Here is a 57,671-nt window from a genome sequence, read left to right as displayed (position 1 = left end):
CCTTCTCCGACAGCACGAGCGCGTGGACGAGTGCGGTCCGCAGCTCGAGGTGCATCCGGTGTTCGGTGGTGTACCAGACGAATCCGAGGACGTCACCGTTTCCGTCGCGCGCGTCGGTGACGGTCCCGCCACCACGGCGGAGGTCCGCGGTCACCCGGTCGTGATGTCGTTCGGGGAGGTCCGCGGACGCCAGAACCTGTGCGATGACGGAATCGTCGGCGACGAGGTCGCGCGGGTCACCGAGAGTGACCCCGTCCGGGACCTCGGACTCGTCGAGCGGCAGTGCGAACGGACCGGCCAGGTGCCGGGCCAGGGTCCACTGCCTGCTCACCGCGGGTATGCCGAATCGTCGGGTCAGTCTGCCCGACGCCGGATGGGTGGCGTACGCCCAGCAGCGAAGTGCGTTGGCTCCGGTGCGTTCCCAGCCGCCCTCTCCGGTCACGTCGAGGCCGACCTCTTCCACCAGCAGGGTCGTGATCCCGCGCGAACGGTAGTCGGGATGGACGACGTACGACACCGTGCCCACCCCGTCGGCGTCGACCGACAGATGGAGGTAGGCGACGATCACCATCGGGACGTCGTCGAGCGGACTGAGGTCGCGGCGGGCCTTGATCGGCAGGTGTGCGACGGTCCCGGTGGCGCCACCGACCTCTCGGACGGTGTCGGCGTCGATGGACGAGAATCCGGCCTCTTCGTCGTATTCCGCTGCGTCCTGGACGAGTTGGAGGACTTCGTCGAGTTCGGCACCGGTCAGCTCCGGGCGCCATTCGTAGGTGATCACTGTGCACTCCTGTCAAGCGGGCTGGAGGACCCCGTCGTCGACGAGTCGGCTGTACTCGTCATCGGTGAGTCCCAGGACCCCGACCGCGATCTCGTGGGTGTCGGCACCGGGCAGCGGGGCCGGACGCAACGGCGCGTCGGGTATCGATCCGAAACGGGCGACCCGCACCGCGGTCGGCAGCGACGCCGGCAACATCGGGTGCTCCAACTGGGTGTACGCATCGCGATCGAGAAGGTGTGGGTCGGTGAGCAGTTCGGGGAGGCGGAGCATCGCGCCGGCGGGTACGCCCGCTTCCTGAAGGAGTGTCATCGCCTCGGTCGGCGTACGTTCGGCGAGCCATGCGGCGAGCACCTTGTCTGCTTCCGCCCGGTTCTCGACCCGGTCGGCGGACCGGGCGAACCGGGGATCGTCGGCGAGGTCGTCCCGCCCGATCAACGCCGTCAGGCTTCGCCACTCGTGGTCGTCGCGGACCGACACCACGACCCACTCGTCCTCCCCTGCACAGGGATAGACGCCCGACGGTGCCTCGAACGGGTCGGCGTTGCCCTCCGCCCGCACCGATCCGGGCGCGAGCGACTCGCGTGCCAGCTGCCCTCCGAGAGCGACGAGCGCGGCATCGGCCTGGGCGATCTCGATACCGGCGCCGCGTCCGTGCGATCCCCGGGCGATCAGCGCCGCGAGGACTGTCACAGCACTGACCTGGGCGCCGATGTGGTCGGGATAGACGGTGGACCCATCGCACAGGCCGGGATCGTCGTCGGAGTAACGCCAGAGCGACGACACCCCACATGCCGCGCGGACCAGCGGGCCGTAGCCGAGCCTGGTGTTCCACGGGCCGATGCTGCCGAAGGCGCTGCCCTCGGCGACGATGATCCCCGGATTGACCTGGCGGAGTTCGTCATACCCGATACCCATCGCATCGAGCGTGCCGGGCTTGAAATTGGCCAGGACCACGTCGGCCTCTGACGCGAGCCGGAGGAAGAGGTCCTTGCCCCCATCGGTCCGCAGGTTCAGTCCCAGCGATCGGCGGTTCCGGTGGCCCCAGGCGACCGACGGCGACAGGGTGTTCGGGCGCTTCGACTGTCGCAGACCGTCGGGGAATTCGCGATTCTCGACCTTGATGACGTCCGCGCCGTGGTCGGCGAACTGCCTGCCGAGCTCGGCCCCGAAGACGACGACGCCGAGATCGAGAACGCGGAGGCCGGCGAACGGGTGGCTACCGGGCGGCTCGCAATCCGTCGACGTCTGCCGAGGCTCCGTACGCGGTGACCAGGCCGGCACCTGCGTGGCGTCGACGCCGGGAACACGATGACGGAATCCGGCTCGCTGCCCGCCGATCCGCGCGTATCCGGAGGGAATCCGCGCACGGACACCCGGGCCGATCTCGGCGTCGACGAGGGTCCCCGCCGCGTCGTAATGGTCGTTGTCGAGGACCTCACCGATGCGAAGGACGCCGCCGATCGGGATGCCCCGGGCCGCCCCTTCGGCGACCAGTTCGTCGCGGGTCCGATCGGCGAACAGCTGCTCGATCAACGGATGCAGCCGGTCTGCCGCGGCGAACCGGGCCGGGATGGTGTCGAAGGCCGGATCGGCGAACTCGTCGGGTTCGCCGAGCCACGCGAACATCGCACGCCACTGACGCTTGGCCAGCAGGCAGATCCGCACCTGCCCGTCCGCGCATCGAAGGACGGGGTAGAAGTTCGCGGCATCGGGGCGCCCACGCGGGAAGTCGTCGCGCCGGCCCGCCGCGGCGGACCCTTGGACGCCGAAGCCGGGGTCGAAGCCGTGGACCACCGACTCGAACGCCGAGATCTCGATCAGTTGCCCGGCGCCGGTGCGGATCCGGTCGAAGTAGGCGAGGAGCGCCGACCACGCAGCATGCACCCCGACCGACTGTTCGACGAGGCCGGGCGGCGGGAGCAGCGGCTCGCGGCCGGGCTCGCCGGAGCGAGACAGCACACCACTCATCGCATAGATCACCGACTCGGTGGCAGTCCAGTTCCGGTAGGGGCCGGTTCGACCGAATCCGCTCACGCTGAGGACGACGAGTGCCGGGTGCGCGGCGGCGAGATCGGCCGGGTCGAGACCCGTGCTGCCGGTGGACGACTCGACGACGATGTCGGCCCCAGCGACCAACTCGTCGAATCGTGCGCGCCCGGAGTCGGTCTCGAGATCGAGGACGACCAGCTCCTTGTTGGCGTTGTTGAGCGCGAACGGGATGCTCACCCCGGCCTCGATCGGCTCGGCGCGTCGCGACCGCGATCCGCCCGGACGCTCGACGCGCACGACCTGCGCACCCAGGTCCGCGAGGAACCGGCCGCACGACTCGCCGAGCCCGTCGGTTGCGTCGACGACACGGACGCCGGACAGTGGCAGATCGCTCATGTCACTCCTGTCGGGATTCTTTGCTGGTGATCATCTGTGGTCGCATCGGAGACGACGGTCACCGAGTGGCGAAATAGACCGACTTGGCGGAGACGTACGGCGCCATGCCCTCGGGGCCGAGTTCTCGTCCGAGACCCGACGCCTTGACCCCTCCGAACGGTGCTGCGAGATCGAGTGCGTAGTGGTTGACACCCACTGTGCCGGTGTGGATTCGGTCGGCGATGGCGAGGCCCCGGGCCTCGTCGGTCGTCCACACCGTGCCGCCGAGCCCGTACTCGGAGTCGTTGGCGATGCGGATCGCGTCGTCCTCATCGAGGTACTCGGTGATGGTGAGGACGGGGCCGAAGATCTCCTCCTGGGCGATCGACGCAGAGTTCTCGACGCCGGCGAACACGGTCGGTTCGACGAACCAACCCTGCGCCTGATCGGCCGGGACGCCGCCGCCGGTCGTGATCCGATGTCCCGCGGCCCGGCCGGCTTCGACATACCCGAGCACCCGGTCGCGTTGCGCGGCGCTGACGAGCGGCCCGATCGCGGTCGCCTTGTCCAGCGGATCGCCGACCCGTAGTGCCCGGACGGTCTCGGTGACCGCTTCCACGACGTCGTCGAATCGAGCTCGCGAGGCGAGGATTCGGGTGCTGGCGTGGCAGGTCTGGCCGTTGTTCACCAGCGAGACGTCGAGCAGGTGCCGCGCGAACTCGTCCAGATCGGCGTCATGCGCCACGATCGCCGCGGATTTGCCGCCGAGTTCGAGGGTCACCGGCCGGAGGAGAGCACCGCAGACCTCGCCGATGGCCCGCCCCGCCGCGGTCGAACCCGTGAACGCCACCTTGTCGATCCCGGGATGGCGGACCAGGTAGGCGCCTGCCTCACGTTCGGCAGGAACGATGTTCAGGACTCCGTCGGGAAGTCCGGCCTCCTGCGCGGCGTCGGCGAACACGAACGCATCCAGCGCCGTCTCCGGCGCGGGCTTGAGCACGATCGTGCACCCAGCGGCGAGCGCCGGCGCGATCTTCATCGCCGCGAGAGGTTGAGGGTAGTTCCACGGCGTGATCGCCGCGACGACACCGACCGGCTCACGACGGACGACGGTGCGTCCACCGAACGCGCTCGGACGCACGTCCTCGGTGTCGGAGGCGCGGATCAGGTTCGCGTAGTACGACAGCATCGCCGCCGGGCCGTATCCGTTGACCGACTTGGACAATGCGATCGGCATCCCGTTCTCGCGACTGACCAGCTGGGCCGTGTCACGAGCACGTGCGGTCAGTGCGGCGGCCAACCGGTCGAGGACATCGGCCCGCTCTCGGGGCCCCATCGACCGCCATGGTCCCGCCAGCGCCGACCGCGCGGCGGCGACCGCACGATCGATGTCGGCCGGGCCGCCCAGCGCGCTTCTGCCCAGCGGCTTCTCGGTGGCCGCCTCGATGACGTCGTACCCGGTGCCCGACTCCGCCGGTGTCCACTGTCCACCGATGAACAGATCGTTTCGCTCGAACATGTCTTCTCCCTGCCCTTGTGGTGTCGGGGTCCTGGTGGTCGTGGCTAGACGGTCTCGGCGTGGCCGAACAGCACCGAACTGACGAGCGGCGCCATCGGGCCGCCGATGAACAGCGACGTCCGCACGTCGGCAACCTGATTGGTCGACGTGCCGCGAACCTGACGGACCGCTTCCACGGCCAGATTCAGTCCGTTGATGAACGAATCCGCCAGATTGCCGCCGCTGGTGTTCACCGGCAGCTTCCCGTGGGGTGCGGTCAGATTGTCGACGGTCATCACGGTGCCCGCCGCCTCGCCGGGCGGGCACAACCGGTGATCGATCAGCGCGGCAACCGCCGGACCGCTGAAGTTCTCGTATACCTGGACCACATCGACGTCGTCCGGTCCCAAGCCGGCCGACGCCCAGAGACGCTCGGCTACACCGGGTTTTCCGTTGTTCGCCGGACCGAACCCGGCCGTCGAATACTGTGCGTCGTTGTCGACCCGCTCGCAGAACCCACCCGGCGCTCCCTGTGCGCCGGCGAGCACGAACGCCGGGTCCCGACGGAGATCGCGCGCGCGGTCGGAACCGACGAGCACCAGCGCGACCGCGCCGTCGCTCTCCCGTGAGCAGTCGTAGAGATGGAAGGGCTCGGCGATCATCCGCGAGGACTCGTAGGTCTCCTCGTCCAGCGGCTTGCCGTGGCCCTGCGCCGTCGGATTCTGCTGCGCGTGCTGGTAAGCCGCCAGCACCAGTGAACGCATCGCCGAGCGGGGCACGCCGTCGTGTTCGAGCATGCGCTGAGTTCGCATGGCACAGATCTGGGCGGGCGAACCCACGCCATGCGCGAGGAAGTGAGATCCGTAGTGGTACTTGGCGTACCCCAGGCGACCGGTGTCGGCCTGGGACATCGCGCGGTACACGACAACGCACTGCGCCTGACCCGACGTGATGGCTACCGCCGCATTGGTGATAGCGGCCGCCACGCTCCCGCCACCGCCGCCCCACATCATGTTCGACCAGCGCAGTTCGTCGATCATCAGTGCGGCCCCGAGGATCGGCCCGTCGTTGGAACCGCCTGCGTAGGAGACGAATCCGTCGACCTCACGTGGCGACACCCCGGCGTCGGAGCACGCGTCGAGGATTGCCCGGATCGTCATCTGCTGCTCGGTGAGCGGTGACTGCCCGCGCTTGTAATGCATCTCGGAGACGCCGACCACGGCAGCGCCACCACGAATCCCGTTGCTCATCTGCGTTCTCCGTCGTTCGTTTCGGCCCGCTGCCAACGGAGAAGCGGCCACGGTTCACCGTCGCGCTCCTCGAAGACGCCGACGACGCGATCGCCGATCTTCGGGGTGCTTTCGGGATCGTCGGTCAGGATGCCCAGCACCCGCCGACCACCTGCATTCTCCAGTTCCACGAGCACGCTGACATACGGGAGCCGGTCGGCCAGTTCTTCGATGTACGGATACCAGCTGCGGCTCCAGCTGTAGATCGTGCCGACGGGTTCGACTGTCTCCCAGCCGAGATCGAGCGAGTGGCAGTTCCCGCACACCGACTGGGGGCTCCAGATCCAGGTCGAGCAACTGCGGCAGCGCTGGAGGCGCAACTCCCGCTCGGTCAGCCCATCCCAGTACGGCTGGTCCAGCCCGTCGGCGGCGGGCCACCAGGGGATGTCGGCAGTCGTCATCGCACCGACTCGGGCGCGAAGTTCTCCAGGGACCCGGCTAGCCACTCGCCGTCCCGGCGCTCCCAGATGGAACGTAGCCCGATCTCGCGACCCTCGGTGATGTAGACGGTCTCCCCGATCATCCGATCGCCGTCAGCCCGGACGCCGACGATCCGGTGCGCATCCACCGCGCCGCGCGGGACGTCGACACCGTCGAAGACGGCCGGGATGTTCTCCTGGATCATCTCGGCCACCGCGGCTTTCATGTCTCCCGCGACCACGTGCCCGACATGCTGCTCGTAGCGCACCCGGAAGTCATCCAGTTCGCTCATCGTTGCTCCTCCTCACCACCGGGCCGTGCCCGACGTCATGCCATAAACCTTACGGCTTTAGTTATAAGGCGTCAATCGAGATGTGCGGAGCCGTCGGTAGCCACACGCACCCGTCGTCCCTGAGCCTCGGTGGTCGCGAGTTCGTCCAGGTCGCCGCTGTCGGTGATCACCGCCAGGGTGCGGCCGCCGCCGTGAACGCGACCGGCGACGAATGCCCGCTCAGGGACTCCCGTGCGGTCGTAGGCCACCGTCCAGGTCTCGAGTTCGGCGACACTCTCGTGGGATTCGACCACCTCGACCGTCGGCTCGGCACCCGCCCATGCCCGGTGCACCGTTTCGGTGACATCCTGGCGGCGGAAGCCCTCCGCGGGTGGCTTGGTCGAGTACACGCCGAAGGCGTGCTTCGTGAGGTACCCGCTGTTCGCGGTCACCATGCCGAACGTGCCGGGCGATTCGCGCAGCCGGGTGGCCACCGTGGCGATCGCGTGCGTGCTGTAGTTGTTCCACGGGCCGCCCGCGAAGGTGAGGCCGCCGGTGCATGTCAGCGGACGACTCGGATCATCCACGGGCACCCCGATTTCACGCGCGGCGACCTGGACGGCGGAGGGGAAGCACGAGTAGATGTCGAGGTGAGCGATGTCCTCGAGCCCGACGCCGGCGAGCTCGAGCGCACGGGCGGCGCCGATCCGGATCGGCGCCGAACCGTTCAGGGCGGGACGCGCCGCGACGGCGTCGGTGTCCTTGGATTCGGTTCCGCTGTGTGGGAACACCCACGACGAGGTGGGGATTCCCAGGCGTCGTGCGGTACCGACCGAGCACATCACCAGTGCCGCACCCTGATCCACCATGTTGTTCGAGTTCAGCAGCTTCGGGTAAGGAGACGAGATGAGGCGATTGCCATCGGTCGGAGTCGTGATCTCCCCCGGGGCATACGTACGCCTGGTCCAGGCGTGCGGATTGTCCGCGGCAACCTCGCTGAACGACGACCACAGTTCGCCGAGCAACTTCTCGTGGTCGGCGATACTCCGACCCGCTCCGACGCGGAGAGCCTGCTCGAACAACGGATAGACGAAGGACGGTCTGTCGAGTCCGATCCGCCGCTCGCTCTCCGCCTCCATCGGAACGTCCGGGACGATGATCGGCGCGGACGGCACAGTTTCGTCCTGTCGGGTCCAGTCGGGCCGTTCCCCCTGCGCGCGGAGTTTCATCCGCGTGCGCCAGGCTTCTGCACCCCCGATGAGAACGACGTCGGCGCGGCCCGTGGCAATGTCTTCGGCCGCACCGTTGACCAGCACCTGCGGCGTGCTGCCGCCGTTCCCGGTGTAGCCGGTGTGTCGCGGATCTGCCCCGATCCGTTCGGCCACCAACGCACCGGGGTCGCGGTAGCGCCATGACAACAGGCCGACCACGCGGATGGAGTCGATCAGTTCGAGGAGGCGCGACGTCCCGGCTTCGGCAGCCGCCTCGTGCGCCGCCCGGGCGATGAGATCGACCGGCTCGACGCCACCGTCGTGAGCGGTGATCTGTCCGCCGCCGACGAGGACGGGCGTGCGGGGATCGATGGTCATGGTGGCCTGCCTTCAGTTCGACGAGACGGCGGTGACCGTCCCCTCAAATCTAAACTCGATAGGTAAAAGGCCGCAATCCGCCCCTCGTGGATTGCGGCCTGGCCCCGCGTCAGACGCGCGGGAGTACCTGCGTGGGAGCGTCCTGCCAGATCCGGTCGTCGCGTCGGCGATCCGCGATGTCGGCGGCATGCGCGCGGTTCTCGCCGCGGATCTGGTCTTCTTGTTCCTGGCTGCGGCGGATCGCCTCTTGGGCGTTCTGCGGCAGGTCGGGCAGCATCTGATGGACGCGCTCGCGGTGACGGGCGATCGCCTTGCGTTCGGGCATACCGGGATTGGGCTGCACCTGCGGGATGATCTCGGTGAAGTCCTCCTTGGTACCACCACCGGAGATACCCGCAGCCGCCATCGCCGCCTCCTGGGCGACGAGGGCCTCGTCCTTCTCCTCCGACATACCGATCGGACCGAACCGGTCACCGGAGAGGAACTGCTTGACCACCGGCTGCTCCGAGGTCAGCAACTGCTCACGCGGACCGAACATCACCAACTCCTTGCGGAACAACATGCCGATGTTGTCCGGGATCGTCCGCGCGATGTTGATGTTGTGCGTCACGATCAGGATCGTCGCATCGATCTGGGCGTTGATGTCGATCAGCAACTGGCTGATGTAGGCGGTACGCACCGGATCCAGACCCGAGTCCGGCTCGTCACACAGAATGATCTGCGGATCCAGCACCAGCGCCCGCGCCAGACCGGCACGCTTGCGCATACCACCGGAGATCTCCCCCGGGAGTTTGTCCTCGGCACCGGTCAGACCGACGAGGTCGATCTTCTCCATCACGATGTCGCGGACCTCGTTCTCCTTCTTCTTCGTGTGCTCACGAAGCGGGAACGCGATGTTGTCGAACAGGCTCATCGACCCGAACAACGCACCGTCCTGGAACAGCACGCCGAACAGCTTGCGGATCTCATACAGTTCCTTGGCCGAACACTGCGTGATGTCGGTGCCATCGATGATCACCGACCCCTGCTCGGGATGCAGCAGACCGATCAAGGTCTTCAGGAACACCGACTTACCGGTACCCGACGGACCCAGCAGCGCAGAGACCTCGCCCTCCGGCAGGGTCAGCGAGACATCACGCCAAATGTTCTGCGAACCAAACGACTTCGTCAGGTTCTCCACACTGACTTCAACACCCATCTCGTCCTCCAGCTCTCGTGGTCGTCGTCAGTTGCCCGGAACGGGCGGGTCGGCGGGTGCGGGTTGCTCGGCAGGCGGATTGCCGGGGACCGGTTGTTCACCGGCCGGTGCACCGGGGTTGTCGGCATCGAGGTTCGATCCCGTGCTGCTGATCGCGGTGATCAGCCAGTTCTGGCTCTTGTCCATCGTCACCCGGTAGGTGGCCGTCGACTCGATTCCCGACGGCGCCTGGACATTCTTCGTCTGCACGTTGACGAAAGCGACGACCTGGTAGGTGTTGCCGTCGACCGATTCGACCTTGGCCGCGATCGGCTGCGCCGTCGAGGACCACTGCAGCGGCCGCAGCAACTGCTCCATCTGGGTCGACGCCCGTCGGAGCCGTTCGGAGAGCTCCGGTGATGTGCCCTTGGTGAGCAGGGTCCGCCACTCATCGGGGTTCTCGAAGCTCATGTCGGCGGCACCGGTGGCGTAGTCGAGCGCCACCTTCTCGGCCGCAGCATCGTCGGCGGCGGCCGCGTTCAACCGGTCGACCTCGCTGGAGGCGCTGGACCACTGCCACCCCAGCAGTGCCATCGCTCCGACGACGAGCACAGCGACGGCGCCGATCAGGATTGATCGCAACGACACCGAGGCGGTGCTCAGTCGCCCGCGCTTCGTGGGTTCAGCGCGGTCCGCCGCCGAGTCGCCAGATGCTGCCGTTGCCGTTTCGGTATCCGCCGAGGCCGAGTTCTCGTCGGCGTCGGTCTCGGTGTCCGTGGTGATGGTCTTCGTCATCGCCGGTCTCCTGTCTGTGTCTGCTGGTCGATCTGTGCCGGAGCGCTCGGTGCGCTCGCTGCGGAATCCCGCGTCGTCGTGCGGGTGTCGGTCACCGTCACCCCCCGGCCGGGATGCGGATCTCCACAGCCCCGGAATCGGTTGCGTTGATCAGGTTGTCCAAAACCCGGCCGACATCGACGGTCCGCAGCGACGCCGCACCCGAGCGGGTGGCCGGCAGCAGGTTCTCACCGATGATCTTGAGGTCCGCGCCGCTGTCGTCGAGGAATTTCTGTAGAGCCGCGACCAGCGGCGTCGCCCCCTGAGTGATACCGGTGTACATCGGCCCACTCCAGTCGATGGCGTCCTTGACGCCCGACTCGAGTTCGGCGAATCCCACTCCGAAACCGGCTATGTGCGGAGTCGTCGCCCGCAGCAGCCCGGGTATCGGCTGCGACCGCATGAGCAGCGGTTGCATGGTCGCCAGCAGAGTGGTGAGTTCGTCTGCGCGCGCGGTGAACTCCGCAGCCAGCAGCCGTCCGGCTTTGTTGAGGTCCTCGATGACCTCGATGCCGTCGGGCAGCCCCATGTCGAGTTCGGCGAACACACGCTGGACCTTGTCGGGGTCGGTCTGTCCGAGCACCTCGGTCACCTGTTCGGACAGATCCTTGAACGTGGCGGCGTCGGAGACGTTCTCGCCGTCGATGTAGGCGTTGTCGGACAGGTACGGGCCCCCTGCGGTGGTGGGCATCACCGCGACATAGGCCTCGCCGAGCGCCGACAGGTTGTCGACGCGGAAGTTGCTCTCGACCGGAATGTTCTCCGTGTCGTCGTAGTTCCAGGTGATCTCGGCGCCGCGTGAGGATTGCGAGATCTCGGTCACGTGACCGATCTCGATGCCGCGGAGCAGAACTCGGGAACCGACGAGGATGCCGTTCGTGTCCGCCACCGTGATGGTCGCGTGCCTGGCCGACGGCGAGTTCACGTGTAGTCCGACGCTCAGGATGTAGGCGATGGACAACCCGGCGATGGCGAGCATCGCCACCACCGAAACTCGTGTCTTGGTGATCACTTGATCGCTCCCAACATCCGCAGCAGCATCTTCGTGTCGCCGAGCAACTCCGTCTTGCCTGCCGCCTGAACCGACGGGGCCGCAACCGAGGCGATGTTCACCGATGGCCTTTTCGCGAACGGAATCAGCGTGTCCTCCAAGAACTCGGCCATGGCGGCGCCGGTCGCAGGAGCCTGGTCCCACATCCCACGCCCGGCCTCGGCGGCGTCAGCCGCCGAGTTCAGCAGGGGCACGAGGAACAGACCGCCGGTGAACACCGACCCGACGGAGGGCAGCAGCGTGCTGATGTGGGCCACCAACGATTTCGACACGGTCTTCCAGTAGTGCTCGCCCTGCTCGGAGAACACGTGCTCGATCTGTTGCCGGCTGTCGGAGAACGACCCCGACACCGCGTTCAGGCTGTTGAGCATGCGGTCGAGTTGCGCGGTGTTGCGGGACAGGTCGTCGAGATCCTTCGAGACCGTGGTCGCGATCGACCGCACATTCTTGATCGGCGGCATGGTGCGATTCAGTGTCGCCATCGTGTCCTGGACCTTCTGAATGCTGCCGCCGTTGATGAAATAGGCGAGAACGGCGATGGTGTCCTCGAGGGGCGGCGGAGACGTCGTACGGTCAAGCGGGATCACGCTGCCGTCCCGCAGCAACTCACCACCGCCTTCGGTCGGCGGCTCGAGCGCCAGGTAGGTGTCGCCGAGTGGCGTGTTCTGCCGGATGATCGCCGAGGAGTCGGCGGGGACCGGGCGATCGTCGGTCAGTCCGACCACCACGTCGACACCTTCGTCGGTGGTCTCGGTGTGGTTCACGCGGCCGACCTGGAGCCCGTTCATCATCACATCGGCGCCGTCCGGCAGGTTGAGCACGCTCGCGAACTGCAGTGTGACCTCATAGTCGAGCGGGACACTGCTCTTCACCGACGGCAGCCGGTTCGGACTCAACGCCGAGCACCCGGTGAGTCCGATCACCGCTACGAGCACCGCGGCCAGGCCCAGTGCGGTTCGTCTTCCGATCATTTCTGGAGATCCGCCTTCTGCAACAGGATGGACAGTGCATTGACCGGCGCCGACTGTCCGCCGCCCACATCGATCTTCGGCGCGACATACGGAATCGAGAGCGCACCGGAGGACGATTCCTGCTGGCGCATGGCAGCGGCGACGGACGGCGTCATGGACACGAGTTGGCCGAGTTCGGGTGCACGTTGGGCGCCGTAGGCGATGATGTCTTCGACCGGACCGTGTAGCAGCGGCCACAGGATGTCCTCGCCGTAGTTCCGCTGGATGTCGTACATCAGCGCGATCGTCCAGCCGATTCCCCGGCAGAACCGGGCCACGTCGTAGAACAGGGTCGTGCCCAGCTGGGTGACCGAGGGCATCTGGTTCATGATCGACATGATCTGATCCCAGTTCTTCACGGCGTCATCGGTCAGTGGCGCCATGTCCCGGATTGACGAACCGATGTCGGCGACGAACGCATCCGGGTTCTGGGCGGCACGGGCGGCGTTCTCGAACATCTTCGACGCCTGCGGCCCGGTCCCGGCAAAGGCTCGGTCGGCTCCGTCGAGGGCCGTTTGCAGGTCATCGCCACCGTTGTCGGACAACGACTTCAAGAAATCCGACGCCGACGCGGCCACCTCGGAGATGCTCTTCGGGGTGAACGAGTTCTCCACCCCGATGCACGTTCCCTCCGCCAGGGCTGGTCCGCCTGCATAGTTGCCCACCAGCTCCAGACTCCGGTCGGCCAGTAGCGACTTGGATCTCGTCACGGCCTTGACGTCGGCGGGATAGCTGCGGCCGGGATCAAGCGAGAACGTGATCCGGACATGATCGCCCCTGCTCTCGATCCGGTCGATCGCGCCGACGCGAATTCCCATCTGGGTGACCGGATTTCCTTCATACAGGCCGATCGTGTCGGTGACATCGACGCAGAATCCGTCGCCGCCGGGCGCGCCGTCGTCGACGCCGGTGGCGCCTGCCGACGTCAATCCGATCGTGGTGATCACGCCGAGCAACACCACCACCGTCCCCAGCGAGATGGCGAGTCGCCGTTTTGTGGAGCCAACGATCTCTCGCATCAGCAGTTCCTTCCGGGAATGGGGATGCACACGTCCTCGGTCCACAGGGTGCCGCCACCGACCTGGCGCATCCCCTCGGGCGTTATCCACTGCGCCAGCTTCTTCCGGGTGGCGACCAGCCCGTCGATGGCCGGGCCGAGCTGCTGCTGCAGCCGAATGATGGTGTCTTTCATCTGGTTCACGTGACTGGAGACCAGTTCGCTGTGGTTGAGGTAGAACCGCATGAACGGAGCCAACTTCATGAGGACGTTCGCGAACAGCTTGTAGGCGTAGTTGAAGCCCGCGGAGTTGACGTGGTAGGTGCTCACCACGATGTCGATCTTGCGGATCAGCTCGAAGACGAACTCACGGTTCCCGTTGAACGTCTGCAGGTACTCCGCGGCGAGCGAGGCGATGTCGTGAACCTGGCCGCGTTGCCTGTCGAACACAGCGGTGACCGACTCGAGACCGTTCACGATGGAGCGCAACGAGGTGTCGTTCCCATCGAGTGCGCCGGCGACCTGGTCGAGGTTGGCATTGACCTCTCGGGTGTCGACCGTGTCGGTTGTACTCGGCACGGCCTGGATCACATCGCCGATCGAGTAGGGAACGGTCACCCGGCCGGCCGGGATCGGGCCGGTGAGCTCCTCACGCCCGAGCGGGATCATCGTGATCGCGTATCCGCCCACCGGCGTGAGCATCCGGACTTCCATCTTCGTCTGGTCGCCGACGAACGTGTCCTCATCGATCCGGGCGGTCACCTTCACCCGGTCCGGCTCGAGCGCGACCTCCGACACCTTGCCGATGCTGATCCCGGCGACGCGCACGTCCTGTCCCGACTCGATCGCCGACGCATCGGTGACCTCGAAGCTGATCGTCTTCTGACCCGGCGGACGCAGATAGATGATGGCGAGAGTGCCGAGGAGGGCCGCCACCACGACCAGGACGATCACGCCGAGAACGCCGTCGTGGGAGGTGAATCTGCGTATCCCCTTCTGGTTCATCGATTGCACAGGACCACCTCGCTACCGGTCATCAGGATTCGCACGTCGGAGGGAATGTGCGCGCGACCTTTCGCGCACTGCTTGCTGAACGAGGCATGCGTGTCGATGCCTCGCAGACCTGCAAGCGCATTGGGCATCAGCTGGAAGGACTTCAGCGCTTCCTGCATGGACGAGAACGTGGTCTTGAGGAACACGTCGACATCGAATTCCTCGTTGACACCGAGCGCGACCAGGAGCCGCTCGATCGGTTCGAACAGTGCGGGTCCCGCGCTGGCGGTGACCGCGAACTCATCCAGAACCGTCATGGCGTTGCTGATCGGCAGATCGACCGCTTCCAAGAAGCCCATGACTTGTGGCGACCGGCCGCCCATCGTGTCGGCGATACGAGCCAGGTTCGACGTCAGGGTGGAGATGAGCTGCTGTCGATTCTCGGCAAATTTCGCCAGCTTCTGGGTGCTGTCCAGCATCGGGCCGAGACCGCTGCCGTCACCCTGGAGCAGGGCGATGGCATTCTCGCTGAACTGGTTGACCTCGTCGGCGTTCATCGTCGTCAGAACCGGTTGGAGTCCGTTGAACAGTGACGTGATGTCGAACGACGGAACCGTCTGTGCGGTCGTCGCGTGACTCACCATGGTCCCGGGCGTCTTGCCGGGCTGCAGGTCGAGATACCGCACTCCGGTCAGGTTCTGGTACTTGATCGCCAGGGTCGACGTCGACGTCAGCTTCTGGCTGTCGTCCATGGTGAACTCGACCCGCGCATAGGGGGATCCGTCGTCGTTGCGTTCGAGGTCGACCGACACGATCTTGCCGATCCGCTTCCCGCGGAATCGGACGTCGCCGTTGTCGTGGAGACCCGACGCATCGGTGAAGTCGGCGCGATAGGTCACCACGCTGGCGTCGACCGGGTTCCGCATGGCGTTGACCACGAGCACGAACAACATGACGGTCACCGCCGCGACCACCGCGACCTTCGCCCCGGCGACAACTGTGCTGCGAGATGCCATCTCAGTTACCTCCCGTGCGTTGACCGTCGATGGACCGCATACGTTCCAGCGGACCCGAGACGGCCGGCACGCTGTCGAGGAGGAGGCGCAGCTGCAGCGTCTTGCTTGCATCGTCGCCCGTGAAACTGTTGCGCAACTGCTCGATTGCCTTTCGTGTCTTCGCCATCGACGCACCCCCGCCGATCATCTGCGGTACCGGGTCGATCAGGTACTTGAACGAGGTCACCAGGGGCGTCAGATCGGTCGCATGCGACGCGAGCAGCGTTCCCGCCGCACCGAACAGGCCGCCGGAGGCCACGGTCAGGGAGCGGTTCATGAGATCGTGGTACTCCTCGTCCACTCCTCGCGAACCGTCGGGCATCTTGTTGAAGACGCTGCCGGTGATCGCGTCGAGAGCCTTCATCGCCTCACGGTTGAATCCGGGGAACGCCTCGGCGAGGTCGTTCATCTCGCGCAGCAGCGTGCTGGGTAGGTGGCGCTGGGTGCGCGCCACCTTGTCGGTGAAGATGATCGCGGTCTCGATCAACGGTGAGAGTCCGTCGGCGTAGCGCATCACCTCGTCGAGGCTGTCGATCATGTCCCGCGTCAAGGTGCCGTCCACGACGATCGAACTCCGCTCGATCATCGTCGACATGGTGAAGTCGGGGGCTGCCGAACGGCGAAGAGTCTGTCCGTCGGAGAGTTGCGCCCCGCCGGGCATCGCGACCAGGTTGACCGCGGTGACCCCGAAGTAGTTCTGCGGCCGGTAGTCGACCTCGAACGAATCGGTGAGACTCTCGGCGGCTTGCGGGTCGAGCACCACGTCGACGTGCACCACATCGGGGCCGGTGGAGTCGATCGCCGTCACCTCACCGACCTCCGCCCCGCGCAACAGGATTCGACTCCCGGTGTCGACGCCCGGGCCGAGGGCCGGCAGGACGAGGTGTAGGTCGGTGCCCTTGGGCGCGGTCGCCCGCGGGTAGACCACGGCGAACACCGTCACGATGACGGCGAGGACGGCGACCGCGACGACGCCGGCACGCACGAGCGTCCGCGTCTGACCGCGGGCATCCCCGCGGAGGAAGTCCTGACTGCTGTATGACGACACGTCAACCCCTGAACGGAAGGACCGGATTGAGGCCCCAGATGGCCACGGTCATGAGGAAATTGAGGACAACGATGGCCACCAGGCTGGCTCGGATCGCCCGCCCGGACGCGGCACCGACACCAGCCGGTCCGCCGGACGCGAAATACCCGTAGTAGCAATGGATGATGGTGATCACCGCACAGAAGATGAGGGCCTTCGCCACCGACGCCATCAAGTCGGGTATCGAGACGAACTGGGCGAAGTAGTGGTCATAGGTTCCCTCGGGCTGGTCGTGGAAGAGCTTCACGATCAGTCCACCCGTCAGGAAGCTGACGACCAGGGCCATGAGGTAGCTGGGCAGGACCACCAGCATTCCGCCGATCAATCGGGTCCCGACCACGAACGGGATGGCGCGCAGGCCCATGGTCTCGGTGGCGTCGATCTCCTCCGAGATGCGCATCGCACCGATCTCCGCGGTCATCCGGCATCCGGCCTGGGCCGCGAATCCGATGCCGGTGATGATCGGCGCGACGACACGGATGTTGCCGAACGAGTTGATGATCCCGGTCAGCGCGCCGAAACCGAGGAGGTCGAACGCCATGAAGGCCATGATCGCCACCACCGATCCCACGGCGATCCCGAGGAAGAACATCAGGCTCACCACGCCACCGTCGACGATGATCGAGCCGCTGCCCCAGGCCATGTCGTTCATGGTCTTCATCGTCTGCTTGCGGTAGTGCCGGATCGTCGTGGGCAGCAGGGCGAACGTCTTGCCCACGAACATCACGATCTGGCCGAAGGTGGCGAATGCGTCGGTGAAGCGCTGGCCCAGCGACCGGCCCAGTCGACTCAGGCCGCCGGGTCGAGGAACTGTGTGTGTTGTCATTCTCATCACGCCAATCGGGCCGGGAAGAACATGGCCTGCAGCTGGCTGACCGCCATGTTCGTCATGAAGATGCAGAGGACGCTCAGGACCACCGACGCGTTGACCGCGTTGGCGACACCCTTGGGCCCGCCCTTGGCCTCCAGCCCTCGCAGGCTCGCGATCACCACGACGATGAACGCGAACAGGACCGCCTTGAGGACTGAGAACATCAAGTCCGTCGGTGTCGCGAAGGTGCCGAAGGACTGCCAGAAGCTGGCCGGTACGACGTCGTTGACGTTCGCCGAGATCGCGAGTCCGGCTGCGACTCCCGACGCGATGATCATGACGCAGAGCGCCGGTGCGATCGCCAGCATGGCCAGGAACCGGGGCACGATGAGCCGCTGGACCGGGTTCACGCCGATGACCCGCATCGCCTCGATCTCCTCGCGAATCGATCGTGCGCCGAGATCCGAGGCGATGGCCGACGCCGCGGCGCCGCTCATCAGCAGGCCCGCCGCCATCGGGGCTCCCTGGTTGACCACGCCCAGGCCACTCGCGGCACCGGCGAGTGAGTTCGCGCCGACCTGATCCATGACACCGCCGACCTGAACCGACACCTCGGCGCCGATGGGCACCGCCATGAGAAGCGCCGGGAGCGCGGTGACCTTGAACAGCTTCCACATCTGATCGATCACCTCGGCACCGGCCAGGCGCAACGAGAGCGCGTCGGTGATCGCGAAGCGGATCATCTCCATCGCCAGACGCGCCGAGCGGCCTATGGTCGCCAGACTGCGTGTGATCCGGTCGATCACGCCGCCACCCACCCTGCGGAGCGCGTCAACCGACCTCACTCCTGGACTGCGCTCTCCCAGAGCACTGACGGTCATTGGTGATCCTCTCGAATTGTCGCGGCTTCGACGACGCCCGCCTTCAAGACGCGGTCGCGGAGCGACCGATGGGGGACGCAGAGCTCTGTGGCCTACAACCAATAGGTCAGATAGTGTGACACCGGCCACTTGAGATCGTTAAAAGGCTAGCACTCATGAGACGTATATTGTCAAGTGTCAGCAGCTCGTCATTGTCAGTAGATCGGTTTACGGACAAGAAATACCGTGAATTCCCCTGCGCGAAGGCTTTTTCGACACGGTTCAACTCAACCGAGACGCGGATCGAGTCCGGTCAACTCTTCCGGTACGCCTACTCCCCCGCGCAGCTCAAGAGACGCTTCGGCCTCTACAAAAAGCTCCTAACCTAGGGACACTAGTTATGCAGCCGGGACAACGCTGAAGGCGCCGACCACCACGTGCGGTAGTCGACGCCTTCGGCACCAGGGTTGCGATCACCGGCTCGGGAAGAGCCGGCGGACGAGTATCTACGATCGTTCGATTGGTCCCGACACCCGATCCGGGAACTCCGGCGCACGCTTGTCGAGGAAGGCCTGCACGCCCTCCTGCACGTCCGCCGAGAGGCCGCGCCGATAGAGGACCTCCGATTCGGCGCGGTGGGCCTCTTCCGGGCCCGACGCACCGAGCGCACCCCAGAGCAGCGATCGGGTGAGGGCCACCGAGACCGGCGCCGTCCCCCCGACCATCTCGTTCGCGACGGTCAGCGCACGTTCCAGGACCTGTTCCGCCGGAACCACTTCGCGCACCAGGCCGCGATCAAGCGCCTCGGTCACCGGAACCATGCGCCCGCCCAGCGTCCACTCCGCCGCTGTCGAGATCCCCACCACCCGTGGGAGAAACCAGGTCGAACACGCTTCGGGGACCAATCCGCGCCGGGTGAAGACGAACCCGAACTTCGCGGTGTCCGAGGCGATCCGAACGTCTGCGGGAAGTGTCATGGTCACACCCACGCCCGCGGCGGGTCCGTTGACCGCGGCGATGACCGGCTTCTTGGACCGGTAGATACGGAGAGCCACCTGACCGCCCGCGTCCGGCGGTGCCGAGCCATCGGCTCCCGGTTCGTCCGGGAGGAAAGTGTCTCCCCCGCTCTCGAGGTCGGCCCCGGCGCAGAAGGCCCGACCGGTACCGGTCAACACGACTGCTCGGATGTCGTCGTCGGCGTCGCAGGCATCGAACGCCTCGATGATGCCCACGCGGATGTCCTCGGTGAACGCGTTGAGCCGGTTCGGGCGGTTCAACCGCACGATCGCGACGGCACCGACCCGCTCGAGTACGACCTCCTGTGACACAACAGCTCCCGCGCTCATCGACCCGTCCATTCCGGTGCACGCTTCTCGGCGAAAGCCTGCGGCCCTTCCTTCGCATCGTCACTGGTGAACACGGTGCGGATCGCCGAGGAGTTGATCTTCCACGACTCGTCGTCCCATCCGCGCTGCGCTTTCGCCGTCTCGTGCATGACCCGCTTGCTCTCGGACACCGCGAGCGGTGCGTTGGCGGCGATCTCGGCAGCGAGCTCCAGCGCGACGGCAAGGGCGGTGCCCGACGGCGCCACCCCGTTCACCAGACCCAGCTCGTATGCGCGGGCGGCCGACACGGGTCGACCGGTCAGCGCGATCTCGGCAGCCACCTTCTGCGGGACCTGCCGATGAATCCGCAAGAGTCCGCCTGCGCCGGCGATGAGTCCCCGCCTGACCTCGGGTAGACCCACCGACGCCCCCTCGTCGATCACAGCGAGGTCGGCCGCCAGCATGATCTCGGTCCCGCCGCCCAGCGCGAAGCCGTTCACAGCCGCGACGACCGGCTTGGGAACGTAGTGCCGCACGATCCCGGCGAAGTCCCATTCCCGATGATCCGGGTCGTCGATCCGGCGTCCCGCCGCGATCTCCTTGAGATCGGCACCGGCACAGAAGGCGCGACCGGCCCCGGTGATCACGATGACACGGACCGACGGGTCCTGCGCCGCCTCCTCGAGCGCCGCGCCCGCGGCCGTCGACAGGGCGGAGTTCACGGCGTTCAGAGCGCCGGGACGGTTGAGCGTGATGATCGCGATGTGATCGCGCACCTCGTAGCGGACGACGGACTCTGTCGCCGAGTCGCTGTCGGAAGTCATGGGTTCTCCTGTGGTCGTGATCCGGACGGGTCGAGATGGATACATCCCGGGCCTACCGCCGGCTTCCGCACTAAATCTTATGTGATTAGATAAAATCTGACAATCGCGGTGTCCCCGTAATCGGGTTCCGCAGCGGACGAGAGGAGAAGACGTGGGCGCACGCGCAGCCGACGGGGCCACCACCGGCCTTCTGGACCTGTTCCGAGTGGACGGTCGGGTCGCGATCGTGACGGGGGCGGGATCGGGACTCGGAGCGGGGTTCGCACGTGCGCTGGCCGAGTCGGGTGCGGACATCGTACTGTCCGGCCGACGCCCGGATCCGCTGCGACGAACCGCGGACGACGTACGCGCGCTCGGTCGACGCGCACTCGAGATCCCGTCGGACGTCACCGATCCCGAACAGTGTGACGCGGTCGTCGGCGCTGCGATCGACGAGTTCGGTCGTGTCGACATCCTGATCAACAACGCCGGGCTCACCCACACCGCCCCGGCCACAAGGGAACTCCCGGAGGACTTTCGCGCGGTTCTCGACGTCAACCTCCTCGGGAGCTACTGGATGGCACGGTCCTGTGCACGGGTGATGCGGCCCGGTTCCAGCATCGTCAACGTGGGGAGCATGCTCGGACTCGTCAAATCCGCGCTGCCGCAGGCCGCCTATGCCTCGAGCAAGGCCGGCGTCCTCGGCCTCACCCGGGACCTGTCCAACCAGTGGTCGGGACGCAAGGGCATCCGGGTGAATGCGATCGCACCGGGTTTCGTCGAGACCGACATGATCGCGGAGATGTCCGACGATGCCCGCGCCGATTTCCTACAGGGCTGTTCGCTCGGACGCATGGGCACGCAGCGCGAGATCGACGCCGCCGTGCTGTTTCTCGCCAGCCCGGCGGCGTCCTACATCACCGGGTCGACCCTCGCCGTCGACGGCGGGACGTCCGGACACTGACGCCCCCCTCATCACCACCCCGGCAACGCCGGGCACTCCCCCGATCAGCCCCATCACCACAGGAGAACCAATGCAGACAGATCTCTTCGACGCCGACCACGAGCTGTTCCGGGATTCGGTGCGCGCGTTCGTCAACAAACACGTCGTCCCCAAGATGGAGAAGTGGGATGCCGACCGCCTGATCGACCGCGAGACCTGGCGTGCGGCAGGCTCGCAGGGAATCCTCGGCCTGTCGGTGCCGCTGGAATACGGCGGACCCGGTGAGACGGACTACTGCTTCCGCGTCGCCATCCAGACCGAGATCGCGAGGGTCGGCGCCTCCGCGCTGCAGTCCGGCTTCTCCACCAACGACGACATCGTGCTGAACTACCTGCTCCGTCACGCCGACGACGAGCAGAAGAAGCGCTGGGTGCCGGGTTTCGTCACCGGCGACACCATCGGCGCGATCGCGATGACCGAGCCGGCGGCCGGCAGCGACCTCCGTGCGATCACCACCACCGCGCGGCGCGACGGCACCGACTGGGTGATCAACGGTTCGAAGACCTTCATCACCAGCGGCATCCTCGCCGATCTCGTGATCGTCTTCGCCAAGACCGACGCAGATGCCGGCTCTCGTGGCTTCAGTCTTTTCGTGGTCGAAGACGGGACCCCGGGATTCACGCGCGGCCGCAAGCTGGACAAGGTCGGGCTACACGCGCAGGACACCGCCGAGCTGTCGTTCGACGAGGTACGCGTACCCGCCACGAGCCTGCTCGGCGACGAGGGCGCCGGGTTCGCCTACCTGATGCAGAGCCTGCCCCTGGAGCGGCTCGGGATCGGTATCGCCGCACAGGTGTCGGCGGAGGCGGTCTTCGACTGGACCCTCACCTATGTCAAGGAGCGCAAGGCCTTCGGCAAGCCCGTCGGCGAGTTCCAGGGACTCGGGTTCACCCTCGCCGAACTGCGTACGGCGATCGAGGTGTCCCGGGCGTACATCGACCGATGCGTACGTGAGTACAACAAGGGCACGCTGACCGCGGTCGATGCCGCGAAGGCCAAACTGTGGGCCACCGACCTGCAGGACAAGGTCATCGATGCGGGAGTGCAGCTGCACGGCGGGTACGGCTACATGATGGAGTATCCGGTCGCCAAAGCCTACATCGACGCGCGTATCCAGCGGATCTACGGCGGCACCAACGAGATCATGAAAGAGATCATCCACCGCGATCTGATCCGCGGCTAGACGCGCTTGTCGCCGGACACGCCACCATCCGTGTCCGGCGACAAGCCCACGCGTTCAGCGTTGTTGCTGAACCTCTGCGGGCACGACGGTCGGCAGGAACGCCGGAAGCACGAAGTTGTGCAACATCTCCCGATGCTGCGGATCGTCGGGTCGATCGAAATCCAACCGGCCGACGAGGATGAACTGGACCAGTGCGATCCATTCGGCGATCTTCTCCTTGTCGAGATCCCGCCGGATCTCGCCCCGGTCCATCGCGCGCTCGATGATCGGGTCCCACATCTCCGCGGTCAGCCGCGCCGCGAGACCCGAACTGCCGACCAGCGATTCGGCCAACTGCATGTGTTCCGGACTCACCAGGATCCGGATCAGCGGATCGCGGCGACCTCGCTCGACCAGAAAGATCAACCCCTCGACAAGCTGATCGGCGAATGTCTCGTGCTCGAGAAGGTACTTCCGGGCCTTGTCGAACAGCAGGCGGGATCGCCGCTCGATCAAGGCCGACATGAGGGCGTCACGGTCTTTGAAATACCGGTAGACCGTCGGGCGCGAGACCCCGGCCTCCTTGCCGATGTCGTCCATCGTCGTCTTCGCGACGCCGTACCGTTGGAACACGCGCTCCGCGGCGACCATGATCTGCTTGCGGGCCTCGTCCACATCCTCACTGAGAACGTTGCCCGTCTTCCTGCGCGCCATGTCCACCTCCTGAGGCAATGATACAAGATACAGATCTCGTTCTGTGTCCACCCATCTGCAAAAGCAGGACGGACGCAAATCCTACGGACCGCGATGAACAGACAACAGACGAGGCCACGCCCGGGAGGGCGATGGCCTCGTCTGCTGGTGCGTGGGTCAGCGGATGCGATCGAACCTGGTGTCGACGTCCTTGTACTCGTCGCGGATGACGGTCTTGGCGATCTTGCCACTGGGCAGCCGAGGCAGCGGGTCCTGGCGGATGACGACGTAGCGCGGAACCTTGAAATCGGCCAGCACCTGCTTGCAGTGCTCGACGATGGTCGTCGCGTCCATGTCCTGCGACACGGTCACGATCGCGGCCGGCGTCTCGCCGAACCTGTCGTCGTGCGCGGCGATCACCGCGACCTCCTCGACCCCGTCGATGGCACCGATCGCGATCTCCAGCTCCACCGGCGAGATGTTGATTCCGCCGGAGATGATCAGATCCTTGAGCCGGTCCACGAACTTGACCCGGCCCTCCTCGTCGGCGACGCCCAGATCGCCGCTGTGCAACCATCCGCCGCGGATGGCCTGCGCGGTGGTCTCTACGTCGTTCCAATAACCCGGGGTCACGCCCGGCCCGCGGACCACGAGCTCGCCCTCCTCCCCGGGCGCGGCAGGCTCGTCGTCGGAGTTGAAGACCTTGACCTCGGTGAAGATGGATCCGGTGCCACAGCGGTCCGGGAACTCCAAGGCCTCCTCGCGGACCGTCGCAGTGGCCACGCCGCCGGCTTCGGTCATGCCGTAGATCTGGCGCAGCAGGACACCCTTGTCCGCCCACCGCTTGAGGAGCTGCGCCGGCACGGCCGCCCCTCCGACGATGGCGGTCTTCAGGGAAGACAGGTCGGCGTCGGCGAACTCCGGTGCCCGGGAGATGGCCTCGAAGATGAGTGGGACACCGAAAATTGCCTGGACCGTGTGCTTTTCGAGAAGCGTGACGGCATTCGAGGGGTTGAGCTCGGGTTCCACCACCAAGGTCCCACCCAGAACCGTGGTGATGAGGAGGCCGTACACCAGACCGGGGGTGAAGGCGAGCGGCAGCACGAGCAGTGTGGTCGTACCCGGACGGAAACCCTCTTCGGTGAGGGTGTTCTCCAAGACGATCGACATCAGCGTCCGGTTGGTCAGGACGACCCCCTTGGACAGACCCGTCGACCCACTCGTGAACAGGATCGTCGTCGGCTCATCGGGTTCGAGATCCACCCGGTAGTCGTCGATTCCACCGTCCCGCAGGTCTTCGAGCTCCGCATACGAGACGATCGCGAACGGCCGCCCCACCGCTGCGGTGTCCTCGGCGAGTTGCTCGAAACCGGGAGCGACGACGACGACGTCGATTCCGGCTTCGTCGGCGATCTTGCGCAGTTCTGCGGGACGATAGCGACTGTTCAGCGGCACCAGCACACCACCGGCCTTGAGCACCCCGAGAGCGGCCGCAGGCCACTCGAGTGAATTCGGGCCGAGCAGTCCGACCCGGTTCCCGGGCGCGACTCCCCTGGTCTCGACGAGAAGACGGGCGATACGGCTGCTCCAGTCACGCAACGCGCGGTAGGAGATCTGCGAACCGGAGAACACCACGGCAGTGGTGTTGCCCTTGGTCCGGGCCCACCAGTCGAGTGCCTTGCCGATGGTTGCGGTCATGTTCGTACTTTCTTCTCTGTGGCAACTGAATTCGATGCGGCACGGCGGATCCCGAACCCGCCCAACACATATAGGATAAATCGGACGGTGACGGCCGGGGCCGGCTTTCGCCGATCCCGGCCCCCTCGTCAGGCGTTCAGTTCGGCGCGTCCCTGCGCGACGAGCTTCTTGGTCTCCCGGCGGAAGACCTGATTCGCGATCTCGTTGCGCCCGAGCAGCATGTCGCCGGCATCGGCGCTGCCCATACCGCGCTGCGAGTCGCGCAGCAGGGGGAAATCCTCCTGATGCAGCACGGCAAGCAGGATGTCCCAGTTCTTGTTCCAGATCCGGTCCCATTTCTCCGGCGTCATGCCGCTGTCCTCGACCTTGGGCACCAGGAGACGCTGCTCCATCCGCGACTTCGTGGGGTCGGTGGGATGCGGCCGGAAGGTCAGCAGCTGGAAATGGTCCGGCTGACGCAGCAACGTGCTGTTGGGCAGCAGGAAGTGCGTCTCGGTCACGAACTTGTCGAGTGGGATGTCGCCGGGATCTTCTTCGAGGAAAMGGTCGATCGACTTGCGCGGGGCGATGAACCGGCAGTGTCGGCCGAAGTCCTCGAAGGCCATCACGTTGGTGTGGATGATCTTCCCGGCGGTGTTCGGGTGTGCGTACTGGATGTGGTAGCCGTCCAGGAACGCGTCCTGCATGATCTTCCAGTTGGTGGGTTCGTCGAATCCGCCGGCCCGAAAGCACACGAGCTTGTCCATCTCGTACTCGGCGAGCATCGGATCGATGTCGGGACCCAGCCACGACGCCACGTCGATCTCCGCATGCGCGTTGTCCACGACCCAGATGAATCCGTGGCGCTCTTCGGTGGGGATCTCGATGAGGCCGTGCTCTTTACGGTCCACCTCGCCGAAGGTCGAGTCGCGGGTGATCGTCCGGAGCGAACCGTCCGGATCGTATGACCACCGGTGGTAGCCACACGAGAAGATGCGGCAGCGCCCCTTCTCGCTCTGCTCCAACATCGCCCCGCGGTGACGGCACAGGTTCACGAAAGACCGGACACTGCCGTCCTTCTGCCGCACGACGATGATGTTGTTGCGCGGCATCTGCACCGTGACGAAGTCGTTCGGCCGCGAGATCTCGCTTCCGTGCGCGACGATCGACGGCACGCGGCCGAAGATGTGGTCGCGCTCGTCCTTGGCGAGCACCGGGTCGGTGAACTCGTCGGGTTCGAACTGCACGATGTCGTCGAACTCGTCGGTCGTCTCGTTGCGCAGATGCTCGAGCGCGCGACGGATTCGATCCTGACGGGGAAGCGAAGTGGTCATGATTCCCTCCGTGATGGAGCGGTTGTTGCGAGTGGGACAGTGCTCGCCCGGGCCGGGGCGACACTCCTTAAACCTACAGGAATAAGTTTTAACCGGCAATCAGCGGACGCGATCCGATGGTGAGCCGGTGCGGCGGGGAGGTGAGAGGCAACCCGCCGCACCGGCCGATTCGGTGGCCGGCACACCACCGGCCGGTCAGGACTCGGGCGTGAACCGGATCGGCATCCGCACGCACCCGCGGACCTGGCTGGCATGGAACACCGGCGGATCGGACTCGACGAGTTCATAGTCCGGGATGCGCCGATGCAGTTCTTCGAGAGCGATCGTCAGCTCGATCCGCGCCAGGTGCGAACCCAGACAGCGGTGCGCGCCTCCGCCGAAGGCCAGGTGACGGTTCGGCTTGCGGGTCAGGTCCAGCGCCTCCGGATCGTCGAACTCGTCCCCGTCACGATTGGCCGAGCACAGCATCAGGATGAGCTGTTCACCCTCGGCAATCGTCACCCCGCCCAGTTCGACGTCGCGGGTCGCGCGGCGTCCGGGAACGACGGCGGCCTCGATGCGCAGGATCTCCTCGACAGCGGTCGGGATCATGTCCGGGTCGTCGATGATGCCCTGACGCTGATCCGGATTGTTCACCAGGTGGACGATCGCCCAGGCGAGCGAGCCCTGCACCGTGTGCAGTCCCGCGATGAGCAGGAGGAAGAACATGCGATTGAGCTCTTCGTCGGTGAGCAGACGCAGCCCGTCCTGCATCTCCACCTCGGTGTGGATGAGCTGCGAGGTGACGTCGTCACCCGGGTTGGCGCGCCGCTCGTCGACCATCTTCTGGAAGTAGCCGAGCATCTGCATGCCGGCGATGCCGCGCGCCTCGAGGGATTCCTCCTCGGTGCCGCCGGGCTTGCCGAACAGGACGACGTCGGTCGCCTCGGTGAACAGCGGCGCGTCCTCGATGGGCCAATCCATGAGCGCCAGGAAGATCCGGGCCGGTAGCTCATGGGCGAACGCGGAGATGTACTCGGCCTCGCCTCTCGCGGCGAAACCGTCGAGCAGGTCGTTGACCACGCCCCGGATCTCATCCGTCAGCTTCTTCATCCGCGCCGGACCGAACAGGGGCTGCAACGCTTTGCGATAACCCGTGTGCTCCGGGGGATCGAGCTCGATCGGGATGAACTTCCCGAAGGCCTCGTTGGTCACGAGGTTGTTGGGGTAGCTGGAGAAGGTCTCCGCGTCACGCAAGACCTCATGGATCTCGTTGTAGCGCGTGACGATCCAGTGCCCGCCGTACAGAGGCGAGTACACGACAGGACCCTTCGCGGCGAGTTCTGCCGCACGTTCTTGGAATCGATCGATCGGGGCTGCGATGGACTGGTCGTACACGTCGAAGTCGACGGTGACATCCTCGCGGGACCGTTCCGTAGTTGTCATCACTAGTCCTTGGGTGTGGTGGGTTCGATGGTCTGCAGCGCCAGTGCGCGTTCTGGACACATGGCGACGGCATCTCTGGCCAGGGCTGCTTCGTCCTGCTCGAGAGGGCGGTCGGGCACCACGGGGTCGCCCTGATCGTCGGCATCAATCAGATCGGGGGCGACCCCGTAGCAGAGGCCATGCCCGGCGCACGCCACGCGATCCACGGTGAGGGTGCTGGGCTGGGGGGACATGACTAGGCGTTCGGGTTCTTCTGGTCGAGGTCCTCCGGGAACCACATGCCCACGCGTGAGAGCGTTCCGCCGTCGGCCGAGCCGATCACCTGACCGGACATGTAGGCCGAGTCATCCGACGCGAGGAACAGGGCGATCTTCGCGTTGTCGACCAGTGACGGGGGGCGATTGCGCTTCAGCGGGATCGGCGACACGTACGGATCCCACGGGCCGGCGACCTCTTCGTACGATTGCCCGACGACCGGCGAGCCGGCAGGCATCAGGAAGTTCGGCGACATGCCATGGACCGGCGCGATGCCGTTGACGCGAATGCCGTAGGGACCCAGATCGAGACTGAGGCCCCGGACCAGACCGTTGACCCCGGCCTTGGTCGCCGAGTACAGCGCGATCTGGTGGTAGGCGACGAACGAAGCCGCCGACGAGGTGGCGATGATCGTGCCGCCACCGTTGCGCTTGAGCGCGGGAACCGCAGCCTGCGCGGTGAAGATCACGCCACTCAGGTTCACGCCGAGGACGTTGTTCCAGTCCTCCTCGGTCAGGTCCTCGAAGTCGACCTGCTCGCCGCCGGCGACGCTGGGCACACCGCCGCGGGAGACGACTCCGGCGTTCGCCCAAGCGATGTCGAGCTTGCCGTAGTGCTCGACGGTCTGATCGACCGCGGCGGTGATCGCGGACTTGTCCGCGACGTCGGCGGTGATGGCGATGGCATCGCCACCCTGCTGCTCGACCAGTTTCGCGGTCTGCTCGGCACGATCGGCGTCGATGTCGACCACCGCGATCTTCGCGCCTTCGCCCGCGAAGAGCTGCGAGGACTGCCTGCCGAGTCCGGAACCCGCGCCGGTGATCAGCGCTACCTTGCCTTCAAGCTTCATGACTTTCGATTCCTTGCTCTCGTTGAACGGACCGGCATCTGTCTAAAGGCATTCGCGGACAACGCGATACCGCCGGATCCGGGGATGAGGTGCCCGAGAAGAACATCTCGCTGATGTGACGCCCGCCACCTTCGGTCCCCACCGTAAGCCGAAAGACATGAGACGTCAAGCGATATTTGTCAGCAGCTCGGAGTTTCGAGAACGGTTTTGTGACAATGCTTTACGGAGACCGATCGCCTCTCGCGAAGACCCGGCGGATAGCAGGCATGCCGAAACGGCGTGGCAGGCGCCACGCCGTTTCGGCATGCGGGAGGGTTTGCTACTAGGCCTCCGGCTGGGGCGCCGGGAGATGGACCGTCTTGAGTTCGAAGAACTCGTCGAGCCCTTCGGGGCCCCCTTCACGTCCGACACCGGACTGTTTGTAGCCACCGAACGGCAGCGTGAAGTCGATGACGGACGCGTTCACGTTCACCGTTCCGGTCCTAATACGTTGCGCCACTTCGAATCCGTGTTCGATGTCGGACGTGAACACCGCACCCGAGAGGCCGTACTCGGAGTCGTTGGCGATGGCCACGGCATCGTCCTCGTCTTCATAGGTGATGATCGAGATCACCGGACCGAAGACTTCTTCCTGCGCGATGGTCATGTCGTTGCGTACGTTGTCGACAAGGGTCGGTTGCACGAAGAAGCCCTGGTCGCCGACGCGGCCACCCCCATGGACGATCTCGGCGCCCTCCTTGCGCGCCGCCTCGATGTAACCCTCCACGCGGTCGCGCTGACGCGCCGAGGTCAACGGTCCGAGGAAATTCGTTTCCTCCCAGGGGTTTCCGATGGGGATCATGCCGAGCGCCGCTTTGTAGGCCTCGACGACCTCGTCGTGTCGCGCAGCCGAGACCAGGACGCGGGTCAGGGCGATACAGGCCTGGCCGGACTGTAGGCACCCGGCCATCGGCAGGTTCTGCATGACCGTGTTCAGGTCGGCGTCGTCGAGGATGATGGCCGCCGACTTGCCGCCGAGTTCCAGGGAGACCTTCGCGACCCGATCGCCGGCGAGGTTCATGATCCGGCGACCGGTCGCGGTGCTCCCGGTGAAGGTGATGTGATCGACCCGCGGGTCGGTGACGAGCAATTCGGAGACCTCGCGGTCGGCGACGAGGACGCTGAGGACGCCCTCGGGGACTACGCCCTCGTCGACGAGTTCACCGACCACGTCGGCGAACACGGACGGGGACAGCGGGGCTTCCGGCGAGGTCTTGAGCACTACCGAACAACCCGCCGCCAGTGCCGGGATCACCTTGAACGCAATCGTGCCGATGGGTCCGTTCCACGGGATGATCGCGGCGACCACTCCGCTCGGCTCCTTGAGGATGCGCGAGATCCCGCCGTCGGCGCGCGTCCGATCCTCGCGCAGGTTCACCTTCCGGGCCTCCTCGGCGACCGCGCGGAACAGCCCCACCGTCATCTGCTGCGTCATCGCGCTCACCGGAACCGGCACGCCGACCTCGACGATCCCCAGCGTGGTCAGCTCGGCAACCCGTGCCTCCAACCGGTCGGCGATGGTGTCGATGACCGCGGCCCGCTCGGCGATCGGCATGCGCGCCCACGTCCCCTCATCGAACGAGGTCCGCGCCGCCTCGACCGCGCGTGCCATGTCGTCGGCAGTCGCGGCCCGTACGCGTGCGGCGGTGCGCTCGAAGTACGAATCGACGACTTCGATCCACTCGTCACCCGACGAGTCGACCCACCGGCCGCCGATGAACACCTGGTCGCGATCGGCCACGGTGGCGAGTGGATCGGTGGCTTGTTCTGTGATTGTCATGAAAGGCAGTTCTCCTCGAGAAAATCGCGGCGGACCAGCGCGGACCACACCACTGCGCCGCCTGTGAAGCGGATCACAGCACAGCTTAATAACCGAACGGCATTAGGTCAACAACTGACACCTTCTGTCCGATGTATCGCAGCGGTCGCCGCGGCCTCGACACCCTTCCGTCCTGGACGAGACATCAGACCGACGACGCCTGCGGCTCCGGCGGCGGCGCCACCGAGTGCGAAGACCAGGCCGTACGCCGTCTCCGACGGGTGGGCTCCGCCCGTGACCGTGAGGGTCGCGAAGAGGGAGGCCACCGTCGCGCTCGCGATCGAGCTGCCGACGATCCGCGCGATCGCGTTCACACCATTGGCAACCGCCGTGTCCGCCGCCGGTACCGCGTCGGTCAACAAGGACGGCAGTGCCGCGTAGGAGCCACTGACGAAGACATTGACCACGACGGCCGCGACGATCAGCTGCCACGGCCGGTCGCGGGCGAGGACGAGGAGCACGAACGCGATCACACCGATGACGCACATCGCCGCGAGGATCCGGTCTCCGCGAAACCGGTGGATGAGTCGCCCACTCACCGCGGCGGCGACGAACCCGGCGCCGGCGCCGGGGAGCAGGAACACCACACTCGCCGCCAGCACACTCGCCCCGAAACCGTAACCGGCGACATCCGGTTCTGCCTGGACGAACTGCGCGATACCGAGGAACTGGAAGTACATCGCGGCTCCCACGAGCGCCGCGGCGATGTGCGCGGGAGTCACCCGCCGTCCGGCCAGCGCGCTGGGCGGCACCAGGGGCGCACCGGCCCGGCGCTCGTGGAGACACCAGAGCCCGAGGCACGCCAGGCCTCCGAGACCGACTCCGACGGCGAGCCCGACCGATCGGCGCGGGCCTTCGGCGAGTGCCAGCAACACCGCGCAGAGGCCGATCGCGAGCAGGAGCACACCGGCCACGTCGGCCCCGGGGCCCGGCACTGCCGCGCCCGGCGTCGTAGGGACCGCAACGGACACCCAGCCGAGCGCGAGGACGCTCAGCGCCAGCAACATCCAGAAGACCCGCTGGTAGGGCCCGTCGCCCGCGACCAACACGCCGGCGGCCACCATCCCCAGCCCCGCGCCGCCCGCCATCATCCCCGACATCAGCCCGATGGCGTGCGCGAGTTTGCGGTGGTCCGAGGTCTCGCGGAGCACCGCGACGCCGATCGGGAAGATGGCGAACGCCGAGCCCTGCAGGACGCGCCCGATCACGAGCAGCGGCAGGTTCGCGGCCACTACGCACAGCACGGAACCGAGGACGACCACGACGAGGATGGCGATCAGGACGCGTCGTCCCCCGCGGCGGTCCGCGAGCTTGCTGAGCACCGGCGTACAGATCGCCGCCGAGAGCAGATTGGCGGTCAGGACCCATCCGATCTCGGCGGGTCCGACCCCCAGTTGCGTCGACATCGTCGGGATCACCGGAACGACCGCGGCTTGTAGGACGGACATCGTCGTCACGGCGAAGCAGAGGGCCGCGACCGCCCAGCGGTTCGACGCCGCGGTGCCTTCGGGACGGTTCACCCCTGGAGCCCCTTCCGTTGTCGTATGTCCACAAAACTTATACCGTTAGTTTGATGCGTGCATCATCGACGGAGGGAACGACCATGTCCGACACCACCAGCGCCATCCGCCTACGCGGGGACGGCGTCACCCTGGCGGCCGATCGTTGGGATCCGACGGCGCAACCCTCAACCGGGACCGCGCTCCTCCTGCACGGCGGCGGTCAGACGCGGCATTCGTGGCAGCGCACCGGACAACGGCTCGCCGAACACGGCTGGACCGCGATGACGATCGACGCCCGGGGCCACGGGGACAGCGACTGGGCGGCGGACGGTGACTACTCGATCGCCGCGCACGCCCGGGACCTGGCAGCGGTCGTTGCGTCGCTGGACACGCGCCCGGTCCTCATCGGCGCCTCGCTCGGGGGCATGGCCTCGCTGATCGCGCAGGGCGCCGACCCGACGCTCGCCCGCGGTCTCGTCCTGGTCGACATCACGCCGAGCGCCGAACCGGAGGGCCTGGAGAAGATCTCGACCTTCATGCGGGACGGCCTGGCGGGCTTCGACTCGCTGGACGCCGCCGCCGCGGCGGTCGCCGCCTACAACCCGCACCGACGCCGGCCCCCGCGTCCGGACGGACTGCGCAAGAATCTGCGACGACGCGACGGGCGGTGGTACTGGCACTGGGACCCGCGGATGATGGCGGACCGGTCCAACAGCCCCGAGCAGGCCGGCGTTCGGGAGGAGCAGGCGCGGACAGCAGCGCGGGCGATCACCGTGCCCACGCTGCTGATCCGGGGAGCGCAATCCGACGTGGTCAGTCCGGAAGACGCACGCGACCTCCTCCGGTTGATCCCGACCGCCCGTCAGATCGATGTCGGCGGCGCCGGACACATGGTCAGCGGCGACGACAACGACGTCCTCAGCGAAGGACTCATCGAGTTCCTCGACCAGGATCTCCGGATGTGAGGACCGCGTCGGCGCCCACCTCCGGGCCGACGCGGGACAACCATGCCGCCCCCAGGCCGAGAAGGGCTATGGCGCACAGCAACACACTGAGCCACACGGTCGTGTCGTCGAAGGCGAGCGGCACCGCGACGAGCGGCACGATCGCGGCGCCGAGCGCGTTTCCGGCTTCCCGGCCGAGCCCCAGTCCGCTGAACACATGCCGAGACCGGAACAACTCGGTCACATAGGCACCCATCGGCCCGAAGACCATGCCCACGCCCAGACCGTTGCCCAGGGCGAGAACGAGCCAGAACACGGCCGAGGACCCGTACTCGGAGAGCAACCAGAACGCGGGCCATGCGAACACCGCGCTGTAGACGAACCCGCCCATGATGATGACCCGCCGGCCCACACGATCGGACAGTCCCCCGAACACCGGGATCAGCAACGCATTCGCCACCTGCGCGGCGATCAGACCGATCAAGATGTCGGTACTACCCAGCCCGAGCTGATTGGCACCGAAGGTGCCCATGAACACGAGGTAAAAGTAGCCGATGCCGGTCATCCCGATGGCCATCACCATCACCACGAGCAGCGCCATCGGCTGCTGGTTGATGACGTCACGGACGGGGGTGCGTGCCGGCCCGCCGGTGTCCTCGATCCGATGGAACTCCGGCGTCTCGGGCAGCGAACGTCGCAACCACAACCCGTACGCGAGGATGAAACCGCTGCACAGGAACGGAATACGCCAGCCCCAGCTCATGAACACATCCTCGGACATGACCGTCGAGCAGAGCAGCAGCGCACTCGTTCCCAGCACACCGCCGAGCGCCGCGCCCATACCGGGCAACGACCCGAGCAGGCCGCGCTTGCGCTGCGGCGCGAATTCGACGGCGACAAGGGTCGCGCCGCCGTACTCGGCGCTGGCCCCGATACCTTGGACGACCCGCAGGATCACCAGCATCAACGGAGCGAGCCAGCCGATCTGGCCGTGGCTCGGCAGCACACCGACCAGCATGGTCGCCGCGCCCATCAGGACGAGCGTGAGGACCAGGATGCGCTTGCGCCCGTATCGGTCTCCGAGGCTGCCCAGGATCACACCGCCGACGGGACGCACGACGAAACCGATGGCGAACGTCCCCACCGCCTGCAGGGTGCCGAGGAACGGACTCGATCCAGAGAAGAACACACTCGCGAACACCACCGATGCCGCGGACGCATAGAGACTGAAATCGTAGTACTCCAACAATGTCCCGACGAACGCCGCCCGGCCGGCCTTCTTCGACATATCGGGCGTGGTGGGTGGCGTCGCCGGGGAACTGTCCCGGCTCGCCGATGATGTGGTCTGACTCATGAGATCCTTCGCCTTCGGTACCGGGCATTGCGCCCGAAAAGGACAGTGACCCTGCGAACTTTAATCTAACGTCGTTCGTTTTGTGCCGAACCGGGAAATCTCAGCCATCGCTCCCCGATCCGAGAGCAGCAGTTGGTTCGTGGCTGGTCGCCATCACACCTCAGGAAGCAGTTGCGTTGTGATGCAACCGGATCAGGGAGGGCAGAAGCTTGACCGACCTCAGGCCCGGATGGCCTCGAGAATCCGGTGTCTCGACTCTTCGCGACGCGGCCAACCGCCCAGGATCAACGTCGTCAGACAGGTCGGCTTCCATCTGGTCACGATGTCCTCACAGATCTTGTCGACCGGCCCCACCAGCGCGACGTCCTCGACCATGGCGGTGGGGACCGCCTGGGCGGCGAGATCGGCGCGGCCGGTCAGGTAGAGCGACTGGATCTCGGCGCACGCCTCTCCCCATCCCATGCGGACGAAGACGTCATTGTGGAAGTTCGCCCCCTTGGCGCCCATACCCCCGGCATAGAGCGCCACCACGGGCTTCAGCCGCGCGGCCGCCCGTTCGACGTCGTCGTCCTCCGCGAGCCAGCACACGTTGGCGATCTCGAAGTCGTCGGCCGTCCGGCGCGCGCTCTCGCGGGCGAACCCGTCCGCCAGCGCGGCACGGTAGAACTCATCGGTCTTCGGCGAGAACCACAGCGGTGTCCAACCGTCGGCGATCTCCGCGGCGAGGGCCACGTTCTTCGGCCCCTCGGCACCCATGTACACCGGGATGTCGGCCCGGAGCGGGTGCACGATCGACTTCAACGGCTTCCCCAATCCGGTGCCCCCGTCCAACGGCAGTTGAAAGTGCCTGCCGTCGAACGTGACCGGCTCGTCCCTCGCCCACACCGCACGCATTATCGACACATACTCACGCGTGCGCTCCAGTGGGCGCGGATACGGTGCGCCGTACCATCCTTCGACGACCTGTGGCCCCGACGCCCCGATGCCGAGGATGAGCCGTCCGCCGCTCAGATGGTCGATCGTCTGCGCCGCCATCGCCAGCGCGGTGGGCGTGCGCGCGGCCATCTGGCACACGGAGGTGCCGAGCGCGATGGTCGACGTCCGCGAGCCCCACCACGCCAGTGGCGTCAGAGCATCGGAGCCATAGGATTCCGCGGTCCAGAAGCTGTCCACGCCGAGCGCCTCGGCCTCGGCGAGCGTCTGCTCGATCCGCCGCGGCGGTCCCGCTCCCCAGTACCCGGCCATCACACCGACCTTCATGCCACCACTGCCTCTCTGCTACTTCTCGCCGATACCGTTGTCGCCCAGTGACTCCGGCAGGGATGACTGCTCAGTGATTCCGGTAGACCGCAGGCCGTTTCTCGAGAAATGACAGGACCGCCTCGCGATGGTCTCTGGTCATCGCCGCCAGGATCTGCGTCCGGTTCTCCAGGTCCATCGCCGCGCGGAGACTCGGTTCGACCACATCACTTCCTTGGTCATCCACACCCCGAATGGACTGTTCCGCGCGACGTTCTCCGCGATGCCGATGGCTTCGTCCACGATCTGTTCGGACGGAACCGATCTCGAGACGATGCCCACACGCTCGCATTCGGCGGCGTCCACCGGCCGCCCGGTGAGCATGATCTCGGCGGCCCGGGCGAACCCGATCATCCTGGGGAGCAACCAGCTCACCCCGATGTCGCAACTCGACTGCCCGCGGTTGATGAACGAGGCATGCATGGATGCCGTGTCGGACATGATCCGGACGTCGGCCATCAGCGCCAGGGCCATCCCTCCGCCGGCGGCGGCCCCGTTGACAGCGGCGATCACCGGTGGCCGAGCCCCACGGAACGCCTCCATCAGTGAGGCGATGTGTTGTTGCACCCGCATGCCGGCCTGCGCCCGTCCCTCGCCTTCTCGCGCGCCGGGTGGTTCGCCATAACCGCGCAGATCGATCCCGGCGCAAAAGGCCCGGCCGTTTCCGGTGAGCACGATCGCGCGCGTCTCGGAGTCGTGGCGCACCTCCGCAAGCACCTCGTGCAAGGACTCGACCAACCGAGCATTCATCGCGTTCAACGCGTCCGGCCGGTCGAGCCGAATCAGCAGAACGCCCGGGCGGGGCCTCTCGGTCACGATCGCATCCGGCATGCGGCATTCTCCTCGCGTTCGCGGCGCGCCCGATTCCGTGGTGCGCGTCTCGAATTCAGGCTAATGTCTTTAGATTAATTCCTCAAGATCGAAGACCACGGAGCACTCGCGGAAAGGGCCAACGCCATGAACGGACTCGACGGAAAGGTCGCCGTGGTGACCGGCGGCGCCAGCGGGATCGGCGCAGCCACCTGCGGCCTGCTGGCAGCCCGGGGCGCGCGAGTGGTGGTGGCCGACATCGATGACGAGCGCGCCGTGGCCGTCGCGGCCGCTCTCGGCGACCGCGCGGTCCACATCCACGCCGACGTGACCGACGAAGACGATGTCGCTGCAGCGGTTCAGGAGGCCACCACCCGCTTCGGCCGTCTGGACGCGATGATCAACAACGCCGGCCGGGTCGGCAACTGGACCTACATCGCCGACACGTCCGCCGAGGACTGGGATTCGGCGTTCGCCGTGCTCGCACGCAGCGCGTTCTTCGGCACCAAACATGCCTCGCGTGTCATGCGCTACCAGGGATTCGGCACCATCGTGAACGTCTCGTCGGTGGCCGGGTTGCGTACGGGGTTCGGCCCCCATCCGTACGGCGCCGCGAAGGCCGCGGTTCTCGCGCTGACCCGCACCGCGGCGCGCGAACTGGCCGAGTTCGGTATCCGCGTCAACGCGGTGACCCCGGGTGGCGTCGCCACCCGGATCGTCGGCAGCGGTGCGGGATTGGACGGTGACGACCTGGACGCCAGCATCGAGACCGTACGCCGGGGGCTCGCATCGTTCCAACCCGTCCCCCGGGCGGGTGAGGGAGACGACATCGCCGGTGCCATCGGCTATCTCGTCTCCGACGACGCCTCCTTCATCACCGGACAGAACATGATCGTCGACGGCGGTCTCACCCTGGGCAAGGCGTGGCCGCGGAACTACCGCGCGGAAGCCGACGCCGCGGCCGCGCAACACCGGCGGTAGCCCCGGGCCGCGGTCAGACCCCCACGGGCCCGCCGAGCCACACTCCGACCTCCTCGCCGGAGACGTGCCGGCCGTCCTCGCCGACCAGGAAGGAGATCGTCGCCGCGATGGACTCGGCGGGAATCCGCGGCCAGTGCGCGGCCAGGTTCGCCGCGGCGTTCTCGCCGCCCGAGGCGATGATGTCGGTCTCGACGAACCCCGGCATGACGGCATTCACGGTGATGCCGCGGCGGGCGACCTCCTGCGCCAGCGAACGGGTCATCCCCACGAGGCCGGCCTTGGCGGCCGAGTAGGCGCTCATCCCCGGCGACGGTCGCCGCCCGCCGGACGGACTGCTCAGGAAGACGACCCGACCCCACCCGGCGTCGTACATGGCAGGCAGAGCCGCGTGCGCACAGTAGAACGCACCGCTGAGATTGACGCCGATGACCCGATCCCACTCGTGTGGAGACTGCTTGCGCGCCGACGCTGCGAGATTCATCCCCGCGTTGTTGACCAGTACGGTCGGCGGGCCGAGCACCCGTGCCGCCTCGGCGATCAGCTTCTCCGCCTGAGCGGCATCCGAGACGTCGGCACGGATGGCGACCGCGCGTCCGCCGGCCGCGACGATCTCACCCGCCACCTCTTGGGCCGCCGCCGCGCCGGAGGCGTAGTTGACCGCAACCGCATGCCCTTCCGCAGCCAGTCGTCGCGAGATCGCGGCGCCGATGCCCCGCCCGCCCCCGGTGACGACCGCGACCCGTTCCGCGCGATCCACGACCTCACCTGACCTTCGGATAGGTCTGCGGGACATCGGAGTACGTATCCCGGAGCTGCCGCTTGGAGATCTTTCCGCTGGGCATTCGCGGGAGACCCTCGTCGACGAAGACCACGTACCGTGGCACCTTGTAGTCCGCGAGGTTGCGGTTGCAGAATTCGACGATGTCGACCTCGGTGAGGCCCTCGACCTTTTTGACCACCGCCGCGGGTGTCTCGCCGAACTTGTCGTCGGGAACGCTGATCACCGCCACCTCCTCGACTCCGGGGATCCGGTTGATCACCTGTTCGATCTCCACCGGGGAGATGTTCAGACCGCCGGAGATGATCATGTCCTTCAGACGGTCCACGAAAGTCAGATAGCCGTTCTCGTCGAGTGTGCCGAGGTCGCCGGTGTGCAGCCAACCGTCGATCAGTGCCGCGCGGGTCGCGTCCTCATTACGCCAATACCCCGGCATCATGCCCGGACCCCGCAACAGGATCTGCCCGACGGAGTTCGGGGCGCAGTCGTTCCCGTCGGCGTCGACGACACGGATCTTGGTGAAGATGCCGCCGAATCCGCATTTGTCGGGATGCTCGGCCGCCTCCGCACGGGGCATCGCCGAGGCCGATCCACCGATCTCCGTCTGCCCGTAGATCTGCCGCAATTGGACACCGCGGTCCAGCCAGACACCCACCAGCGCGGACGGCACACGCGCGCCGCCCACGTGCGCGGTGGTCAGGTGGGCCAGATCGGCATCGGCGAAGCCCGCCACCCGGGAGATCTGCTCGAAGAGGATCGGTGGGCCGGTGAGAGTCGTTGCCCGGCTCCCGATCAGGACCCGCAGCGCGGACTCCGGATCGAATCCGGGTTGCAGGAGCAACGTCCCGCCGTGCAAGACGGTGCGTGAGATCCCCCAGATGATGCCCGCGGCCGTGAACAGCGGGAGGACGAGCAAGGGGCGCAGGCCGTTCTGCTGGATCGGTTCCATCAGTGACCATTCGTGCATCTCCCCGGCGATCGTCGCGTGCGTGAACACGACCCCCTTCGGCTTACCCGTTGTCCCGCTGGTGAACACGATCGCCGTGGGGTCCGACAACTCGACCACCGGGCTGCGATACGCCGGGTGCGCGACGCCGCGCAGCGGTCGCACATCGGCCTCGAACTCCGCGATGACGAACGTGTCGCGGGTGCTGCGCACCTCCTCCACACGAGAGCGCAGGTCCGCGTCGCAGAACACGACCGCGGGGTCGCAGTCGTCGACGAGGACCGTCAGTTCCCCGGCGAGCATGCGTTGGTTGAACGGCGCCGAGATCGCACCCACCTTCATGGCGCCCAGGGCGGCGACACACCACTCCAGCGAGTTCACGCCGACATAGCTCACCCGGTCGCCTACTCCGACGCCGCGAGACCGCAGGTCGTGGGCGACCCCGTCTGCCCAGGTGTCGAGTGCGCGGTAGGTGACCACATCGCCGGCGAAGTCGATCGCGGCCTGGTCCGGCACCGTGCGGGCCCAGAATCCGAGTGCGTCGACGACGGTTCCGCTCATGTACAGCCTCCTGTTTGGGTGTGGACGTCGCCGACTCGGTCAGGCGCGCGGGGCGGCCCGGGCCGCACCGATCGAAGGTGTCCCGGATCACACCGACTAATCTAAAAGCATTCGGTTATGTTGGCAACCCCGCACCGCGATCAGCGGCGGATCACCTCGACGTTGATCCCGGTGAGATGCGATTGGTTGCTGAGGGGGTCGTACCCCTTCGCCCCGGACGGCGCGAGTTGGTTGACGTTCACCCCCGGATGGCGTCGGGCCACGTCGAGACCGCGCGCCCGGTCCTGGCCCCAGCCATGGGTCATCGCCACCACGCCTTCGCGCAGGGTGTCGTCCCCGACGACCACGGCCGGCAGAGCGCCATGGAGATTGCGCACGGTGACGTCGTCGCCGTCCACGAGATCGCGCCGGCGCATGTCGACGGGGTTCATCCACAGCGGATTGTCCTGATGGACACCCTGTTTCAGAACCGGGAGATTGTGCAGCCAGCTGTTCACCATGAAGTGGTTGCGCCGGGTGATCAGCTTGAGCTGGTCGTCCGGCTCCGCTACGAGACCCTCGAGGATCCGTTCGGCATCGTCGAAAGACCGACGGAACAGATCGGGACAGCAGTCGATCAGGCCGTCGTCGTGCTGCACCGCGATTTCGAAGACATCGCTGGGCACCGCTTCCGGAAGCACCTCGGTCTGACATGGTTTGTCCTTGAGCGTCTCGACGGACAGGTCCGCTTCCCGCAGAACGGCGTCGATCGCCGCGAGAGGGCCGGCCTCCGGGTCGTCGAGAAGGCTCGGTACACCCATCTCCTGCTGGATGCGCGAGAGAATCCACCAGTCGTCACGCCGTTGCCCCACCGGCGCGACGACAGCGGGGGTGTATTGGACGTAGGGCTCCATCGCCACCCCCATCGTGTTCAGGAAGTTGACGTCTTCGCGCTCGAGCCAGTCCGTCGCAGGCAGGATGTAGTCCCCGATCTCGCCCGTCACGGTGCGATACAGGTCCACGGTGACGATCAACTCCAGCGATTCCAGGGCACGCCGCAACCGGTCTCCACCGCCGACCGACAGAAGTGGGTTGCCCGACACCACGATCAGGGCACGGATCGGGTCGTCGGAGCGCTCGATGAAGTCCGGCAGCATGGCGGCGGGGAGATCCCCTCCGACGGTGCGGATCTCCCCGAGCGGACCGGAGAAGAACGGGTCCGCGCGCCGGCGCCGGGAGTTCTGGACGACGTCGGCGACGCCTCGCGAGTAGATGTTGCCGCCGCGGCGTCCGAGGTTCCCGGAGAACAGACTGACCATGGTGAGCATCCAGTAGGCGAGCGTGCCCAGCCTGCCCTGGTTGACGCCGGTGCCCATGTAGATGCTCGCACTCGGTGCGGCGCAGAACTCGTCGGCGACCCGGGCGATGGTCTCGGCGGGGATCCCCGTGACCCCGGCGACCCGCTCCACCGGGTAGCGCGAGACGAAGTCGAGCAGATCGTCGATCCCCCGCGCATGCTGTTCGACTGCGCCACGGTCGAATCCGATCCGGAACACGATCTCGTGCAGGAGCCCGGCCAGAAAGTAGAAGTCGGTGTCCGGGGTGATCAGCAGCACGTCGCCGGTCTCCGGCGTCGACGACTCGATGCGGCGCGGATTGACGAACAGCACTGTCCCGCCGCGCTTGGCGATCGCGCGCAGTTTGGCCATCGGATCCGAGACGTGGATCAACGTCATGTGGGAGACCTGCGGATTGCTCCCGAGACACAGGAAGTAGTGGGTGTGCAGCAGGTCCGGAATCGGGTGTGCCATCGACGCGCCGTAGACGGCCTCGCTCGCCGCGTACTTGGCCGATGTGTCCTGGGTCCCGGCGCTGAACCTCATCCGCGTGTCGAACCCCCGCGCGATCCGCGCCGCGTTCGCATAGTAGAGACCGTTGAACGCCGATGGGTTGCCCTGGTACACCGCCAATGCATTGCGGCCGTACCTGTCTCGGATGGCGCCGAGCCGGTCGGCGATGTCGCGAACCGCCTCGTCCCAGGACACACGCTCGAAGTCGCCGTCCCGGCGGTCGCCGGTCCCGACTCGTCGCAGCGGGTGATCGACCCGATCCGGATCGGAATGGACATCCAGGTAGTGCGGTCCCTTGTGGCAGGAGAAGCCGCGGTGTACAGGATGATCCGGGTCCGGTTGCAATCCCACGATGCGATCGGCGTCGACCGTGGCCAGCAGCCCGCACCCGGGCTCGCAGATGCGGCAGAAGGTGTGGACCTGCCGGGCCGGCGCGCTCATCCCGGAACACCGGACAGACGGGCAGTCCGGGCGATGTTCACCGCCGCCTCGGCATCGACGACTTTCACCCGTGGCCTCCCGGCAGCGCGGCCCTCCTGGCGTTCCCACCTGTCGATGGCCCGCCAGTCGGCCCCGTCCATCGCCTCCGGGCATCGCTCGCGCACGAGTGCGGTCAGATCGTCACCGCTGCCGGCGGGTTCGGGCAGCAGTCCACCGCGGAGATCATCGAGCAAGGAACCCACGGTCTCGACCGCACACCACCGGTTGGTTCCGATCACCCCGGTCGCGCCGCGCTTGATCCAGCCGGCGACGTAGTGCCCAAGCGACGGCGATCCCGTCGCCGGATCGACGACACGACCTCCGACGTTCACGACCGTCGACGACACCGGATCGAAGGGGAGGCCGTCGATGGGGAGCCCGCGGTAGCCGACCGCGCGCAGCACCAGGCCGCAGTCGAACTCGGTGCGCTCCCCGGACCCGGTGTGGCCCGCGGTCAGACCTCGCACGCGGACGGTTCCGATGACCTCCAGCGGGGTCGCCTCGAACCGCAGCACGATCCGCTTGTTCCCGGGCACCGGTACTCGTCGCGAATACTCCTCCAAGAGAAGCAATTTCGCCGATGCCTCCGGACCGGTCGACACCGGCGGGTCGACGATCACGTCGACGCCGGGCAGCGAACCGAGTGCCATCAGTTCCGGGGTGGTGCAGGCTGCGTACTCGGGCCCGCGCCGACCGAGCACCACCACTTCCCTGATCTCACTGCCGGCCAGAGCGGTCAGCGCGTGATCGGCGATGTCGGTGCGCCGCAGTGCCTCCACATCCGACACGAGTATCCGCGCGACGTCCAGGGCGACGTTGCCGTTGCCGACGACGACGGCACGCTCATCCGACAGGTCGAAGGTCCGGTCGACGTGGTCGGGATGACCGTTGTACCAGGCGACGAACTCGCGGGCGGAGTGGCTGCCCGGGAGGTCCTCGCCGGCGATCCCCAGCCGCCGGTCCCCAGAGGCGCCCGAGGCGTGGATGACCGCGTGGTGATGGGCCGACACCTCGTCGAGTGTCACGTCGCGGCCGACCTCGACACCCAGATGCAAGGTGAACCCGTCGCGCCTCGCGGTGCGCCCGAAGACGCGATCCACGGTTTTCGTGTGCCAGTGATCGGGCGCGACCCCGAACCGGACCAGCCCGCCGGCCACCGGAAGCCGCTCGAACATCGTGACCTCGGCGTCGATGTCCCGGCGCGCCAGCAGTTCCTCGGCGGCGTAGAACGCCGACGGACCCGACCCCACGATCGCGACCCGCACCCGCGGCGGATCCGTCACCCCGGCGGTGGCGATCGCCACGGGGAGCGGTTGCACGTGCGCACCTGCCGGGGCGTCTCGTGGATTCCGCCGGAAGTAGTCGGCGTTGAGTTCGAGATAGCGATCCACATCGGGCCCCGTGGAGTCGCCGGGCACGATCGCGTCGACCGGACACACGTCGGCACAGGCGCCGCAGTCGATGCACGTCCCCGGGTCGATGTAGAGCATCTCGGTCCGCGTGTACTCGCGTTCGGCGGGCGTCGGATGGATGCAATCGACCGGGCAGACGGCGACACATGTCGCGTCGTTGCAGCAGTTCTGCGTGACCACATAGGGCATCAGCGCTTCTCCTCGCTCATCAGGGTGACCGTCACCGGTATGCCGTTGAAGACCGGCGACGAGGTGGGGACGTCGAGATGCCCGGTCTCGGTCACCAATGCGTTGTAGTTCGCGCCGGGGGCAGCCACCGCGCGCGAGGTCCGCAAGCCCGGGCCGTGGTGACCCCAGCCATGTGGCATGCTCACCACGCCCGGGCGCATCGCGTCGTCGACGCGGATCTCCGCCACCACGGTGCTCGTCGACGAGGTCACCGCGACGAGGTCTCCATCGACGACCCCGAGTTCGACGGCGTCGCGCGGGCTCGTCAACAACGCGCACTGTCCGTCGTCGTTCTGCGGGAGCGCATTGTGCAACCACGAGTTCATCCCCCGCCGCTGCCGGCGGTTGATGAGCACCAGTCCTCGGGAGGCCGTCGACGCCGCCCGCAGGCGCGGCAGGTCGGCGGTGATCAGCTCAGGCATCAGGTCGATCCGGCCGTTCGGGGTACGCAGCACACCGGGGAGCCGTGGCTGCAGCGGACCGAAGTCGACTCCGTCCGGATTCGATTCCAGGAGAGCCAGGCTCAGCCCTCCCCCATCGTCGTCGAAGCGATCACCATACGGCCCGCTGCGCAGGCGCAGGTCGAGCAGACGCTGAGGCCCGGTGCGTCCGGCGACCGCCGACTCGACGACGCCGGGGTCGCGTCCGGACAGCTTCGCCGCCCGGCGAACCGCCACCGCCGCGACGGCGTCGTCCATCTCCGCCACGGTCCGGCTCGGGGTCCCCTGGGCGATGGCGGCCAGCCGGAGCATGATCTGCCACTCGGCGAGTTCGTCGTCACCGAGGGCGAGCAGCGGCGGGGTGTAGCGGGCGACGTTGCGGATCTGGAAGTGCGACAACGTCACATCGTGGTGTCCGCGGGTCATCAGCGGCGGCGGCGGCAGGATGACGTCGGCGTGGCGGGTGGTCTCGTTGAGATAGCAATCCACCGACACCATGAACTCCAGCGATGCGAGGGCGGCCTCGACCGTACCGCTGTTCGGCAACGAACGCGCGGGGTTCCCCGCGATGGTGACCAGCGCCCGTGTCCGCCCCGGCCCCGGGGTGAGTATCTCCTCGGCGAAACACACCGCGGGCAACTCGCCCAACGCTTCTGGGAGGTCACGGACACGCGACCGCCACCGATCGAACATGAGCTTCGGTGGACGGGTCACCGGCCACGTGTTCGGTCCGCCCGCGGCCGGCAGCGAGAACATCGCGCCGCCCGCACGATCCAGGTTGCCGGTGACGATCGTGAGGACCTCTACGAGCCAGTTCGCCAGCGTGCCGAACTCCTGCATGCAGGTGCCGATCCGGGAATGTGCCACGGCCGACGGGGCCGTCGCGAACCCCCGGGCCACCGCGCGGATGGTCTCGGCTTCGATTCCGCAGGCGTCCGCCACCGATTCGGGTGAGAACTCCCGGGCCATGGCCAGCGCCTCGTCCACGCCGTCGACGACCTCGGGAATCCGCTCCGTTCTGGCCAGCCCCTCCTCGGCGATCACTGCCAGGACCGCCAGCAGGAAGAGCGCATCGGTGCCCGGAAGAATCGGGACGTGCACGTCGGCCATCTCCGCTGTCCGGGTACGTACCGGATCGACGACCACGAGGGTGCCACCCCGCTCCCGCAACGCGCGCAATCTCTCGTGCATCCCCGGCGCGGTGACCGTACTCCCGTTGGACACCATGGGATTCGAGCCCAGGATCAACAGGTGGTCGGTACGGTCGAGGTCGGGCAGACTCAGTCCGAGGCCGGTTCCGTAGAGCAGCATGTGGGCGAGATTCTTCGGCCAGGTGTCGACGCTGGCCGGCGAGTAGACATTGCGGGTCCCGACGGCGGCGATCAGTTCGCCGAGGTAGAAAGTGGCGTCGAGGTGATGGGCCGCGGGGTTGCCGTGGTAGATCGCACAGCTGCCCGGGTCGTCGGCGACGAATTCCGGCAGCCTGCGACCGATCTCGGCGAACGCCTCCTCCCAGCCCACTGCTCGGAAGTCCCCGGACGGCGTCCGCAGGAGCGGGGTGCGGATGCGGTCCGGGTCGTTCTCGATACGGCCCAGCCCGAGCCCCTTCGCGCAGCTGTGTCCGGCACTGAGCGCATCGTCGGGGTTGGGCGCCACCCCCGTCACACTCCGACCGGCGAGTTCGACGACGAGCCCACAGGTCGACTCGCACAACGGGCAGATCCGTCGCCCGACGGTCACCGTCGAGTGTGCTCCGCCGGTCATGAATCCTCCTCCTCGGTGGCCGGGACGATCGCGACGGGAACGGCGGACAGCGTCGGCATGGCGTTGATCGTCTGCACCCCATCGAGCGTCCCGGTCAGGTTGTTGACATTGACCCCGGCAGCGTCCCCGTCGACCCCGCCGAAGCAGTGAGTCATCGAGACGGCACCCCGCGCGAGGGTGTGATCGGCGCGCGCGGTAACGCGCAGGGAACCGGAAGCCGACCGCAGGACGACCTGTGCGCCGTCGGCCACCCCCAGCCGTTCGAGGTCATCGGGATGCACACGTGCCGGATTCCCTCCGCCCGGGACGAGTCCGGGAACCCGGATTCCGGTGGAGTTGACGGCTTCCCGGATTCGCCGCACCACCAGCCGGAAAGGAAAGTCGCCCGCGACCGGCGACGGCTGCAGCGCGTCCTCGAGCTCGGCGCGGACATCGTCGGGCATCAACTCGAGGCGCCGACCGGCCGCCTCCGGGGTCGGCGGCGCGACGACGGTGCCGCTGTCCCCGACGAGCCGACCGTGCTCGGCCGAGACCAGCTCGTCGAACGGCAGACGCCCCCGCTCGGTCATCACCGCCAACAGCTCTGTCGACGTGGGCGGGGACGAGGGATCCAGTATCCGTCCGGCGAACTTGAAGGGCTGCCCGGAGGCGGCCGCGAGGTCGAAGAAGAACCGCCAGTCGTCGACGACCCCGGCCGGCGGTGTGACGACCGAGGACGTGAACTGTGCGAAGCGGCTCGGGAAGAAGGACTCCATGATCGCGGTGTGGTCGGCTCGCTCGTACATCGTGGTGGGGGCGATGATGTGGTGCGCGAGGCGGGCGGTGTCCGACATGTAGGGATCGACACACACGAGCAGATCGAGAGAGCGCAACGCGCGCAACGCCTTCGAGCGGTCCGGTAGGGCCGTCGCCGGATTTCCGCCCGAGACGACCAGGGCCCGGACACGATCCGGACCCGGTTCGAGGATCTCGTCGGCCAGGATCCCGGAGGGCAACTCGCCGCGGATCGCGCGGACGCCCCCGACCCGGCTGCGGAAGCCGCGCTCATACGCCCTGGCGGGTGCGGCGACCTCCGCCCGGGCGGGCACGTGCCGGGTAAGCACGGCACGATCGTCCGCCCGCTCTCCTTCGCGGAGGTACCGTCCGCACACCACGTTCAGGGCGGCGACGAGATGTTCGGCCACGTTCGAGTGCGGCCCCATACACAGCCCGGTCCCACTGGTGGCCATCCCCCGGTTCCCTTTCCCGAAGACACGTGCCGCGGCGCGCACATCCTGCGCCGGGACATCGCAGATCCGTTCCACGACAGCTGGAGTGACTCCACCGACCGCAGCCCGGAGGGCGGGCAGACCTGCGGCGTGACGTTCACAGAAGGCCGGATCGTGGAGGCCTTCGGCCAAAATCACGTGGAGGAGTCCGGCGAGCATCACCGCGTCCGTGCCGGGTCGGGGCGCGAGGTGGATGTCGGCGAGGGCGGCGGTCTCCGTGCGTCGCGGGTCCACGACGATGAGGGTGAGTCCGCGCTCACGTGCTCGCCGCAGGGTGGTCGCCGGGTTCTGCACGACCGCGCCGTCCCCGTCACCGCCGTTGCCGGACACGACGGGGTTGGTGCCGATCAGCAGCCACACATCGGCGTCGGCGAACCGCTGACGCCCACCGAGGTAGGTGCCCATCCGTTCGGCCACAACCCATTTGGCGGACTGGTCGATGGTCATGGTGGAGAAGAGCTTGTGCGAGCCGGTCCCGCGGAACCACGCGCGCGCCGACGGCGGGGTGAGGGCGGCGAAGTTCTGTTGCGTCCCACAGAACAGCGCGACCGCGTCGGGCCCGTGCTCGTCGACGATCCGCCGGAGGCGCGTGGCGATGTCGGCGACCGCGAGGGGTACCGCGATCGGCTCGTGCCGCCCGTCGGCGGTGCGCCGCATCGACGTGGTCAGCCGGCCGGGCCCATGGGTGAGGTCGGCGCCGCGGCGGCCTTTCGGACAGGTGTACCCGCCGGAGATCGGATGCTGCGCATCGCCCAGCACGTCCCGGATGCGTCCGTCCTCGATGTCGAGCAGCACGCCGCACGACGACGCGCACAGCCGGCAGTACGACGTTCGGCGCACCGTCTCGGATCGCACGGTCAATGGACGTCCGCTGTTGTCGGGGCGGGAAGGACACCGTTGTGTTCCCGACGCAGGCGCGCGCCCTCCCGCATGTTCAGCACCCCGAGAGTGACAACGGCTAGGACTGTCGGCATCGCCATGGCCAGGAAGATCGTGCGAGCGTCCAACCCGGCGGCGATGAGTGCCGCACCGACCGTCGGTCCGATGATCGATCCCACCCGGCCGACCCCCATGGCCCAGCCGATGCCCGTCGAACGCGCGGCCACCGGATAGATCGACGCCGCGATCGCGATGATCCCGGCCGAACTGCCCGAGATCCCGAACCCGACGACGCAGATGGCGATCAGCAGCAGCGCGGCGTTCCCGAGCACCATCGCGACGACGCCGATGAACACCGCCCCGAGCGTGTAACCCGCCATGACCACGACATACGCGGCGCGTGTGCCGCCCGACCGCCAGGCCGCTGCCACCCGGTCGGTGATCCACCCGGCGGACAGCGCACCCGCCATACCGCCCAGGTTGAACAACGCGGCCGCGGTGATCGCCGTACTCGAACTCTGGCCCGCCTCGCTGAACAGCGATGGCATCCAGCCGAACAGGAAGTAGATGACGAGGAAGTTGACGACGAACACCACCCACAGGAGCACGGTGTCGAGACCTCTACCAGCGGTGAACAGTTCGCGAACCGGTGAGCTGGTGACGACCTGGGTGTCCTGGGTGAAGCGCACCGGACCGGTCAGGTCCGTCCGCGGGTCGATCGCGGAGACGATGCGGGCGACCTCACCGTGATCGCCCCGCGCCGCCAGGAACTTGCCGGACTCCGGTAGCCAGGCCCAGGCACCGAGGACGGCGACCAGCGGGAGGATCCCGCCCGCGACGAAGATCGATTGCCATCCGAAGGCGGGGATCAGCTGAGCGGCAGCGAGACCGCCGACGAAGCCCCCCAGGGACATCCCGGCGACGACGATCGTCACCATCGTGGCGCGAACGCGGGCCGGGCTGTACTCGCTCGTCAAGGCGATGAGGTTCGGCGTGACGCCCCCGAGCCCGATCCCGGCGAGGATGCGCAGGACGATCAGGACGCCCATCGAGGTGGCGAGGGCCGAGGCCAGGGTGAACACGGAGAAGATCACCGTGCAGACGATGATCACCCGCCGTCGGCCCCACCGGTCGGCCACGGGACCGAACACCAGGCTGCCCACGACCATCGCGCCGCTGCTCAGTGCGAGCAGCAGTCCGAACGACGCCTTGGACAACTCCCAGTCGTCGGAGAGCGCGGGGATCGCGAACCCGATCAGCTGGGCATCCATCCCGTCGAGCACTGCCAGGACGAGGCACATCGCGAAGGCCCGCTTCTGCAGACCGGACACCGGGGCGGTGTCGATGAGGTGGGAGATGTTGACATCACGCGGAGAACCCATCACGGGTGTCCTCTCGGGAGAAGGGGTTGCCGGGTCAGGCGGGAGTCGCGGAGCCCTCGACGGCGAGGGCATCGGCGGGAGGCTCCGGGAATCGTGCTCGCAGCGACGGTTTCGCGAGCTTGCCCGAAAAGGTGCGCGGAAGTGGTTCATCCAGTGCGACCGCATGTTTCGGGCGCTTGAACTTCGCCAGGCTCTCCCCGGCCACATCGGCGATGTCGGCCACGATCTCGGATGCCGGCCGCTCGGAGTGGAACACCACCATCGGGACCTCGCCCCACCTGTCGTCCTTGACACCGATCACGGCCAGGTCCACCAGGCCCTCGATGCCGTGCAGGGCGTTCTCGATCTCGGCGGGATACACGTTCAGGCCGCCCGAGATCAGCATGTCCTTGCTGCGGTCGACGATCCGGAGAAAGCCTGCGTCGTCCTTGATCCCGAGGTCCCCGGTGCGCAACCAGCCGTCGGTCAGGGTCGCCGCGGTCGCCTCGGGTTTGTTCCAGTACTCGCGCAGCACATGCTCACCGCGCACGAGGATCTCCCCCACCTCACCCACCGCGGCCTCGTCGTGGGGTTCGCCGATGCGCACGGAGGTTCCGACCAGCGGCAGGCCGGCGAAACCGGGCCGCGTGACCGCGTCTCGGTACTCCAGCGTGGACACCATCCCGGACGCCTCGGTCAATCCGTAGCACTGCGTCAGCGGGATTCCGTGCGTGCGATAGAAATCGAGGAGAGCGAGGCTGACCGGCGCACCGCCCGTCCCGGCGAAGGTGAATGTCGCGAGCGACCGAGAACCGAAGTCCGGCAACGTCGTCATCCGCTCCCAGATGACCGGCACGGTGGTGGTCGCGGTGATCTGCTCCCGTTCGAGGACGTCCAGAGCGATCTCGGGATCGTATTCCCGGAGCAGGACCATCGTCGCCCCGGGAACGACCACCAGCTGCATGAAGATGGACAGCACCGAGCCGGTGTACACCAGCGGCGCCGAGCAGAGCACCCGGTCGCGGGCGGAGAAACCGAAGGTGATCGTCTGCGAGATACCCGGCGTCATCGCGTTGCGATGGGTGATGAGCGCGCCCTTCTGCACTCCGGTGGTCCCGGAGGTGTAGCAGATGAACGCCGCATCGTCGGGGTCGATGGCGACGACGGGTGCCGGGCCGGCATCCAGGAGCGTGTCGTAAGCCGGGAAGTCGCCGCCCTCGATCGAATACGTCTCGAAGTCGAGTTGCCCGCGGGCGACATCGAGCAGGGGAGCGAACGCGTCCTCGACCACGATCACCCGGGGCGCCGCGTCGATGACCATCGGCGCGAGTTCTCGACCCGTGAGACGGAAGTTCAGCGGTGCACACACGGCCCCGAGCTTGAGGGTCGCGAGGATCAGGTGGGCGAGCTCGGGCCGGTTGAGCATCATGACCGACACCCGGTCGCCCTTGCCGACGCCGCGGGCGGCGAGACCCCGGGCGAGTGCGTCGGTGATCGCGTCGACCTCAGCCCAGGTCTGCCGGGTGTCCCCGAACACGATCGCTTCCTGCTCGGGCCGCGTTCGTCCCCAGAAGCGGGTCAGGTCCGAGAGATTCATTCATACTCCTTCGTCGACGTCGATCCCCCGACCGGCTCAGGGGGTGTGATCCCCCTCACTCAAAGTGAGATTAAACTAACACCTTTAGATGCTCCGCGCAATGCGGTGCGCCGATCGGCGCAGGCATCTCGGATCGGCGTCACGGACACGACAATGACCCCCGCACAACGGCTTTCGTACGGGCGTCAAAGGCGATACGAGTCAGCCGGAGTGCACCCGTCCACCGGCCGCGGGGACGCGCGGATCCGCCGCGACGGCGATCTGGGCGTCGTCGTATCCGGCCACCGTCCGCAACACCTCAGGGGTGTCGGCGCCGACGTCCGGCGGAAGTGGCGGAGCGAACTCCTCCCCCGCGACACGCACCGGACTGACGACGAATTCCAGCTCGCCGACCCCGTCGTGATCCACCCGGTAGGTGTTCTGCCTGGCGCGGAAGTGCGGGTCCACCAACATGTCCCCGACCCTGTTGACCGGTCCGCCGGCGATCTCGTGCTCGAGGAACAACTCCACCCACTCGGCTCGCGTCCGCTGCGCGAAGATCTCGGTGAGCGCACGCCAGATCCGGTCGGCACGCGCTGGAGCGCCGTCGTCGGTGGAGGACAGGTCGACGTCGATCAGATCGTCACGGCCGACGGCGCGCAGGAAGTTGTGCCAGAACTTCTCGACATGGGACCCGAACAGGACGGCCTCGCCGTCCCTGGTGCGGTATGCCTCGAGCCGCGGCCAGTCGGGCAGTCGCCCATCGGGCAGCCAGGTCGGCCGCGCGATCGACCGGTCCTTGTTCAGCTCGGCATCGGCAAGATCCGGCATCCACGCAGCCGCCACATCGATGCCGGCCACCTCCACGTGGCAGCCGACGCCGGCGGCGCGAGCCTTCAGCAACGCGGCGAGCAGGCCCATCGCACCGTAGGCACCGAGGGCGTACATCGCGATGGGCGGCGCCGTCGAACCGGCCATGCCGGACACCGGCGGTTCGGTCGGGGTGCGCACCTCCCGCAGTCCGGCGTACGCGTCGAAGACGGGACCCCCGGTGCCGAGTGTCCGGTAAGGGCCGTCGCCGCCCATCCCGGAGACCGTGCACAGCACGATCGCCGGATTCACCTCTCGCAGAGAGTCGTAGCCGACCCCCAGCCAGTCGAGATAACCGCCGCGCATCCCCTCGACGACCGCGTCGCACTCGCGCGCGAGGTCCAGGAAGGCCTGTCTCCCCTCAGGGCTGCGCAAGTCGAGCGCCACGGACTTCTTGCCACGGTTCCAGCGCAGATGCATGAAGGCGGGCCCGTCCGGGGACCCGACCGCCCGGGCGCCGCCGACGCGCACCGGATCGCCGAGCGGACCGGCCTCGACCTTGATCACCTCGGCACCCAGGTCGGCGAGATGGCCACCCACCGACGAAGGCGCCAGCTGGGCCACCTCGAGTACCCGAATCCCATCGAGAAGGGAATACCCACTCATCGTCAGCCTCTCATGTCTGTGAAATATCCAGTGTCTGTTCAGGTTTGAGTTCGATCCACAGCCCGTGCACCTCGGCCAGCAGGGTCTCACCCGCAAACATCGCGCCGCGCATGGTGCGTTTGCGCCCGCACTGTTCCACCAGCTCGGCGGTGAGCGTCAGTTCCGTGTGCAGGGTGCAGGTGATCGGTAGTCGACGTGGAGGTACGCCGTCCGGCCCCACGGCCGGCCCGCGCTGTTGGCCAAGCGTGCCAGCAGTTCGTCGAAGATCAGTGGGGTGACGCCGCCGTTCATCGCATATCGTCCGGAATGGAATCTGCCGATGGTGACCCGTGCGACAGCGGTGGTCTCGGTGACATGGTCGATGTGCAGTGCCGGCGCAAGTGCGTGCCCTTTTCCCGGGGTCGACCAACGCTTTCCCGCGATCTGCTCGTCCTCGTCCACCTCGTGTGGCCACATGAGACGTGCGACCGCGCGGAGTGCCGCAGAAGCTTCGGCGGCCGCTGTCGGCGTGGGGCGACTACGGGTCACCGCCTCCTGAACCTCCCGAAGCGCCTGCACCATCGACTCGTACTCGTCGTCCCCGCTCGTCGTCGGCCGGAACGGATCCGACCAATCCGGTCGCCACGGGTCGGCGTCCGACATTGCTTCGGAGATGGCGTCGGTCATGCCGTGTCTCCGCTCATTGCTCGGCCGCCGTCCGCCGAAGCCGGGCGTCGCGGTCGGCGAGACCGGCGACCAGCCCGGCGATCTGGTCCGGGTGCGAGTGCGTTCGTGCAGCAGCGATCTCGCGGTCGTAGCGCGTCCGCAGATCCAGCCCCGGTCCGTGCTGCAGCAGCGACTTGATGTCCCGGATGCCCTCCGGCGGGAGTTCGGCCAGGCCGGCCGCCACGTCGACAGCAGCCGACGACACGCCGCCCTTCTCGACGAAACGGCTCAGGAGTCCGATCCGGTACGCCTCCGCCCCGTCGACGGCCCGCGACGTCATCAACAGGTCTCGGGCGTGTCCGGCACCGACGACGGAGTCGAGCAACCAGGTGAGGTTGGCGCCGCCGTACCGCGCGGCCGTCACGGCGAACCGGGTGCGCGGGTCTCCGACGCGGATATCTGCACACACCGCGAGGATGGTTCCCGCGCCGTGTGCCGTTCCGTCCACGGCGGCGATCACCGGCTTCGGGAACGACCAGAACCGCCACATGAGTTCGTCTCGCTCGGCCGCGGCGTCTGCCGCTTCGCTCGGCGTCCACCTCGCCAACTCGGTGATGTCGTATCCCGCGGAGAAGGCAACCGACCCCGCGCCGGCGATGATGACCGCCCGGATCGCGTCGTCGGCCGCGATCCGGGTGAGCGCTCGGTCGAGTTCGCGCTGGACCGAGAGCGAGATCGCGTTGCGTACCTCCGGACGGTTGATGGTCAGGCGCCGCACACCCGGTGTCGGCTCATCCGTCTCCAGTTCGGGCACGGGCGTCAGTGGGCGGCAGCCGCGGCGGGACGGGATTCACGTTCGCGCTCGAGCGCTTCGACATCACCGGCCACCATCTTGTGAAACAGCTGCCCGGGCAGTTCGTTTCGCCCATAGATCAGTTCGTCGACCTGGCCGAACGCCGCGTTGTCGGTGATCGTCTTGGTGACGAACCAGTCCTCGTCGTGCAAGGTCTCCATCAGCAGTTCCCAGTTCTTGTCCAGGATCCGCTCCTCACGAGGGGTCTGTGGCTTCGTCGGCGACAGCAGCCTGATGGTGCAGTGACTGACGTTCGGGTCGTCCTTGTCCGGGACGATGGTCCAGATCTCGAAGTGCTTGGGCTCGGTGACGAGCATGGTGCCCGGGTACACCGTGTAATTCGCCAGCGAGTAGTCACGGACGTCGAAACTGTCCGGGTCGGCGTCCCTGACCTCGGTGATGGCCTTGCGCGCCACCACGAGTCGCCACGACCGGTCCACCACGTCGAGAGCGGTGATGTTGCCCTCGAGGTAGTTGCACACTGTCTTCGTGTGCAACTGGCACAGGTGATAGGAGTCCTGGACGCCGTCGACCGCGATCTTCCAGTTCATGTCCAGCCGCCAGGTCTCCTTGCGCACCTGGAACGACTCCGCCATCCCGGTGTCGGTGACCTCGTCGTCGTGCTTGTCCCCGAGCACCGACCGGATGTCGAGATCGGCGCCGACCCTCGGCACCACCCAGACGAGTCCATGCCGGACCTCACACGGAAACTCCACGAGTCCGTAGTCGGCGCGGTCCATTCCGTCGAAACCCTCGGCATGCGGCATGCCCCGCAGCGCACCGTCTTTGCCGTAGGACCAGTTGTGGTACGGACACGCGAAGACGCGCTTGCACCCGGACTCACCGAACTCCACCCGCGACCCGCGATGCCGGCACACGTTCGAGAAGGCCTTCACCGACCCGTCACTCTGCCGAACGATCAGCAACGGCGTACCGATCAACTCCGTGGTGACGAACGAGCCCGTCTTCGGCAACTCGTCGACGTGGGCGACGATGTGCGGAAATCTCCGCACCACGTCGCGTTCCTTCACCGCCAGTTCGGCGTCGTTGAACACCGAGAACGGAACTCTCAGCAGATCGTCCGCGTAATCGGTGCTGTCGTTGTCCACGTGGTCGATCAGTCGCCGGGTCAGCCTGATCTTCTCGTCGCGCTCCATGTACCGAGACTGACACACGAGACAATCACTGTCTAGTGTCTTATCTATCTTCTTTCGATTAGGACGCCCTTGCTACGGTCGTGTCGTGGCCGCAAGCACCGACTCCGACAAGCGCACTGACGTCCAGGAAGCGATCCTCCGGGCAGCCGAGGAGTGCTTCGCGCGTTTCGGCATGGCCAAGACCACGATGGAGGACGTTGCACGGGCGGCCTCACTGTCGCGTGCGACCGTCTACCGCTACTTCCGTGATCGCGAAGCGCTGATCACCGAACTGGTGGTGCGCCGCGCCCACACCAACATGGACAAGGCCCGGGCACACATCAACAAGTGGCCGACGGTCTCCGAGCGCATCGTCGAGGGAATCTGCCGCGACATCCGCAAGGGTCATTCCGATCCGATGGTCAACCGACTGGTCGCCCCCGAATCCATGGCGCTGTCGATGCAGTTGCTCAGCGTGTCGGGACGTGCGATCGAACTGACCCGAGAACTATGGGAGCCGGTCCTTCTCGCCGAACAGGCGGCGGGCAACCTCCGCCCCGAGGTCGACATCGAGCTGCTGTGCGAGTGGATCTCCGAACTCGAGATCATGTACATCAGTCAGTTCGATTCCGCCGATCACTACCTCGACCGGGTCCGGATGAAGTTGCGCGCCTTCCTGGTTCCCGCAATCGTCGCCGACTGAGGTGACGTTCGCACCGACGGGCCACACCCGATCCATTCCGCGATCAATCTAACTGTGTTAGTTTCGGCGGCAGCGGGACATTCCTCCGCCCCGAGACGCCAAGGCGCGCTGACGAGTACGTCGCGTGCTCGTGACCTGCTGCGCCACAACATCTCCGTTGTCGTGACCCGGTTGCTCTCGGTCCGACCAGAGAAAGACACCATCGTGCACAGACTCAGTGGAAAAGTTGCATTCATCAGCGGTGTGGCGCGCGGGCAGGGACGTTCCCACGCCATCCGACTGGCCGAGGAGGGCGCATCCATCATCGGACTGGACATCTGTGACCAGATCCCGACAGTGTTCTACCCGATGGCCACGCGTGAGGATCTCGCCGAGACCGAGCGACTGGTCAAGGAAGCGGGCGGGCAGATCGTGACCGCGGTGGGCGACGTGCGCGATCGGGACGACATCCGCTCGGTGCTCGACGCGGGCATCGAACGTTTCGGCCGCCTGGACACCGTGATCGCCAACGCGGGGATCATGCCGGTGATCGGTCCGGGCGAACAGATCCAGGCGTGGCATGACGCCGTGGACGTCATGCTGACCGGCGTGTGGAACGTCCTCGATCTCACCGTCCCGCGACTGGTCGAGCAGAACGAGGGCGGGTCCATCGTGATCACTAGTTCCGCCGCCGGGCTGACGAGTATCGGACTCAACACGTTCGCGGGCCAGGCGGGTTACTCGGCGGCCAAACACGGCGTCGTCGGTCTGATGCGCCTGTACTCCAAACAGCTCGCCAAGAATCTCATCCGCGTCAACACGATCCACCCGACGGGGGTCAACACCCCGATGGTCGCCAACGTCGAATACGGCGAGTTCGTCAACTCCCACCCCGAGGTGGCGAACGACGAGTCGTACAAGAACCCGATGCCGGTCGAGCTGATCGAGTCGGTCGACATCAGCAACGCGATCGTGTTCCTGGCCTCCGACGAGGCCCGCTACATCACCGGGGTGACCCTGCCGGTGGACGCCGGCTACAACGTTCGCTGACACCCGACTGCGGCGGCGAAGCGGTGGTGCCGTGCGGCGCATCGCTCCGCCGGCTGCCGGGCATTCGCGGCGCGTGACACCGGTCGCAACCCTCGACGCCGCGCACCCGGTGACGGCCGATCCAGACTTCGCAGACGGCCGACCGCGACGATTGGCACAATGGACTGCGTGCTCACGCTGACCGCCGGAGAGAACCGCCCACTGCCCTCGCCGGCCGTGACCGTCTCGGTGCGCTCGGTGTCGCCGGTCAACACCTCGGCGATCCTGTTGACCGACGCCGGGCGGGTTCGCTCCGACGCCGATCTCATCTTCTACAACCAGCCATCGGGCCCGGGCGTCTCCTATCGCTCGGCCGGGAACGCCGACATCGTCTCCGTCGACACGACCGCCCTGCCCCGCGAGATCACCACGGTGGTCATCGCGGCCAGCCTGGACGGGACCGGCCCCACCGGTTTCGCCACCGCGGGGGCGCTCACGGCGACGGTCACCGGCGGCGGCGAAGAACTCACGTTCACCCCGACCGGTCTCACCAGTGAGGCCGCCGTCGTCTGCCTGGAGATCTATCGCCGCAACGACCTCTGGAAGGTCCGCGCCGTCGGCCAGGGGTACGACTCCGGTCTGTCCGGGCTGGCCACCGCGTTCGGCATCGAGGTCGACGACGATCCGGTCCCCGCTCCCGCTCCGGGGCAACCCCCGCGCATGCCCGGCAGCCGGCGGAGCGATGCGCCGCACGGCACCACCGCTTCGCCGCCGCAGTCGGGTGGAAGGTCCGCGCCGTCGGCCAGGGGTACGACTCCGGTCTGTCCGGGCTGGCCACCGCGTTCGGCATCGAGGTCGACGACGATCCGGTCCCCGCTCCCGCTCCGGGGCAACCCCCGCGAATGCCCGGCAGCCGGCGGAGCGATGCGCCGCACGGCACCACCGCTTCGCCGCCGCAGTCGGGTG

Annotated in this window: 48 protein-coding genes and 1 pseudogene (1 of these 49 running past the window's edge); 7 read left to right on the top strand and 42 right to left on the bottom strand. The window is 67.0% G+C overall.

Annotation, left to right across the window (positions count from 1 at the left end):
- From MAY35_RS16825 to MAY35_RS16735, 19 genes are all read right to left on the bottom strand, one after another.
- Positions 1-781, bottom strand: the 5' portion of a protein-coding gene (locus MAY35_RS16825) for a GNAT family N-acetyltransferase (RefSeq protein ID WP_238422452.1). The gene continues 206 nt to the left of window position 1, outside the view; the window shows 781 of its 987 coding nt (coding positions 1-781); it begins with the start codon at positions 779-781; its stop codon lies off the left edge, out of view.
- A gap of 12 nt (positions 782-793) precedes the next feature.
- Positions 794-3,166 (bottom strand): CaiB/BaiF CoA-transferase family protein, encoded by a 2,373-nt coding sequence (locus MAY35_RS16820; protein WP_238422451.1) that lies wholly within the window; start codon positions 3,164-3,166, stop codon positions 794-796.
- Positions 3,167-3,224: 58 nt separating this feature from the next.
- Positions 3,225-4,664, bottom strand: a complete 1,440-nt coding sequence (locus MAY35_RS16815; protein ID WP_238422450.1) for an aldehyde dehydrogenase — start codon at positions 4,662-4,664, stop codon at positions 3,225-3,227.
- A gap of 44 nt (positions 4,665-4,708) precedes the next feature.
- Complete coding sequence (locus tag MAY35_RS16810; protein ID WP_064570028.1) at positions 4,709-5,893, bottom strand: hypothetical protein; 1,185 nt, start codon at positions 5,891-5,893, stop codon at positions 4,709-4,711.
- Complete coding sequence (locus tag MAY35_RS16805; protein WP_238422449.1) at positions 5,890-6,333, bottom strand: Zn-ribbon domain-containing OB-fold protein; 444 nt, start codon at positions 6,331-6,333, stop codon at positions 5,890-5,892. The genes MAY35_RS16810 and MAY35_RS16805 overlap by 4 nt, the downstream gene beginning before the upstream one ends.
- Positions 6,330-6,644 (bottom strand): hypothetical protein, encoded by a 315-nt coding sequence (locus MAY35_RS16800; RefSeq protein WP_238422448.1) that lies wholly within the window; start codon positions 6,642-6,644, stop codon positions 6,330-6,332. The genes MAY35_RS16805 and MAY35_RS16800 overlap by 4 nt, the downstream gene beginning before the upstream one ends.
- A gap of 71 nt (positions 6,645-6,715) precedes the next feature.
- A complete protein-coding gene (locus MAY35_RS16795) occupies positions 6,716-8,212 on the bottom strand; it encodes an acetyl-CoA acetyltransferase (protein ID WP_238422447.1) in 1,497 nt (498 codons plus the stop codon).
- 109 nt (positions 8,213-8,321) lie between these two features.
- Entirely contained in the window at positions 8,322-9,410 is a 1,089-nt protein-coding gene (locus MAY35_RS16790) for an ABC transporter ATP-binding protein (protein ID WP_238422446.1), read from the bottom strand.
- A gap of 27 nt (positions 9,411-9,437) precedes the next feature.
- Positions 9,438-10,184 carry a hypothetical protein gene (locus MAY35_RS16785; protein ID WP_238422445.1) on the bottom strand — a complete coding sequence of 249 codons (747 nt, stop codon included), beginning with the start codon at positions 10,182-10,184 and terminating at the stop codon, positions 9,438-9,440.
- 97 nt (positions 10,185-10,281) lie between these two features.
- A complete protein-coding gene (locus MAY35_RS16780) occupies positions 10,282-11,235 on the bottom strand; it encodes an MlaD family protein (protein WP_238422444.1) in 954 nt (317 codons plus the stop codon).
- Complete coding sequence (locus tag MAY35_RS16775) at positions 11,232-12,245, bottom strand: MlaD family protein (RefSeq protein WP_064570024.1); 1,014 nt, start codon at positions 12,243-12,245, stop codon at positions 11,232-11,234. Before MAY35_RS16775 ends, MAY35_RS16780 begins: the two co-directional genes overlap by 4 nt.
- A complete protein-coding gene (locus MAY35_RS16770) occupies positions 12,242-13,303 on the bottom strand; it encodes an MlaD family protein (RefSeq protein ID WP_238422443.1) in 1,062 nt (353 codons plus the stop codon). Before MAY35_RS16770 ends, MAY35_RS16775 begins: the two co-directional genes overlap by 4 nt.
- On the bottom strand, positions 13,303-14,286 hold the full coding sequence (locus tag MAY35_RS16765; RefSeq protein ID WP_238422508.1) for an MlaD family protein: 984 nt from the start codon (positions 14,284-14,286) through the stop codon (positions 13,303-13,305). The genes MAY35_RS16770 and MAY35_RS16765 overlap by 1 nt, the downstream gene beginning before the upstream one ends.
- Positions 14,283-15,290 (bottom strand): MlaD family protein, encoded by a 1,008-nt coding sequence (locus MAY35_RS16760; RefSeq protein ID WP_238422442.1) that lies wholly within the window; start codon positions 15,288-15,290, stop codon positions 14,283-14,285. The genes MAY35_RS16765 and MAY35_RS16760 overlap by 4 nt, the downstream gene beginning before the upstream one ends.
- 1 nt (position 15,291) lies before the next feature.
- Positions 15,292-16,377, bottom strand: coding sequence for an MlaD family protein (locus MAY35_RS16755; protein WP_238422441.1), 1,086 nt, complete (start codon positions 16,375-16,377; stop codon positions 15,292-15,294).
- Between the two features lies 1 nt (position 16,378).
- Entirely contained in the window at positions 16,379-17,242 is an 864-nt protein-coding gene (locus MAY35_RS16750) for an ABC transporter permease (protein ID WP_238422440.1), read from the bottom strand.
- Between the two features lie 5 nt (positions 17,243-17,247).
- Positions 17,248-18,108, bottom strand: a complete 861-nt coding sequence (locus MAY35_RS16745) for an ABC transporter permease (protein ID WP_004019429.1) — start codon at positions 18,106-18,108, stop codon at positions 17,248-17,250.
- Between the two features lie 485 nt (positions 18,109-18,593).
- Positions 18,594-19,433 carry an enoyl-CoA hydratase-related protein gene (locus MAY35_RS16740; protein ID WP_238422439.1) on the bottom strand — a complete coding sequence of 280 codons (840 nt, stop codon included), beginning with the start codon at positions 19,431-19,433 and terminating at the stop codon, positions 18,594-18,596.
- Entirely contained in the window at positions 19,430-20,236 is an 807-nt protein-coding gene (locus tag MAY35_RS16735) for a crotonase/enoyl-CoA hydratase family protein (protein WP_238422438.1), read from the bottom strand. Before MAY35_RS16735 ends, MAY35_RS16740 begins: the two co-directional genes overlap by 4 nt.
- 151 nt (positions 20,237-20,387) lie before the next feature.
- Here MAY35_RS16735 and MAY35_RS16730 point away from each other — a divergent pair, with 151 nt between their 5' ends.
- The gene (locus tag MAY35_RS16730) at positions 20,388-21,179 is read left to right on the top strand and encodes an SDR family NAD(P)-dependent oxidoreductase (RefSeq protein ID WP_238422437.1); all 792 of its coding nucleotides are present in this window, start codon (positions 20,388-20,390) and stop codon (positions 21,177-21,179) included.
- Between the two features lie 70 nt (positions 21,180-21,249).
- Positions 21,250-22,401 (top strand): acyl-CoA dehydrogenase family protein, encoded by a 1,152-nt coding sequence (locus MAY35_RS16725; protein ID WP_238422436.1) that lies wholly within the window; start codon positions 21,250-21,252, stop codon positions 22,399-22,401.
- Positions 22,402-22,455: 54 nt separating this feature from the next.
- Here the strand turns inward: MAY35_RS16725 and MAY35_RS16720 are convergent, their stop codons facing one another.
- From MAY35_RS16720 to MAY35_RS16685, 8 genes are all read right to left on the bottom strand, one after another.
- Positions 22,456-23,094: a TetR/AcrR family transcriptional regulator gene (locus tag MAY35_RS16720; RefSeq protein WP_238422435.1), complete on the bottom strand. Its 639-nt coding sequence runs from the start codon at positions 23,092-23,094 to the stop codon at positions 22,456-22,458.
- 156 nt (positions 23,095-23,250) lie between these two features.
- Positions 23,251-24,771, bottom strand: a complete 1,521-nt coding sequence (locus tag MAY35_RS16715; RefSeq protein ID WP_238422434.1) for a class I adenylate-forming enzyme family protein — start codon at positions 24,769-24,771, stop codon at positions 23,251-23,253.
- Positions 24,772-24,899: 128 nt separating this feature from the next.
- A complete protein-coding gene (locus MAY35_RS16710) occupies positions 24,900-26,084 on the bottom strand; it encodes an aromatic ring-hydroxylating dioxygenase subunit alpha (RefSeq protein ID WP_238422433.1) in 1,185 nt (394 codons plus the stop codon).
- 195 nt (positions 26,085-26,279) lie between these two features.
- Positions 26,280-27,509, bottom strand: coding sequence for a cytochrome P450 (locus tag MAY35_RS16705; protein ID WP_238422432.1), 1,230 nt, complete (start codon positions 27,507-27,509; stop codon positions 26,280-26,282).
- Positions 27,510-27,511: 2 nt separating this feature from the next.
- Positions 27,512-27,742 (bottom strand): ferredoxin, encoded by a 231-nt coding sequence (locus tag MAY35_RS16700; protein ID WP_004019462.1) that lies wholly within the window; start codon positions 27,740-27,742, stop codon positions 27,512-27,514.
- Between the two features lie 2 nt (positions 27,743-27,744).
- Positions 27,745-28,614 carry an SDR family NAD(P)-dependent oxidoreductase gene (locus MAY35_RS16695; RefSeq protein WP_238422431.1) on the bottom strand — a complete coding sequence of 290 codons (870 nt, stop codon included), beginning with the start codon at positions 28,612-28,614 and terminating at the stop codon, positions 27,745-27,747.
- Positions 28,615-28,936: 322 nt separating this feature from the next.
- Complete coding sequence (locus MAY35_RS16690; protein ID WP_238422430.1) at positions 28,937-30,433, bottom strand: aldehyde dehydrogenase; 1,497 nt, start codon at positions 30,431-30,433, stop codon at positions 28,937-28,939.
- A 107-nt stretch (positions 30,434-30,540) separates the two neighbouring features.
- Positions 30,541-31,992, bottom strand: a complete 1,452-nt coding sequence (locus MAY35_RS16685) for an MFS transporter (protein WP_238422429.1) — start codon at positions 31,990-31,992, stop codon at positions 30,541-30,543.
- An 83-nt stretch (positions 31,993-32,075) separates the two neighbouring features.
- Between MAY35_RS16685 and MAY35_RS16680 the strand changes: the two genes are divergently transcribed.
- The gene (locus tag MAY35_RS16680) at positions 32,076-32,939 is read left to right on the top strand and encodes an alpha/beta fold hydrolase (protein WP_238422428.1); all 864 of its coding nucleotides are present in this window, start codon (positions 32,076-32,078) and stop codon (positions 32,937-32,939) included.
- Here MAY35_RS16680 and MAY35_RS16675 read toward each other — a convergent pair.
- From MAY35_RS16675 to MAY35_RS16665, 3 genes and pseudogenes are all read right to left on the bottom strand, one after another.
- Positions 32,905-34,272, bottom strand: coding sequence for an MFS transporter (locus tag MAY35_RS16675; protein WP_238422427.1), 1,368 nt, complete (start codon positions 34,270-34,272; stop codon positions 32,905-32,907). The genes MAY35_RS16680 and MAY35_RS16675 overlap by 35 nt on opposite strands.
- A 219-nt stretch (positions 34,273-34,491) precedes the next feature.
- Positions 34,492-35,532: an LLM class F420-dependent oxidoreductase gene (locus MAY35_RS16670; protein WP_238422426.1), complete on the bottom strand. Its 1,041-nt coding sequence runs from the start codon at positions 35,530-35,532 to the stop codon at positions 34,492-34,494.
- 70 nt (positions 35,533-35,602) lie between these two features.
- Positions 35,603-36,402 (bottom strand): annotated as a pseudogene (locus MAY35_RS16665) (enoyl-CoA hydratase/isomerase family protein).
- Positions 36,403-36,528: 126 nt separating this feature from the next.
- Between MAY35_RS16665 and MAY35_RS16660 the strand changes: the two are divergent.
- Entirely contained in the window at positions 36,529-37,362 is an 834-nt protein-coding gene (locus tag MAY35_RS16660; RefSeq protein WP_238422425.1) for a glucose 1-dehydrogenase, read from the top strand.
- Positions 37,363-37,375: 13 nt separating this feature from the next.
- Here MAY35_RS16660 and MAY35_RS16655 read toward each other — a convergent pair whose 3' ends face one another.
- The 12 genes from MAY35_RS16655 to MAY35_RS16600 form a co-directional block, all read right to left on the bottom strand.
- Positions 37,376-38,155 carry an SDR family NAD(P)-dependent oxidoreductase gene (locus MAY35_RS16655; RefSeq protein ID WP_245404198.1) on the bottom strand — a complete coding sequence of 260 codons (780 nt, stop codon included), beginning with the start codon at positions 38,153-38,155 and terminating at the stop codon, positions 37,376-37,378.
- Positions 38,124-39,647 carry a class I adenylate-forming enzyme family protein gene (locus MAY35_RS16650; protein ID WP_238422423.1) on the bottom strand — a complete coding sequence of 508 codons (1,524 nt, stop codon included), beginning with the start codon at positions 39,645-39,647 and terminating at the stop codon, positions 38,124-38,126. The genes MAY35_RS16655 and MAY35_RS16650 overlap by 32 nt, the downstream gene beginning before the upstream one ends.
- A gap of 140 nt (positions 39,648-39,787) precedes the next feature.
- Entirely contained in the window at positions 39,788-41,917 is a 2,130-nt protein-coding gene (locus tag MAY35_RS16645) for a molybdopterin-dependent oxidoreductase (protein ID WP_238422422.1), read from the bottom strand.
- Positions 41,914-43,557, bottom strand: a complete 1,644-nt coding sequence (locus MAY35_RS16640) for an FAD-dependent oxidoreductase (RefSeq protein WP_238422421.1) — start codon at positions 43,555-43,557, stop codon at positions 41,914-41,916. The genes MAY35_RS16645 and MAY35_RS16640 overlap by 4 nt, the downstream gene beginning before the upstream one ends.
- Positions 43,557-45,800 carry a molybdopterin-dependent oxidoreductase gene (locus tag MAY35_RS16635; RefSeq protein WP_238422420.1) on the bottom strand — a complete coding sequence of 748 codons (2,244 nt, stop codon included), beginning with the start codon at positions 45,798-45,800 and terminating at the stop codon, positions 43,557-43,559. Before MAY35_RS16635 ends, MAY35_RS16640 begins: the two co-directional genes overlap by 1 nt.
- The gene (locus tag MAY35_RS16630) at positions 45,797-47,923 is read right to left on the bottom strand and encodes a molybdopterin-dependent oxidoreductase (protein ID WP_238422507.1); all 2,127 of its coding nucleotides are present in this window, start codon (positions 47,921-47,923) and stop codon (positions 45,797-45,799) included. Before MAY35_RS16630 ends, MAY35_RS16635 begins: the two co-directional genes overlap by 4 nt.
- A gap of 2 nt (positions 47,924-47,925) precedes the next feature.
- Positions 47,926-49,329 (bottom strand): MFS transporter, encoded by a 1,404-nt coding sequence (locus tag MAY35_RS16625; RefSeq protein WP_238422419.1) that lies wholly within the window; start codon positions 49,327-49,329, stop codon positions 47,926-47,928.
- Between the two features lie 34 nt (positions 49,330-49,363).
- Positions 49,364-50,905, bottom strand: coding sequence for a class I adenylate-forming enzyme family protein (locus MAY35_RS16620; protein WP_238422418.1), 1,542 nt, complete (start codon positions 50,903-50,905; stop codon positions 49,364-49,366).
- 201 nt (positions 50,906-51,106) lie between these two features.
- Positions 51,107-52,360 carry a CaiB/BaiF CoA-transferase family protein gene (locus MAY35_RS16615; RefSeq protein WP_238422417.1) on the bottom strand — a complete coding sequence of 418 codons (1,254 nt, stop codon included), beginning with the start codon at positions 52,358-52,360 and terminating at the stop codon, positions 51,107-51,109.
- Positions 52,361-52,516: 156 nt separating this feature from the next.
- On the bottom strand, positions 52,517-53,026 hold the full coding sequence (locus MAY35_RS16610; RefSeq protein ID WP_308192464.1) for a PaaI family thioesterase: 510 nt from the start codon (positions 53,024-53,026) through the stop codon (positions 52,517-52,519).
- Positions 53,027-53,039: 13 nt separating this feature from the next.
- On the bottom strand, positions 53,040-53,819 hold the full coding sequence (locus MAY35_RS16605; RefSeq protein ID WP_238422416.1) for an enoyl-CoA hydratase/isomerase family protein: 780 nt from the start codon (positions 53,817-53,819) through the stop codon (positions 53,040-53,042).
- A 5-nt stretch (positions 53,820-53,824) separates the two neighbouring features.
- Entirely contained in the window at positions 53,825-55,015 is a 1,191-nt protein-coding gene (locus MAY35_RS16600) for a Rieske 2Fe-2S domain-containing protein (protein WP_238422415.1), read from the bottom strand.
- An 85-nt stretch (positions 55,016-55,100) separates the two neighbouring features.
- On the opposite strand from MAY35_RS16600, the gene MAY35_RS16595 reads away from it, so the two are divergent.
- The 3 genes from MAY35_RS16595 to MAY35_RS16585 all read left to right on the top strand — a co-directional run.
- Positions 55,101-55,697: a TetR/AcrR family transcriptional regulator gene (locus MAY35_RS16595; RefSeq protein ID WP_238422414.1), complete on the top strand. Its 597-nt coding sequence runs from the start codon at positions 55,101-55,103 to the stop codon at positions 55,695-55,697.
- A gap of 204 nt (positions 55,698-55,901) precedes the next feature.
- A complete protein-coding gene (locus MAY35_RS16590; RefSeq protein ID WP_238422413.1) occupies positions 55,902-56,726 on the top strand; it encodes a mycofactocin-coupled SDR family oxidoreductase in 825 nt (274 codons plus the stop codon).
- 159 nt (positions 56,727-56,885) lie between these two features.
- Positions 56,886-57,671: TerD family protein (locus tag MAY35_RS16585; protein WP_238422412.1), on the top strand; the 786-nt coding region annotated here is incomplete at its 3' end.

This window comes from Gordonia sp. 'Campus' (assembly GCF_022206305.1).
Classification (GTDB): Bacteria; Actinomycetota; Actinomycetes; order Mycobacteriales; family Mycobacteriaceae; genus Gordonia.
Note: the sequence above shows the minus strand (reverse complement) of the source record. Positions and strands in the feature narration are given on the sequence as shown.

Excerpts from the sequence above, each read along its gene's own strand:
- MAY35_RS16735 (WP_238422438.1), bottom strand. The coding sequence starts at position 20,236 with ATGACTTCCGACAGCGACTCGGCGACAGAGTCCGTCGTCCGCTACGAG.
- MAY35_RS16775 (WP_064570024.1), bottom strand. The coding sequence starts at position 12,245 with ATGATCGGAAGACGAACCGCACTGGGCCTGGCCGCGGTGCTCGTAGCG.
- MAY35_RS16610 (WP_308192464.1), bottom strand. The coding sequence starts at position 53,026 with ATGACCGACGCCATCTCCGAAGCAATGTCGGACGCCGACCCGTGGCGA.
- MAY35_RS16760 (WP_238422442.1), bottom strand. The coding sequence starts at position 15,290 with ATGGCATCTCGCAGCACAGTTGTCGCCGGGGCGAAGGTCGCGGTGGTC.
- MAY35_RS16810 (WP_064570028.1), bottom strand. The coding sequence starts at position 5,893 with ATGAGCAACGGGATTCGTGGTGGCGCTGCCGTGGTCGGCGTCTCCGAG.
- MAY35_RS16740 (WP_238422439.1), bottom strand. The coding sequence starts at position 19,433 with ATGAGCGCGGGAGCTGTTGTGTCACAGGAGGTCGTACTCGAGCGGGTC.
- MAY35_RS16690 (WP_238422430.1), bottom strand. The coding sequence starts at position 30,433 with ATGACAATCACAGAACAAGCCACCGATCCACTCGCCACCGTGGCCGAT.
- MAY35_RS16770 (WP_238422443.1), bottom strand. The coding sequence starts at position 13,303 with ATGCGAGAGATCGTTGGCTCCACAAAACGGCGACTCGCCATCTCGCTG.
- MAY35_RS16715 (WP_238422434.1), bottom strand. The coding sequence starts at position 24,771 with ATGACCGCAACCATCGGCAAGGCACTCGACTGGTGGGCCCGGACCAAG.
- MAY35_RS16745 (WP_004019429.1), bottom strand. The coding sequence starts at position 18,108 with ATGACCGTCAGTGCTCTGGGAGAGCGCAGTCCAGGAGTGAGGTCGGTT.
- MAY35_RS16600 (WP_238422415.1), bottom strand. The coding sequence starts at position 55,015 with ATGGAGCGCGACGAGAAGATCAGGCTGACCCGGCGACTGATCGACCAC.
- MAY35_RS16785 (WP_238422445.1), bottom strand. The coding sequence starts at position 10,184 with ATGACGAAGACCATCACCACGGACACCGAGACCGACGCCGACGAGAAC.
- MAY35_RS16790 (WP_238422446.1), bottom strand. The coding sequence starts at position 9,410 with ATGGGTGTTGAAGTCAGTGTGGAGAACCTGACGAAGTCGTTTGGTTCG.
- MAY35_RS16660 (WP_238422425.1), top strand. The coding sequence starts at position 36,529 with ATGAACGGACTCGACGGAAAGGTCGCCGTGGTGACCGGCGGCGCCAGC.
- MAY35_RS16815 (WP_238422450.1), bottom strand. The coding sequence starts at position 4,664 with ATGTTCGAGCGAAACGATCTGTTCATCGGTGGACAGTGGACACCGGCG.
- MAY35_RS16620 (WP_238422418.1), bottom strand. The coding sequence starts at position 50,905 with ATGAATCTCTCGGACCTGACCCGCTTCTGGGGACGAACGCGGCCCGAG.
- MAY35_RS16670 (WP_238422426.1), bottom strand. The coding sequence starts at position 35,532 with ATGAAGGTCGGTGTGATGGCCGGGTACTGGGGAGCGGGACCGCCGCGG.
- MAY35_RS16645 (WP_238422422.1), bottom strand. The coding sequence starts at position 41,917 with ATGAGCGCGCCGGCCCGGCAGGTCCACACCTTCTGCCGCATCTGCGAG.
- MAY35_RS16695 (WP_238422431.1), bottom strand. The coding sequence starts at position 28,614 with ATGAAGCTTGAAGGCAAGGTAGCGCTGATCACCGGCGCGGGTTCCGGA.
- MAY35_RS16805 (WP_238422449.1), bottom strand. The coding sequence starts at position 6,333 with ATGACGACTGCCGACATCCCCTGGTGGCCCGCCGCCGACGGGCTGGAC.
- MAY35_RS16705 (WP_238422432.1), bottom strand. The coding sequence starts at position 27,509 with ATGACAACTACGGAACGGTCCCGCGAGGATGTCACCGTCGACTTCGAC.
- MAY35_RS16650 (WP_238422423.1), bottom strand. The coding sequence starts at position 39,647 with ATGAGCGGAACCGTCGTCGACGCACTCGGATTCTGGGCCCGCACGGTG.
- MAY35_RS16725 (WP_238422436.1), top strand. The coding sequence starts at position 21,250 with ATGCAGACAGATCTCTTCGACGCCGACCACGAGCTGTTCCGGGATTCG.
- MAY35_RS16635 (WP_238422420.1), bottom strand. The coding sequence starts at position 45,800 with ATGACCGGCGGAGCACACTCGACGGTGACCGTCGGGCGACGGATCTGC.
- MAY35_RS16680 (WP_238422428.1), top strand. The coding sequence starts at position 32,076 with ATGTCCGACACCACCAGCGCCATCCGCCTACGCGGGGACGGCGTCACC.
- MAY35_RS16655 (WP_245404198.1), bottom strand. The coding sequence starts at position 38,155 with ATGTCCCGCAGACCTATCCGAAGGTCAGGTGAGGTCGTGGATCGCGCG.
- MAY35_RS16675 (WP_238422427.1), bottom strand. The coding sequence starts at position 34,272 with ATGAGTCAGACCACATCATCGGCGAGCCGGGACAGTTCCCCGGCGACG.
- MAY35_RS16765 (WP_238422508.1), bottom strand. The coding sequence starts at position 14,286 with ATGAACCAGAAGGGGATACGCAGATTCACCTCCCACGACGGCGTTCTC.
- MAY35_RS16720 (WP_238422435.1), bottom strand. The coding sequence starts at position 23,094 with ATGGCGCGCAGGAAGACGGGCAACGTTCTCAGTGAGGATGTGGACGAG.
- MAY35_RS16625 (WP_238422419.1), bottom strand. The coding sequence starts at position 49,329 with ATGGGTTCTCCGCGTGATGTCAACATCTCCCACCTCATCGACACCGCC.
- MAY35_RS16615 (WP_238422417.1), bottom strand. The coding sequence starts at position 52,360 with ATGAGTGGGTATTCCCTTCTCGATGGGATTCGGGTACTCGAGGTGGCC.
- MAY35_RS16800 (WP_238422448.1), bottom strand. The coding sequence starts at position 6,644 with ATGAGCGAACTGGATGACTTCCGGGTGCGCTACGAGCAGCATGTCGGG.
- MAY35_RS16820 (WP_238422451.1), bottom strand. The coding sequence starts at position 3,166 with ATGAGCGATCTGCCACTGTCCGGCGTCCGTGTCGTCGACGCAACCGAC.
- MAY35_RS16640 (WP_238422421.1), bottom strand. The coding sequence starts at position 43,557 with ATGCCCTATGTGGTCACGCAGAACTGCTGCAACGACGCGACATGTGTC.
- MAY35_RS16795 (WP_238422447.1), bottom strand. The coding sequence starts at position 8,212 with ATGACCATCGATCCCCGCACGCCCGTCCTCGTCGGCGGCGGACAGATC.
- MAY35_RS16700 (WP_004019462.1), bottom strand. The coding sequence starts at position 27,742 with ATGTCCCCCCAGCCCAGCACCCTCACCGTGGATCGCGTGGCGTGCGCC.
- MAY35_RS16750 (WP_238422440.1), bottom strand. The coding sequence starts at position 17,242 with ATGACAACACACACAGTTCCTCGACCCGGCGGCCTGAGTCGACTGGGC.